Raw genomic sequence first — 56,296 nt, 5'->3', positions numbered from 1 at the left:
CACCTCGAAACCATCGGGAATCCGGCGCTCGACACGCCGGACATCGCCCGTATCGCCGACATCGCCCACGACAACGGCGTCCCGCTGTTCGTCGACAACACCTTCGCGACGCCCCACCTCTGCCGGCCCATCGAGCACGGCGCCGACCTGGTGTGGAACTCGACGACCAAGTGGCTCCACGGCTCCGGCACGACCGTCGGCGGCGTCGTCGTCGACGGTGGAAGCTTCCCGTGGGCCGACCACGCCGAGAAGTACTCGGAACTCGCCGCGGACAACCCCGCCTACCACGGCGTCAACTTCGCGGAGACGTTCGGCGACGCGGCGTTCACCTACGCCGCCATCGCCCGCGGCCTGCGCGACCTGGGCAACCAGCAGGCGCCCTTCGACGCCTGGCAGACCATCCAGGGACTCGAGACGCTCCCGCTCCGAATGGAGCGCCACTGCGAGAACGCGATGGTCGTCGCCGAGTTCCTCGAGGACCACGACGACGTCGCGTGGGTGAACTACCCGGGCCTCGAGTCGCACCCGACCCACGACAACGCCAGCGAGTACCTGGATGGCGGCTACGGCGGGATGATAACCTTCGGACTCGAGGGTGGCTACGACGCCGCCCGCACGACCGTCGAGTCGACCAGCCTCGCGAGCATGCTGGCGAACGTCGGCGACGCCAAGACGCTCATCATCCACCCCGCGAGCACCACCCACCAGCAACTCACCGACGAAGAGAAGGAATCGTCCGGCGTGACCGACGACCTCGTGCGCCTGTCGGTCGGCATCGAGGACCCCGGCGACATCATCGCCGACCTGGAAGCCGCCATCGACGCGGCGACGTAGGACTCCCCGACCACGTCCCTCTTTTGCGAGCGCCGCCGCTCACCCGCCGAGGTAGAGCCGACCGACCTCCTCGTCTTCGAGCAGTTCGGCGCCCGACCCGGCGTGCTTGATTTCTCCGCTCGCCAGCACGTAGCCCCGGTCGGCCACCGAGAGGCCTTTCTCGGCGTTCTGTTCGACCAGCAGGATGGTCGTCCCGAAGTCGTTCAACTGCCGAATCCTGTCGAACACCTGCTCGATGTACGCCGGTTCCAGGCCGATGGACGGTTCGTCGAGCAGCATCAGTTCGGGTTCGACCATCAGGCCCCGCGCGAGTTCGAGCAGTCGGCGCTCGCCGCCCGAGAGCATCCCCGCCTCCTGGTCTCGCAGGTCGGTGAGCCGCGGAAACTCCTCGTACAGTTGCTCGGCCCGGGCGGCGGCCCGCTCGTCGTCGTCGAAGACGTACCCGCCCATCAACATGTTCTCGTGGACCGACATCTCCGGGAAGACGCTCGGGGACTGGAGAACGTAGCTCATCCCCGACCGCAGACTGTCCTTGGGGTCGCGGCCGGTCACGTCCTCGCCGTCGAACGAGACGGTGCCCGCGAACACGTCGGCGAAACCGTAGATGGCCTTCATCACGGTGCTCTTGCCCGACCCGTTGGGGCCGACGAGGCAGGCGATTTGGCCCTTCGGAACCGCGAGGTCGACGTCGTGGACGACCGTCGTGTTCCCGTAGCCGGCGGTCACGCCGACGAGCGAGAGCAGCGCGTCGCCGTCGGTGCGGTCCGAGTCGACGGCGGCGTCGGAACCGACGTCGGCGTCGGCGTCCGAGTCGCGGTCGGCCGACATCACTCCCTCCCCAGGTAGGCGTCGAGGACGCGGTCGTCCGATTGAATCTCGGCCGGCGTCCCCTCGGCTATCTTCTCGCCGTGGGCGAGGACGTACACGCGCTCGGAGACGTCCATCACCACGTCCATGTTGTGTTCGATGAGGAAGATCGTCAACCCGCCCTCGTTGGCCTCGCGGATGTAGTCGAGCATCCGGCGTATCATCGAGGGGTTGATGCCGCCCGCGGGTTCGTCCATCAACAGGACGTCCGGGTCGGTCATCAGCACCATCGCGAACTCCAGGAGCTTCTGCTGGCCGAAGCTCATCCGCCCGGCCCGCATCCGGCGGAGTTCCCAGAGGTTCACCTGCCCGAGAAGCTCCTCGGCGCGCTCGCGGGCCGCGTCGCTCGGCGGCCGGAACAGCCGCGTTGGCCGCCGGTCCTCGCTCGCCGCCACGAGGAGGTTCCGGAGGACCGACATCCCGCCGTACACCCGGGTGTGCTGGAACATCCGGCCGAGGCCGGCCGCCGCGATGCGGTGTTCGGGCCGACCGGTTATCTCCCGACCGCGGAGCGAAATCGACCCCTCCTCCGGGTCGAGTCGGCCGGTGATGCAGTCGAACAGCGTCGTCTTCCCCGATCCGTTCGGGCCGATGAGCCCGACGATCTCCCCGTCGTGGATCTCGGCGTCGACGTCGTCGACCGCGGTCAGGCCGCCGAACCGCTTGGTCACGCCCTCGACGCGCAGGACGGGGTCGTCCGCATCGCGCGCCGACGCGCCGGTCGGCGCGTCGGCGCGCGAAGCGGATTCGGGGGCGTCGGCGTCGCCGCTCACGGGTCGGTCACCTCCGAATCGCGCTCGGGGTCCCCACCCTCTCGGTCTCGGCTCCCGCCTCCGTCTCCCCCGTCTCCGGCCCGGTCGCGCTCGGTGTCGTCCGGGGCGGCACCACCGCTCACCTGATAGTACTCCATCGCCGCCGCGCGTTCCTGAACGGTGCCCACGATGCCGTCGGGTAGCAACAGGACGGTGGCGACGATGACGAGGCCAAGCGCGACCAACTGCCATCCCGGAAAGACGGTGTTGACCGCGAAGATGACGAGCGTGAGCACGAACGCGCCGAGGATGGGACCGGCGACGGTGCCCGCCCCGCCGATGAGCGCCATCGTGATGAGTTCGACGTTCCAGCCGAGGTTGTAGGCGGTCTGGGGGTCGATGAAGGTGTTGAACGTCCCCCACGCGCCGCCGACCCAACCGGTGAACAGCGCCGAGAGCATCCACGCCGCCGTCTTGTAGTAGGTGGTATCGACGCCCATCGCGACCGCCCGGGGTTCGTCGTCCCGGATGGCGTTCAGCACGTAGCCGAACTGGGTCCGGGTCAGGTAGAGGACCGCCGCGGTCTCGACCGCCAGAATAGCGAGGAAGACGTAGTAGAAGGTCAGTTCCGGCGGCACGTCGAACAGTATCTTTCCGCTGGCCCCGCCCGTGAACTCGAAGTTGCGGCTGAGCTGGACCGAGACCAGCAACACGCCGAGCGTGGCGATGGCGAAGTAACCCCCGCGCAGGCGGAGGACCGCGAGGCCGATGACGAGCGCGAACGCCATCGCGACCGGGCCGGCGACCAGCACCGCCGCCGGGAAGGCGACACCGACGTCCTTCAGCAGGATGGCGGTCGTGTACGCGCCGAACCCGAAGAACGCCATGTTGCCGAAGCTCGGGTAGCCCGTCTGGCCGCCGACGAAGTCCCACGACAGCGCCAGCACGGCGAAGACGAACATCTCGGCCACGACCGTCATGTAGAAGCCCGAGAGTCCGAGCGCCGGCAGGGCCGCTGCGACCACCACCAGTGCGCCGAGGAGGACCCACGCGTGGCGACTCGACGCGGCCAGCAGCCGCGAGAGTCCGCCGGCGTCCTCGGCGGTGGCGTTTCGCTCGGCCATCTACTCGCCCTCCTCTATCGGGCGGCCGAACAGTCCGCTCGGCCTGACGAGCAACAGCACGATGAGCAGCGAGAAGCTGACCGCCAGCGTCCACTGGCTCCCGACCAACCCCGCCGTCAGCTCTTCGACCGACCCCAACAGCAGGCCGCCGACGAGCGCCCCGGGGATGCTCCCGAGGCCGCCGAAGACGACGATGACGAAGCTCTTGAGCGTGTACACCAGCCCCATCTGGGGCTGGATGTTCAGAATCATCGCGACGAAACTCCCGGTTCCGCCCGCGATGGCCGCCGACAGGCCGAACGTCACCGCGCGGGTGTGGGCCACGTCGATGCCGACCAACCGGGCGGCTTCGGGGTTCTGGGCGACCGCTCGAATCGCCCGTCCGCGGCGGGTTCGCCGGAGGTAGGCCCACAACGCGAGCGTCAGCGCGATGGCGCCCGCGAACGCGATGAGTTTCAGTTTCGGGACGACGACGCTGGCCACGATTAGCGACGGTTCCGCGAACGCGACTCCGACCGTCCGCGGCGTGGCGCTCCAGGCCTGAATCGCGAGTTGCTGGAGGACGATGCTGACGCCGAACGTCACCAGCAGAGTCAGAAAGAGGTCGGCCTCGCTGATTCGGGTGACGAGCAGTCGCTGGAGCAAGTATCCCACCACGTACAGCACCGCGACGGCGACGGGAACCGTCGACAGCACAAGCCACGGCGACCGGACGCCTCCGGCGAACGCCACCAGCCAGTACGTGACGTACCCCCCGAGCATCACCAGTTCCCCGTGGGCGAGGTTGATGATGCCGACGACGCCCCAGATGAGCGCGAATCCGACCGCGACGGCGGCGAACAGCGCTCCGACCAGCAGGCCGTTGACGACGAACTGTGTGACGGCCATCCGTCGGCTACCGCCTCGACCAGTCCGGCATCGGGTAGATCGGCGGGCGCTGCTGGACCTGCTCGGGCCAGACGATGGTCTTCCGAGACGACCCGCCGGCGCCGCCGCCCCGCGTCGCGGTGCCGTTTCCGGTCTGGGTCGCAGTCCCGTTCCCGGCGGCGGTCGCGTTACCGTCGCCCGTCTGGGTCGCGCCGCCGGCCTGGGGTGGCTGCCACTGGTAGACGAGCATGTTCTTGCTGATGACGCCGTTCTGGCCGAACGAGATGTCGCCGTACGCGCTCGGGAATTGGATGTCCCGAATGGCGTTCCTGACGTTCGTCGGGGTCAGGTTCTGGACCTGTTGGAACGCCCGCTGGAACGTCTCGATGACGGCCGCGCCGGCCGCGTTGTGGTAATCGGGTTGGTAGCCGTACTCGCTCTGTATCGCGTCGACGAACCCGCTCGTAGACCCGAAGACGCTGTCCTGGAAGTCCGCGTTGATGGCCCACGAACTCGGCCCGTACATGTAGTCGCCGTTCTCGCCGGTCTGCTGCTTGAACGAGGCGGTGAGGCTCCCGACGGTCGCCATCGCCATGTCGACGTCGACATTCTGGGCCTCCATCTGCTTGGCCAGGATGACCGCGTGCTTCTGGTGGGCTGCGAGGATGAGGATATCCGCGGGGCTGCTCCGGACCTGCCCGAGAATCGTCGAGAGGTCGGAGGTTTCGCTGGGGAACGTCTGGTCGACCGCGACGTTCACGCCGGCCTGCTTCAGCTTCTGGCGCGCCCCCTTCGCGGAGCTCTGGCTGAAGGTGTCGCTCTCCGCGAGCAGGGCCGCCGCTTTCGGCGGTTGGTCCTGGGCCATCGCCATATCGATGCTCGACAGCGGATACTTGTCTGCGGTCGGCAGCAGGCCGAATATCCACTCGTTGCCCTGACTGAAAATTTCAGGGCTCGCCCCGCCGCCCTCGACCATCGGTTTCTGGTTCTGGGCAGCGACCGCCGACGCCGGGAGCGTGACGGTGCTGGAGTACGGCCCGAGCAGGTAGTTCACCCCCTGGCGGTCGATGAGTTCCTGGTAGATGGCCCTGCTGGTCGAGGCGTCGCTCTCGTCGTCCCGGAGAATCATCTCCAACCGGTAGGTGTTGCCGTCGCCCGCCTTGACCCCGCCCGCCTCGTTGATTCGCCGGATGGTCAGCCGGTACGAATCCCGGTAGAGTTGCCCGAGGTCGGCGTTGTCCCCCGAGAGACTCATCGACCCGCCGAGCGTGATAGTCTGGTTCTGTGCCGCCGCTCCCCCGATTCCCGTCAGCACCGTGACGCCCGCGGCGCCGGTCGCCCTGAGGTACTGTCGTCGTGACGTGTCGGTTCGCATCCCTTTCCCGTGGTCGGGAGGTGAGGCCATAACTTTAATTATTATTCAATATGTACCCGTCCGAGAAAGCGTAGATGGACGTAAGCTCGACGGGAGCAACGAGGATTGTCGCGGTCGAAATCGACCGTTTCTCTCGGCGAGCGTCGGGCGGTTCCGGGCGAGCGGAGCGCCAATTTCGGTCCCGAAACGACGCGGGGAGGACGTCCCGCGGTGCTCGTCGGAGGACGGAAAGCGGTCGCCGTTCGCGGCCCGACGTACCACCTGCAGTCGTGCGACGTTCGGGTCCATCGCCCGCCACTGCGTCAACCGCCGAGTCGCGTCCTCGTTCCCGCAGAGTCGCGAGCAAAATTCGTCATCCGCGACGTCGGCGACAGCGCCCGCGCGGGCGCTGTCGCCGCGAAAGACGGACCACCGCCGATCCTTCCGCGAATGTGCTCGTCGGCGCGAGCGACACGGAAGAACGCGAAGAACCGGAGAAAAGTCGGGCGAACCTAGCTCCCACCCAGTACCCGCTTGAACAGCGTGAACGTGAGCAGGGTGAAGAACAACCCGTTCAACATCCCCTGGCTCATCGCCAGGAGCTTCGCGGCCCAGCCGACCGGCCCGATGTCGCCATAGCCGATGGTGCTGAAGCTGATGTAGCTGTAGTACAGCCCGTCGAACAGCACCGTCGGGTCGATGGTACCGTCGCTCCAGAGGACGCCCGCCTGGGTCTGGAACGGCCCGCCGAGGACGTAGAGGACGCCGAACAGCGCCGGGAGGAAGAAGGTGAGCGCCGCGATTCGCGGCAGGCGGTTGCCGTAGCCGCAGGTGAACTGCATGAAGTAGTTGAGCGCGACGCTGGAGGCCTTCTTCGCCCGACTCCACCCGTTGAGCGAGTACTCGTTGCGGACGATGTCGAGGTTCTTCCTGCGGTTGTAGTAGTAGCGCTTGAACTCGAACTCCCGGGAGGCGGGCGTGTCGCCGACCGCGTCGGCGCTGTCCTGGGCCTTCCGGTAGGTCTCCTCGATCACTTCGTCGGTCATCTCGACGGTCGGCGTGGGCGTGGCCGGCCGGTCGTCGCCGAGGAAGGCGTGGACGTTCCAGTCGTTGCGCTCCAGGTAGCCGTGGTGGTTGCTGAAGTCGAAGTGGTCGAAGTCGGTGAGACAGATGCGGAAGTGGTCGAGCAGTTCGTGTTCGCTCCCCTCGCTCTCCAACTGGAGTTCGCCGACCGTCGCCCTGGTGAAGTCGTACAGCACCGGGTCGCCGCCGGCCAGGACCACCGAACCGCCCTCGACCGTCGCCTCGGTGAGGTCGACGTACACGTCGTCGTCGCCGGCGTGCACCCGGAAGTTGACCCCGTCGAGGAACTCGGCGCGCCGGAACCGACACTCGTCGTGGAACGTCGCGTCCCGGAACGAGGCGTTGGTGAACCGTGCGGCCTCGAAGTCCGCGCTCGACAGGAACGCCACCTCCTCGAAGGAGGCGTTCTCCTCCAGGTGCTTGGCCTCGCCCTCGAACACCGCGCCGCGGAACACCGCCCGGTCGCGGAAGGTACCGGCCCGAAAGCTCGCGTCCTCGCGGAAGCGGGCCTCGGTGAACCGAGCGACAGCGTCGAAGGTCGCCTTCACGAAGTCGGCGTCGCCGCCGAACTCGGCCTCGACGGCGGTCACCTCGTCGGCGAACTCGCTCCCGTCGAAGTTGACGGTGTCGACGAACTCGACTCGCCGGAGGTCGGTCTGCCCCGCGACCGAGATGCGGTGGCAGTCGGCCCGGGCGTCGAACCGCGCGCGGTCGAAGTTCAGGTCGCCCTCGAACGTCGCGTCCTTGAAGTCGGCGAACCGGAACCGCGCGAGTTTGAAGTCGGCCTCGCCCTCGAAAATCGCGTTCTCGAAGGTCACGTCGTCGTCGGAGGTCCGACTGCCGCCGTTGAACTCCACGCCGCGGAACTCCGCCAGCGCCATGAACCGGGCCTCCTCGAAGCTCACGTCGTCGTCGAACCGGGCCTCGTCGAAGTCGGCGACCTGGTGGAAGGTGACGCGGTCGAACTGGGCGTCGCCGTCGAAGACGGCGTGTTCGAAGTCCGACTCGGCGTGGAACGTCGCGCCCTCGAAGGTGGCGTACTCGAAGTCGGCCTGGCGGAAACTGGTGTCGTCGCGGAACTCGACGTCGGCGAACGAGACGCGGTCTTCGAGGACGTGGCTCGTGCCGCTGGTTTCGACGTTCCGGAAGTGCGCCACGTCGTGGAACGTCGCGCCCGCGAAACTGGTGTCCTCGGTGAACGTCGCCTCGTCGCAGTCGACCGGCCCGCGGAAGTCGGCGTCCTCGAAGTGGACGTCCTGGTGGAACGTCGACTCGTCGGTCACGAACGCCTCCTCGACGGTGATGCCGGGGGCCTCGAACAGGCCGGTGACGATGGCGTCCTCGAGTTTGAGGGTGCCGACCGTGGCCTCCCGGAGGTTCAGCCCCTGGTCGAGGCGGCCGTGGGTGATGTCGATGCCGTCGATGTCGGCGTGCTGGAAGTTGATGACGTGGTTGGTGTCGCCGTTGATGTCCTGGTAGGTCAGCGAGAGGTGCGGGAGGTCGGCACCGACGTACTCGTTCGCGCGGGTGTCTTCGGCTTTCAGGTTCTCCTTGAGGCGAGCGACCACGTCTGCGGCGGTCACGCCGCAGGCCTTGCGCTCGTCGTAGTTCATGTGGAACACGCAGAACTCGCTGTCGGCGTGGGCGGCGTGCGGGCACTCCCACGTCGTCTGGAGGTGGGCGTCGGTCTTCTGGGTCGGGTCGAAGGCGTACCGGCAGGTCGACGGGTCGTCGCGGGACGACGGGGTCCGCGACCTGTCGGCCGACGGGGACGGCGACGACTCGTCCTGCGGGTCCTCGCCCTCTCCATCGGCGGACGCGCGGCCGTGGTCGAACCCGTTCTCGCGCGTCACGGGCGCCGACCCGTTCTCGGGGACGCGTCCGTTCGTCGATCCGCGCCGGGTCGGCGGCGCGCGCCCGGCCGCCGAGCGATTGGGCGACTCGCGGTCCGATTCGTCCGTCGGTTCGTCTTCAGTTCCTGCCATGGGTTCGAAGGTGCGGGGAGCGGAGGGCGGGGTCGTTCGTCAGACGGTTCGCGGGGGTAGCTCTCACGTCTCCTCGATTGTTCACCACAGCGATATATAGATTTGGGGTTTCGTGCCGGGTCGAACGGTCGAATTCGGGGGCGTCGGGTCGTCGCTCCCGAAATCGCGGTCCGGCGCTCGATTCTGCGCGGGCGGGGGTCACTTCAGCACGTCGCGGCGCTCCTCGGCGGTGAGCGTCGCGTCGAAGGCGTTGGGCGAGCAGTGTTCGCACTCGCGGGCCGGGTTGGTCGAGCGGTCGTAGGTCCGTATCGGGTGGCCGAAGAGGAACCACGCCTCCATCTGGTGGCGTTCGACGATGGCGTCGGCAGGTTCGCCGCAGTTGGGACACCAGTCGTCGCCGTCGGCGGGCACCTGGAAGGTGACCTTCTTCCGGCCGAACCCGGCGTTCGAGAACGCCTCGGCCTTCGGCACCTCTATCAGGTCCTCGACGGGGTACGGTTCGGCGGCGACCTCGTTGTCGAAACCGGTGTCGGCGACCACGTCGGCCGTGAGGTACGGCCCGCGTTCGACGGTGTTCTCGTAGCCGAGGAACCGCACCGAGACGGCGGCGTTCCGCCCCGAAATCTCGACGGTGTGGCCGTGGCCGACGACGTAGATGTCGAGGTCCCGGCGGGCCTTCTCGACCGTCACCTCGTGGTGAGCGCCCGTGACGTAGACGCCCGTGTCGGGGTCGCTGACCCGGCCGGACTGCTTCCACCCGGTGAGCGAGACGTCGTACTCGTCGGGGTCCCGAGACGGTCCCGCGTCGTCCGAGTAGACGTTCTCCGCGCCGACGACAGCGAGGCCGCCCGCCGCGGCGTCGGCCGGGACGAACACGTCGCCGGCGTCCTCGACCGCGACGTCGCCGTCGACGCCGCCGGTTTCGGTGTAGCCGTCTTCGAGGTCGCCGCGAACGACCGTCTCGGGGTCGCCGACCTCGGCGTCGCCGGTGGGTTGGTGGGTGAAGACGTACTCGGGGTTCCGGAGTTCCACGTCGCCCGAGACGCTCCCGGTGCGGAAGAACACATCTTCGGGGTCCTGAACCGCCACGGGGGCGTCCTCGTGGCCGCTGAGCGTCACGTCGCCGCTGTAGGTGTCGGTCTCGTCGGTCATGGGTGGTGTGAGTGGGGAGTGTCGGTCGGCGGGGTGTTTTCGCGGTCGGTCGACTCGCGTGGGTCGTCGGCCGGTCGCTCGTCGGCCGAGTCGGAGGTTGCACCCTCGGCGCAGAGCGTCAGTCGCGTCTCGGTGTAGACGGCGAGGCCGTACTCGGGGTACGTGTGGTACGTCTCGTAGCGGGCGGAGGGGCGAGCAGTCCGGCGCGACGCGCCGAGTTCGATGGTCGTCCACGCCCCGGGACCGAACCTGTAGGACGCGTCGGCGTCGGCCGCGCCGGGGAACGCGTCGATGTCGCGCACGTCGGCGCGGGTTTCCGCGCGCAGGCGGTCGGTTTCGAATCCAAATTTGCGCTCGACGCCCACCTCCAGCGGGGTCGCGAAGGCGTCGGCGCCCGCGAAACCGTCCGCGTCCGTGCCGGCCGCCGTCGGCGGCCGGCACGAACAGAGTTCGTGGTAGCCGAGGTCGGGGACGCCGACGTAGTGGGACGCGCCGATGACCGTGAGCGCGGCCGGTCGACCGAGGAGTTCCGCGGGGACGACGGCCTTCACGTCGAAGGCGTCGAGACTCGGCGCGTCGGTCGCGTAGGCGAAGTGGAGTTCGGTGACGTCGTCCGGCGCGGGGGGTTCGTCTGGAGTCATGGCCAGTCGTCGATGATGATGTCGTAGTTCGGGTGGAACAGCGAGTTCACGCCCACGCCGCGGTAGCGGGGCATCTCGCGCCACCGGAGGTCCCGGTAGCGGTCGCGGTACTTCCGGACGTAGTCGGTTCCCTCGGCGACCGGGAGTTGTTCGCGCGGGCCGGGCGCGAGGACGTAGAACCGCTCGACGCGCTCGACTTCGCCGTCGGCGTCCACGTCCTCCCACGACGAGTAGGGCAGGTAGCGGTCGAAGCCCGCGGCCCGGACGGTGTTGACGTAGGCCTTGTGGTGCTGGGGGTAGCCGTCGGGCGAGTACGCCCAGGTCACCACGGTCCCGTCGGGTTCGAGGTGGCGGCGCAGCGACGAGTAGAACTCCTTCGAGTAGAGTTTCAGCAGGTCGCTGTCGGTCGCGCCCGGCAGGTCGAGCAACACGAGGTCGTAGGTTTCGTTCGTCCGCTTCAGGAACGCGTAGCCGTCGCCGACGGTGGTGTTCAGCCGGTCGTACTCGTAGGCGTCGTCGTGCCAGCGGGCGTAGAACGAGTCGTTGCGCGCCGTCGCCATGAACTCGGCGTCGAGGTCGACGTGGTCGACGCTCACGTTGTACTTCCGGAGGTGGTCGACCGCGATCCAGTCGCCGCCGCCGACCACGAGGACGTTCGTCTCCGGCGAGTGGTCGTACATCGACATCGGCACGTCGACCAGTCCCTGGTGGTAGGAGTCGGCCCAGCTCTCGCAGAGCTGGACCGCCGTCCCGAGTCGCAGACACTCCTCGGTGTCGCCCTCGAAGTGGGGGTTGTCGCCCGCGCCGGTCCAGGTCCGCCGATACCGGACGACGTGCTGGTACTTCGTGGTCGTCTGGCTCGTGATCTCCGCTTTCATCGCGCCCTTCGCGTACTCGGACTCTATCTGGCGTTCGAGGTAGAGTTCGGTCACGCCGCGGTCGACCCGCTCGTGCTCGACGACCGCACCGCCGTAGGCCGCCGTCAACAGCAGGCAGACGGCGAACAGCGCCCGCGACTCGCGGCTGACCAGCGACCGGTCCTCGCCGGCGAACAGCCCCCAGGGCCGGTCGCTGAACCGCGCGACGAACGCGAGCGCGGCGACGGCGTTGAGCAGCGCCAGCACGAAGATGGTGGGGACGAGGCCGAGTTTCGGGTAGAGCACCCGGGCGTAGACGACCGCGCCGAACAGGCCGCCGACGTAGTCGAGCGCCAGCACGACCGACAGACCGCTGCGCTCGCCCTCGCGGCGCTCGACCGACCAGAACAGGCCGACGACCCCGAGCGCGAGGCGGTGAATTCGGGCGAACGCGCCGGTGACCCGACGGGGGAGGAGCCGCGACTCGGTTTCGAGGTCGTCGACCATCCGGGTCAACAGCGGGAGTTCGAACCCCGAGAGGAAGCCGACCGCGACCGCCGGGAGTCGCGCCAGCACCCATATCAGTTCGTTCGGGACGGCCTTCGGAATCGCGACGCTGTTCAAGCCGACGATGAGCATGAATCCGGCGGGCGCGACTGCCGCGAGGTAAACCTCGGTCCGGAAGAAGTTCGACGGCGCGTCGGCGTCGAGGTCGTCCGACAGCGCCGACCCGATTCCGAGGCTGAAGAAGTACAGTCCCACCGTGATGACGTACTGGGTCACGGTGCCGCCGTACATCACCGTCAGCAGTTCGGAGTAGACGAACTCGTAGGCGAAGCTACAGAACGAGACGACGTACGTCAGAGCGAGCAGGGTCAGCCGTTTCGTCTGGGTCGCTGCCTTCATCGTGGATGGGGGACCGGCGGCGGGTTCGAATGTGGACGGTCGCGCGACCGCGCGTCGACGCACCCGACCGGAGGGGTAATCGGCCGCCGTGCGGTGGCGGGCGTACGGGCGACGGCGAAATCGCGGGCGACGATTCGTCCGCGAGCGACGCCCGGTTCGGGTCGGGGAGGGTCGTCCGGGCGGGACTCACACCGTCGCATGGCGTCTGCGTTCTCGAATCTCACTTATAGACTTGTTGGAAACGCTACTGCTCGGGGCGGGCGCGTCGGGTCAGATTCGCGGGGAAACCTTCCACTCCTCGCCGATCTCGTAGCCGGACCCGGCGTCCTTGACCTCGAGGTCGATGGACTCCCAGCGGAAGTCGTGGCCCGACTTTTCGCCCTCGATGCGGGTGCCGACGCGGTACCATCCGTCCTGTGAGATGGGGTGTTTCACCGCGTCGTCGGGGTTCCGGTACACTTCGTCCCAGTTGACCGGGCCGGGACCGGGCTTGTCGTCCTGAAACGCGAAGGACGACCCGAGGTACGCGACGCCGAGCGCCGCGACGGCCACCGGGTACTTCGACACCTCGTCGGAGTGGTTCTCGTACCAGTCGTCGGCGTAGCCGCCGCCGTGGAACCACGCCCGGCCGTGGTGGGTCCGGGGCGCCTTGCTGTAGCCGCCGGTGCCGCGACCGGTCGCGCCTCGACCGCCGCCGCCGCCCTTCCCCTTCGCGCCGGCGACGCCGACGGGGCCGAACCCTCCGACGTCGTCGGGGTCGGCGAGCGACTGGCTACCGCCGCCGTCGTAGCGGGACATGACCCACGCCTGGTCGGCGAGGTCGATGCGGAGGGCGGTGTCGGTCGTCTCGACGTTCGAGACGACGTTGGACTTTCGCGGGGGCGGGGCGGCGTTTCCGGAGCAACCGGCGAGGGCCGTCGCGGCGGCGAGACCGCTCGCGAGGAGGAATTCGCGTCGTCGCATGCTCTGCGACCGATTCACAGTTATCACGTATATAACTATTGAAAGCTGTCGTTTTGAGGACGGCAGTTAGCGACGGGACTCGACCGTTCTCGGGAGTTCGGGCCGGTCGGCGAACTCGCCGACCGGCCCGAAGCACGGCGTTCGAACCGACGAGAACAAATGCGGCACTCGAATCGACGCGAAAGGGGACGCGGCGCTCAGTCGTGGCCCGAAACCCGCACGGGTTCGTAGGGTTCTTCGAGGTAGGCCATATCGCTCGCCGTGAGGTCGATTTCGAGCGCCTCGACGGCGTCCTCCAGGTGTTCGACGCTGGTGGTGCCGACGATGGGGGCGTCGACCCGGTCCTTGTGGAGGAGCCACGCCAGCGCTATCTGGGCCATCTTGACGCCCTTGTCGGCCGCGAGTTCCTGGACGCGCTCGTTTACCTCCTTCCCGCCGCCCTCGCGGTAGGGGTGTTCGTACATGTACTCCTCGGACCCGCCGCGGGTCGTCGCGTCGATGTCCTCGTGCGGTCGGGCGAGGTACCCCCTCGCCAGCGGACTCCACGGCAGGACGCCGACGTTCTCGCGGTCGCACAGCGGGAGCATCTCGCGCTCTTCCTCCCGATACACGAGGTTGTAGTGGTTCTGCATCGTCTGGAACCGCTCGAGGCCTTCGAGGTCGCTGGTCCGGAGCGCCTCGGCGAACTGGTAGGCCCACATCGAACTCGCGCCGACGTGCCGTACCTTCCCGCGCCGCACCGCGTCGTCCAACGCCCGGAGCGTCTGCTCGATGGGCGTGTCGTCGTCCCAGCGGTGAATTTGGTAGAGGTCGACGGCGTCCATCCCGAGGCGGTCGAGCGAGTTCTCGAGTTCCTGCTCGATGGCCTTCCGCGAGAGGCCGCCCGAGTTGGGGTCCTCGTCGTCCATCTGGAAGTAGCACTTCGTCGCGACCACGCTCTCGTCGCGCCGACCCTCAAGCGCGTCGCCCAGTACGCGCTCGCTCTCGCCGTTCGAGTACATGTTCGCGGTGTCGAAGAAGTTGATGCCGAGGTCGATGGCCCGGTCGATGATCTCCTCGGCCTCCTCGGCGTCGAGCACCCACGGCCGCCAGTCGCTCGACCCGAAACTCATGCAACCCAGACAGAGTCGGCTGACCTCGATGCCGGTGTCGCCGAGCGTCGTGTACTCCATGTCGAGTGGTCGCCCGGCGGGGCCAAAAAAGTGTACCGTCGGTCACCCGCCGGGCGATTCGAGCCGTCGATTCGCGGGCAGACGCGGACGGGCCAGCGAACTTTTCCCCTCGGGGGTCCTACCGCGAACAGCTATGGGTACCGATTCCGAAGGCCAGTCCATCGAGGTGAACGTCAGCGACGAACCGCCGGGGATGGAGCGCGTGCGCGCCGTCGCCGACCTGCTCGACGAGGCCGTCGAAGTGCCGGTCGTCAACTACAAGATCGGCCTCGACCCCATCCTCGGACTGCTGCCGGTGGGCGGCGACGCCGTCTCGGCGGCCATCTCGCTGTACATCGTCGCCGAGGGCGCGCGGATGGGCGCCTCCCAGGACACCGTGCTCCGGATGCTCGCCAACGTCGTCTTCGACGCGGTCGGCGGGTCGATTCCGATCCTCGGTTCCATCGTCGACGCCGTCTTCAAGGCCAACCAGCGCAACGTGAAGCTCCTCGAAGAGGAGTTCGGCGAGTAACCCCGGCTTCGCGCCGCGGACCACCTGCGATTCAGTTTCAGACTCTTTCTACGCGAGTCCGAGCGCGCCGACCTGCTCGGCGAGCAACACCGCGCCCACGACCGCACTGAGGATGCCCGACCCCGCTTTCAGGTACGTTTCGAGCGACGTGCCGAGCGTCCGGCCCCAGACGGCGGCCGCCGCGGCCATCGTCGCGACCGAGAGGAGGCTGAACGTCCCCAGAAACGAAACCGCCGACTCCGGCGTCGGCGCCGTCGAGACGAGCGCGACGACCAGCGCGCCGCTCCCGGCGAAGCCGTGGACGACGCCGACGACGAACGAGTCGCCGTCGAGGTGGGAGTGGGTGAGTCCGACCGAGAGGCTTCCGATGCCGAGGTGGGAGTGGAGACCGCCGCCGCCGTGGGCGTGTTCGCGGGTGCCGACGTTCGCGTCCGTCCGGCCGACCACCCGCCACAGCGTCCGCGCACCCAGCGCGACCAGGACGACGCCGACCACCGCCTCGAACAGCGTCGTGACGGGGTCCGGAAGTCGAACGCCGAGGAGGACGAACAGGAGGCCGAGCGCCGCGATGGGGACGGAGTGGCCGACGCCCCACGACGCCCCGACCGCGCTCGCCCGCCGGTCGTCGTCCACCAGCGTCGCGACCGCCGCCAGGTGGTCGGCTTCGAGCGCGTGGCGCACGCCGAGGACCACTCCGGCGACGAGTGCCGTGCTGACTGTCATACCTCCCGTTCGATTCGGGGGCGGAAAACCGCGCGGATTCGGTCGACTGGGAGCGTCGCCCGGAACCGTCGACGGGGAGGCGGCGGTCGAGTCGTTCGCGGTCGACCGCCCCCGTCTGGCGCGAATCGGCGAGAACCGACCCGGCCGGGTCAGTTCTCGCCCACGCGAACCCAGCAGTGGCCGTAGCGCCCGAGTTCGAAGCGGTGTCCGTCGGCCGTCTCCTCGACCGTCACCTCGCCGAGGAGGCGGACCGCCACGCCGCCCAGGTCGAGGGTCGCGGTCGTCGGTTCGGTCGAGAGGTTGTGGACCGCGACGACCTCGCCGCCGGGTCGGGACATCCGGTGGGCGAAGACGGTCGGGTCGTCGGTTTCGAGGAGTTCGAAGTCGCCGGTTCCGATTTCGGGACACTCCTTGCGGACCCGAATCAGTCGCGAGAACCACCCCAGCAACGAGTCCGACTCGCCGCGCTGGTCGGCGACGTTGACGCGCTCGTACCGGAACGGTCCCTCCGAGACGACGGGCCGAACCAGGTCCTCGGGGTCGGCCGTCGAGAAGCCGGCGTTTCGCTCGGCCGACCACTGCATCGGCGTCCTGACCGCGTTCCGGCCCGGGAGCGAGAGGTCGTCGCCCATTCCGATCTCGTCGCCGTAGACGAACAGCGGCGCACCCGGGAGCGAGAACAGCAGGCTGTAGGCGAGTTCGAGGCGGTCGCGGTCGGGGTCGCCGTCGTCGGTCGCGAGCATCGGCGCGAGGCGGCGGCGGATGCCCCGGCCGAAGATGCGCATGTCCTCGTCGGGCGCGAACGTCTCGAACACCTCGCGCTGGCGCTCGGTCGGGAGGCGGCCGACGTTGAGTTCGTCGTAGTTCCGGAGGAAGTTGGCCCACTGGCCCTCGTCGGGAATCTCGGGGAGGAGTTCCTCGACCTCACGGAGGGGTTGGGCGCGCTCCTCGGCGAGCGCCGAGACGAGGTACGCCGACACCAGGAAGTTCAACAGGACGTTCATCTCGTCGCCCTCGCCGAAGGCGTCGGCGTCGGGTTCCGCGAGCGGGTCGGCGTTCTCGCCGGGCGCGGTCGGCACGTAGTCGCCGGGAGAACGCCGACCGCTCCCGTTCGTGTTGCCGAAGTAGTGGGCGAGTTTCGACGGTTCGTCGTCGGCCTCCGCCAGCAGGATGGCGTCGTCGCCCCGCCGCTCGACGAACGACCGCATGTCCCGGAGGACGCCGTGGGGGTCGTCGAGTTTCGTGGATTCGAGGCCGCCCTTGTTGTCTATCATCAGCGTCGCGGCGTCGACCCGGAAGCCCGAGACGCCCAGTTCGAGCCAGAACCCCATTATCTTGCGAATCTCCTCGCGGACGTCGGGGTTGGCCGTGTTGAGGTCGGGTTGGAAGTGGTAGAACCGGTGGTAGTAGAACGCCTCGGCCTGCTCGTCGTAGCTCCAGACGCTGTCCTCGACGTCGGGGAACACCGGGCCGCGGTGGGGGTCGGGGTTCTCGGGCGGGTCGTCGCGCCAGACGTAGTAGTCGCGGTACTCCGAGTCGGGGTCCTGGCGAGCCTTCTGGAACCACGGGTGCTGGTCGGAGGTGTGGTTGACCACCAGGTCGACGATGACCTCGATGCCGTGGTGGTCGGCCGCCCGCATGAACTCCACGAAGTCGCCGAACGTGCCGTGGCGCGGGTCGATGCCGTAGTAGTCGGTCACGTCGTAGCCGTTGTCGCGGTTCGGGGAGGGGTAGAACGGCAGGAGCCACAGGCAGTCGACGCCCAGACTGGAGAGGTAGTCGAGGCGGTTCGTCAGTCCCTCGAAGTCGCCGACGCCGTCGCCGTCGGCGTCGGCGAACGCCTCGACGTCGACGGCGTAGAAGACGGCGTTTTCGTACCAGCGGTCTTTGGTCGTCATACGAGAGCACCCACTGCCGGAGTCGTCAACGGGAAGGAGGAAAAGTCTCGGGGCGGAATCGTCGCGCCGACGACAGTATTCGCCTCTACCGGGCTGACACGATGCGGAGTCGTCCGCGCTCCGGGTCGGCTCCCAATGTCGGTGCGACCGCGGCACTCGCTCCCGTCGGAAACCGCGGGATTGCGGGACCGGCGACCGGCGGAGTCGCCCGCTCCCCGGCCGCACTCGAATTTACCGCCGGTCGGCTCGGACCGTCTGAAACCATAAGTGTCGGGCCGCCGTTCCAGTAACCGTTCCGAGTGCGGGGAGATGGACGGGAGTTCCGACGCGGCGACCGGAGGGCCGAACCGACGCGGAAACGGGGCGGAGACGAACGCGAGGGCGGTGGCGCCGGAACTCGAACGGGCCCACCCCGACCCGCCGTTCGTCTTCGGCCTGAACGTCGTCGCCGAGCACGTGGTCGGCTTCGAAGGGCTTGTCCAACTCCAGGCCCGGGCGCTGCTGCTCGGGGCGGCCATCGTGCTGGTCATCGGCACCCTCTCGGCCGTCGTCGCGGGATGGCGGACCGCGAAGACGGTCGGTATCGAGAGTCTGCCGCGGTGACCCGTCACGCCCCGGATGCGCCGACGCGAATCGGTACCACGTCCACCGGTCGGGTAAACTACAAAATCTCGGCCGCCGACGATACCGCCATGCCGGACCGAACCGTCACCACCGCCGCGACCGGCCGGACGAGCGCACCGCCCGACGAGGTGACCGTCCAACTGTCGTCGAACGCGGTCGAACCGGACGTGATGGCCGCCCGCCGCGGGGTCGCGGAGCGGGCCGCCCGACTGCGGAGCGTCCTCGCCGACGCCGGGGTTCCCGGCGACCGGGTCCGGACGATTCGATTCACCGTCACCCAGCGACCGCCCCACCGCACGCCCCACTGCACGCGGGAGTCCGAGGACGACCCCGAATCCCGACCCTACGAGGCGACCGAGACGCTGATCGTCACGCTCGGGGACCTCGACTCGGTCGGCGAGGTGCTGACGGCCGCCGTCGACGACGCGGGCGCGGAGGTCGACACCGTGAACTTCGGCTTCCGGACCGAGACGGAGCGCGAACTCGACCGGGAGGCCGTCGCCGACGCCGCCGAAACCGCCCGGAAGCGGGCCGAGGCCGCCGCCGCGGCCGAGGGCCTGCGCGTCGGCGACGTGCGCTCCATCGCCACCGACCAGGAGGCGATGAACCGACGGACCGCGTCCGGACTCGGCGAGGCGCTACAGGAGTCGGGGTCGCAGGGTCCCGAGAGCGGTCCCATGGACGTGACGGCGCGCGTCGAGGCGACCTACGAACTCTGCGAGGAGTAGCCGACCGAATCAGGGGAGCACGTCCTCGCTGGTGAACGCCCGGTCGCACTCGGTGCAGTAGTAGCGGTCGAGGCCGCGCTTCTCGACCGTCCGCTTCCGACCGCAGTCCGGACAGCCGATGTCGACGAGGAGCGTCATCGGAGGACGGGACGGGCGCGAGCGACTTGAGTCGTGCGCCGGGCGAGCCCGGTCGCCTTCGGCCCAATCGTTAAATGCGGAACGGAACCCGCCTACTCGTTGCTCGTGACGTTTCCCGGTCGGATTCGCACCTCCCTGTTCGCGTGTGTCGGCGACTCTATCTCCGTGTTATCTTACGCCCCCGATTCGACTCTCCGTCCGTTCCAAGGCCGCTTGGGCAGCCTCTTGAACCGACAGGGCGGGGTCGTTCATCGCCGCGTCGCTGAGTCACCCCAGGTCGGAATTCTCGAACCACCAGTAGCCAACGAGGACAGGGACAAGTCCCCAGAGGAGCAGGACGACGACCGAGAACCAGTCCGTGAGGTAGATGGGTACATCGCCTCCGAGCCGGTCCGCGAGCGCCAGTCTCTCGGACGAAATCCCTGCGGGGATGTCTTCGATAGGAAGTTCGGGGACCTCGCTCACCGGGCGGTCGAGGGCAGCGCTCGCAATTACGCGGTACGCCTCCAGCGGATTGAGTCGCTGCAGGAAGACGTACCACCGTTCGACTTCCACCCCCGGAAGCGAGCCGGTAACCGCGTAATAGAGGCCGACGACCACCGGTTTCCAGAAGAACACCATGCCTACGAACGACCCTATCGTGAACGCCATCGCTCGCCCGCGGGTTGCCGCAGCGGCCGAGCCGCCGACTGCTAATCCCGTGAACGTCAGCCCGACCAGCACGCTCGCGGCGATGAACCCGGCAAACGATGTGAGGTTCGGGAACCCGTACAGCACCACGACGAAGACGGTGGCGATAGTGAGTCCCACGGTCAATGCCACGCCGGTAACCAACGTCCGTCCGACGAGTTTGCCTGCCACGATGTCGAACCTGGAGAACGGATAGCTCAATAGTACGCGCAGGCTGCCCGAGCGGCGCTCACTGACGACAGAAAGATAGCTGGCGACCAACGCGACGCCCGGGACGAACAGTTGGGCAAGCATCGCCACGCCTGCCAGCGCCATCGAGGCATCGACGGTTACGGTAGCCGGAAATAGCTGTTCGGCCGATAGCAGGGACATCACCAGAAAGGCCACGAACACGGAACTGATGCCCCACAGCATCCTAGAACGCACGGCGTCCTCGAAGTCTTTCCGGGCAACGTCCATCCAGTTCACCGTCATGGTTTCACCGTTTGGGTTTGACGGAAGTCGTTACGGTCCGCGTCGGAACGACCACCCGTCGTGTACGCTGTGAACACGTCTTCCAACGATGCCTGCTCGGAGTCTACGTCGAGGATTTCGATACCGTCGTTCGTGAGTTTCGTAATGACTCGTGCTTTCGCACGTGAGTCCCCACATCCGATTCGGAGGATGCCGTCCGCAAACTGCGTGGAATCGACACCATCGATGTCGGCCACACTACTATCGAAATCACCGGCTATGCGCAGGTGAAGTTCGGAGCCAGCCCCGACAGTTTTCCGTAGTCCCTCGACGGTATCGACGGCCACTAAGTCGCCCTCGGACAGAATGGCGACGCGATCACACACTGCTTCGACTTGGCCGAGGATGTGGCAGAAGAAGACGGTCGTCCCGTCGGCAGCCTCTTCGCGGACAAGGTCGCGCATCTCCCGGATGCCGTGGGGGTCGAAACCAGACGAGGGTTCGTCGAGGACGAGGAGATCGGGATCACCGACCAGCGCCATTCCTAGCGCCAACCGTTGTTGCATTCCTTTCGAGTAATCGCCGACGGGTCGGGCAGCGTCACCCTCGGCCAGACCGACGCGGTCGAGGACTGCGTCGGAAGTGGTAGTGGCGTCCGTCCAATTGGCGGCGAGTTCGAGGTGACGCCGCCCTGTCAGCCGTTCGTAGAGGCCGAGTCCCTCAGGGAGGACGCCGATGCGCTCTCGAAGCGCCTCCGACTCCTCGTGAACGTTCATCTCCAGTACTGTCGCGGTCCCCTCGGTGGGGCGAACGTAGTCCAGTAGCATGTCGATGGTGGTGGACTTGCCTGCACCGTTCGGCCCGAGGAAGCCGAATACCTCACCTTTCTCGACGGATAAGTCGAGGTCGTCAACGGCTACGACGTCGCCGAAGCGCTTGGTGAGGCCGTGTGTTTCGATGGCTGTCATCGTCGTAGCGTACCAGAAACAGGACAAAAGATTGTCCTCCGGAAATGCTAGGACGCTTTATCTCCGGGAGGTAGTGTCCATTTCGGTCGTGGTCACTGCCCAATATGTTGGGCGCTACGTTTTATTAAATGGCCAGTGGATACCGAGTCGTGCCATGCGCGAGGCCCGCATAACGATCAGCGATTCAGAATACGAAACGATGGGCATCGAGGGGCTCGTTTCGCTCTGCCAAGAGGCGGGACTACAGGACTTCGAGGAACTCGTCTGTCGTGGGTTCGGTGCAGTAGTGCAGGTAGAAGTTGAAACGCGCCTCGATGAGAAACGACTGTCGTCGCTTGAGTGCGTTGATCAGTGGGAACACGTTGCGGAGATAGACGATATACAACTGTATGTCATCGCATTCACTGCGCCGGGACTCCCGGAGAGCCTCGCCGGCGAGATGGAGGACCTTGTCGGCACCTGTAATCCGGTCGTAAACGAGCACGGGGCAACTCTGTCACTCGTCGGCCCACAAGAGGCCATTGCAGGGACCGTCGACAGGTATGAGACTGCCGGGGTATCGCCGGATCTCCGGAAACTTGACGTGTACGAGGGACGTGAGCGACCGATAGACGACCTCACGAATCGTCAGCGTGAGGTGATTCAGACGGCCTACGACAACGGGTACTACGAGGTGCCTCGCGAGGTGACGACTGATGACATTGCTGGAGAATTAGATATTGATTCATCGACGGTCGCCGAACATCTGCAGCGCGCCGAACGAAACCTGTTGCGTCACCACCTCGGACGATGAACTGGCCCGGGGGGTGCTTTCGAAGTACTCGACCAGCCTTTTCTAAAATTACTCGATGAGGCCGGCTGCGATGTCCGTAGCGCCCGGGAGTGGCAACGCAACGGTCGCTGCAGGAACCGTCTTTTCCCAGCGTTCGTATGCTTCTCTATTAGGAAATGCCCTGACGTAGGGACAGACTGCCGCGTAGATGTCTTCGTGCGATAGCGTGCCGTCTACGGGCGAGTCGACTAAATCCTCAATGCCGAACGAGAATACCGCCGTTTCGGGCGTGACCGTCAGGTCAGTCGTTCCGTTTGCGCGCGCTTTAATCACAGTACCGTCTGGACTCTCGGTCCGAATATCGACCGGCGTCTCTGTGAGGGCTGACAGGGCCACCGCATCGTAGAAACAACGGAAGTAGTACGTTTCTCCGTCTAACTCACCTCGGTGGTCCGTCTTCTCGTCTGCGTGGCAGAGGTCATCGATCTGTATGGCTCTACCGACGGTCCGGCGACGGACCTCGATAATCCAGTCGCCCAGCGTCTCTACCGTGTCCACCCCGATCAGTCGTGCCAGTGATGACCGAACGTCAGCGGGGAGTTCCGCAGTAAGAACGGAGTCGTCGGCGAACCATCGCTCAGTCGTCGCGTTGGCGTTCGATCCCTGTCGGTCGCTGCGACAGCCGCACGCACATTCGTGGTCGGACATACACCGGGATACAGCCAGATATCCTATCGGTGTGACTCCCAACTTAGGGGGAATGTTGAAAACACAGTGTTGATTCGTCTGTTTGACTTGCTCCACTTTCTGTTTTCGGCTAGTACCGACTCGACATACAACGGCTCAGTAGTTTGGTGTCTGATATTCCATGCGACCTTCTTCTTTGACCCGATTCGTAAGTCAGTCTGTGATACCGTCCGTGGGAGGACGGTAGCGAGCCACATCTGACATCGCAGGGATTTCGGTCCCGGCGCGCGAACTCGGCCCCATGGGGGAGTACGCACGCGTTCCGGAACTCGACGTGGCGGACGCAGAGACGCTACTCGAACCCGACGATTCGGGTGAGGGCAACTGGGTGGGCGCGCCGTGCGTCCACCGCTACGACGGCGACGCGTACCTCGCCGTGCGAGAGCGCACGTCCGAAGCGCGGGGGAGCGGGGTCAGAATCTTCGAATACGAAGCCGGAAACGGCGGCGACCTCCGAGAGGTCGCCGCCGTCTCCGCCGACGAGTTGGGGGTCGAGAGCGTCGAACGCCCCGCGATGGCGACCGACCCCGGAACGGGGGACCTGCGACTCTACCTGCCGGTGGACCGCGGGACGGGCGACTGGCGCATCGTCTCGCTCGCGCCCGCGGCCGACCCCACGGAGTTCGACTCAACCACGGCCCGGACGGTGCTCGCGCCCCGCGAGGGGACCACCGACCGCGCGACGGTGAAGGACCCGCACGTGGTGGCGCTCGGCGGGCGACTCCACATGTTCTACTCGGGCCACGACGGGGCGTCCGAGCAGGCCCACCTCGCCACCAGCACCGACGGCGAAACCTGGACTCGCTCGCCCGCGAATCCGGTGTTCGAGCGCGGCGGGTGGCACGACCACCACACCAGAGTTTCCTGTGTCTTGCCGGCGCCCGACGCCCCCGTTTGGCAGGTGTTCTACGAGGGGAGCGGCCGGGCCGACTACGGCCGGACCTGGAACCTCCGGACCGGGATGGCGGTCGCCCGCGACTTCGAGACGATTCGGGAGGCGAGCGCGCGGGGGCCTACCTACTGGGCCGACACGACCGACCGACGGGTCGGCGTCGACACCCTCACCGCGTGCCGGTATCTGGACGCGCTCGACCGGGGCGACGAGTGGGAACTGTTCTTCGAGGTCGCCCGCGACGACGGCGCGTTCGAGTTGCGGCGGGCGAGGGTGGACGTCGGGACGAAGAGGTAGCCGAGCGAAAGGAGGATAGGGACGGAGGAGGGCCAAGACGGACGAGAGCAGGGACGGGAGGACAAGGACAGAGGAAGTCGACGGGTGGAGCGACCGTGCCAGCCCGCCGACCTGTCTAACTTGAATTACGGTCCTTTTTTGAACCTCGCCCGAACGCCGACTACCATGAGACGATGGGCCGCGCTCGCGGGACGGTCCCGCGGGGGAGAAACCGACGAGGAGGGAACGGGCGGGCGAGGCGACCGCCCGCCGACGCTGGAGGAGTTCATCGAGGACAACTACCGGCTGTTCACCGTCATCAGCGTCTTCGGGACGCTGGCGGTGTACCTCACCCAGTTCCAGCGGTCGTCGACCGCCGCCACGAAGGGCGGCGTCGGCGCGGTGCTGGTGCTGTTCATGCTCACGGCGGTCGTGGCGCTGCGGAACTCCTACCGGGCCACCGAGCGCGCGCGGGCACACGGGGCGTACGCGTTGCTGTTCGGCTACGCCGTCTTCATGTACGCCTTCGTCACGCTGGTCGTCTCCGTGGTGCTGGTCATCGTCGGCCGGTACGCCCAGGGGGCCGAGAGCGTCCTCGGGTCCAGCGTCGTCTACGCGCTCGTGTTCGTCTACGTTCCGTTCATCGCGCGGGCCGACGCCTTCGCCGAGTTCGACGGCGGACCGCTCACGGCCCGAGCGGTCAGGCGGACCCCGCACCTCGCCGCGCTACTGCTCGCGTCGTGGTACGCGGTGCAGTGGTACCGCGACGCCCTGCCGACCGTCGAGTTCGGGAGCGCGGCCTACTCCATCGGCATCGTGCTCAGCCTGGTGGGCCACCACTTCCTCATCACGGTCGCGGTGTTCGCCGCGCTCCGGGCGCTCGACAGAATCGGTCGGGTCGTCGCCGGCGCGCTCGGGGCCGGCGGCGCTCGGTAGGTCCGGCGCGTCGGGACTCTCTCAGTAGCTTCCGGCCATCCGGTCTATCTTCGGGTCGGTGAACACGTCCTTCTCGTCGAAACTCGGCGAGGAGAACTCCGAGATGACCGCGCCGTCCTCGCCGGCGACGAACCAGTGGCGGGTGTCGGGCGGGATGGTGTACTGCTCGCCGGGTTCGAGGTGGATTTCCTCGCTCGCGGTGTAGTGCTCTTCGCGCATCGGTGGGTCGACCGACCGCGGGGAGTCGGAGTCGGCCGACGATTCGACCGAATCGTCGGCCGACTCGTCCTCGACGTAGAGGTACACCTCGCCCCACCGGACCCGGAACGTTTCGCGCTTGCCGGGGTAGTCGTCGAACGGCGGGTGGCGGTGTTCGGGGCAGGTCTGGCCGCCGAACAGCACCAGTTCCTTCGCGCAGTAGCGGTCGTTGTTCTCGTAGACGACGATTTCGGTGCCGACCCGGTCGAGGTCGCCGAGGCCGTAGTCGACGACCTCCATCTCCTCGCGCTCGGCGTCGGTGAGCACCACGCCCGCCTCCGCGAGCAGGTCTGCGGCGCGCTCGCGGGCGCGTTCGCGTTCCGCCTTCGAGGTGGTCCCGGTTTCGCCGGTCGTCTCGGTCCCGGCCGCGTCGTCGGCGTCGTCGGTCATGCGTCGACGTTCGACGCGGGCGGAAAAACCCTTGGCGGTCCCGGAACCTCGGGCCGCGCGAACCCGTCGCGAGTGGCCGTCGCGCCGTCCACTACTTAAGCCGCGTACCCGTAAGGCCGCGCCCTTTTTCTCGCGGACAGAATACCGGACTTCGGAAAACGGGACGACGGCCGAACCGTCGCCCACGTTCCGGGAAGACACAATGGACGCGACGATACGCGACGGGGACGAGAGGGGTACCGAGACGGTGGGCCGGCGACCCGCGGCGGAGGACGGGCGCGCCGACGACGCGCGTTCGACCGACGCGGTGGCGCGGGCGCTCTCGAACGAGCGGCGGCGGTTCGTCTGCCGGCACCTCCTGGAGTCCGACGAACCGACGACGGTGATGGAACTGGCGACGCTCGTCGCCGCCTCGCAGCGCGGCGTCGCGCCCCGGGCGCTGACGACCGACGAAATCGCGCGCGAGCGGGCGGAGTTGACCCACACGCACCTCCCGACGCTCAAGGAAGCGGGCATCGTCGCGGGCGACGAAACCGGACTCGAACTGGCCGAGGACGCGCCGAACGCGCGGACGCTTCGAACCGAGTCGTCGACCGACGACCCTCGGAAAAGAGTGCCCGACGGCGCTCGGGCGGGCGGTAATCGTGAGACGCTCGCCGCTGCCGTGGATTCGGCGGGACGCCGCGCGCCGGACCGAGCGGGCCGAGCGCGGGACCGCCGCGGACGAACCCCGACGGCGAATCCTGGAGGCGGTGGCCGCCTCCAGTCGACCGGTCCACCTCTCGGAACTGGTCGACGACCTCCTGGTCGGCGTCGAGCGACCGATTTCGCGCGACGAGACGGCCGAGGAGCGCCGGCGCGCGTACGCGGCGCTCCGCACCGAGTACCTCCCGCCGCTCGTCGAAGCGGGCGTGCTCTCGTTCGACCGGGTCGACGACACGGTCGAACTGACGCCGTACGGCGCCCGCGTCGCGAGGAAGCGGGCACAACGACGGTGACGGCCGGCCACTGGCCGGCCGTCACCGTCTACCGCTTTTCGGGTACGCACGCGAACCGGTAGCGGCGTCGTCGCGTGCCTGACTCGTCACGTGGTCAGACTCGCCGCGTGCCCGACGTCGGCGTCGCGGGTCCGTCACTGGTACATCGACGACTCGGCGGTCGAGTGGTCCGGGTCGGACTGTAACTGCTCGAAGTAGCGGGCGACCTGTTCCATCTCGTTCCGGATGGCCTCGGCCTCCTCCTCCAGTTCGCGGGTGTCGATGTCGAACTCGACGAGCGGTTCCAGCGCCTTCTCGATGAGCGCCCGCGCGGCGTTCGGGTCGGGGAGGAACGGGTGGGCCTTCACCACGAGCGCTATCGTGGGGACGTTCGCGTGATAGCAGTCGTTCACCACGGCGCCGCTCGTGCCGCCGATGAAGCCGACGCCGGATTCCAGGGGGACGCCGATCGCTTCGACCTCGCTCGCCATCTCCTCGGAGGTCACGACGGCGGTGACCTCGCCGACCGCCTCCTCGTTCTGGGCCGGGACGCCGGCCAGGACGATGGCCCGCTCGAAGTCGGCCGCCAGGTCGTTGACGATGCAGGCCGCCAGGTCGGCGCTCGCCTCCGGGGGCATGGCGACGTCGCACTGCGGAACCACGACCGACGGGTCGGTGCCGGCGTACACGCGCACCAGGTCGCGAACCCGGCCCTCGCCGAACGTCGTCACCGGCGGGAACGACTCGGAGACGATGTGGCCCTGTCGTTCGAGGTCGAGTTGTTCGGTTACCTGGTTGACCGCGATACTTCCGACCACCCCGTTCTCGGGCATCCCGACCAGGAGCGTCGGCGCCTCGGGCGAGAGTTCGGCGCGTCGTTCGAATCGGGCGGTTGCGTCCGTTCTGGGCATCCCGTACCTGTGCGACTCGTCGGACCGTAACTCTGATTGCCGGGGCCTCGGCCGTCCGGTCGGTCGTCGGCGGGCCGCGCCGACCCCGAACCACCGACAATCATTTCCCGTTCGCCGTCGCCCTATTTCCGTGATGTACAAAGCCCAACTCACCGACGGCGAGCAGATAGAGTGCGAGGAGTACGAGCGCCAGGACGCCGGCATCGAACTGTACGACGGGAGCGGCGAGTTCCTCGCGTTCGTCCCCTACCCCAACCTCCTCTGGGTCGGCAACGTGGACGACGACGGGAAGACCCGCTGGTAGCCGACCGGTTCGGGAGCGCGAAATCGCCACATCCTTGCTCGCGGCCGCCGTGGCCCCGCGCATGGAGTTCACCGTCGTCCGGGGATATCGCCGACCAACGCGCGGACGTGGTCGTCAACGCCGCGGGGACAAGCCTGGAGATGGGTAGCGGCGTCGCCGGCGCGCTCCGCCGGAAGGCCGGCCCCGAGTTGAACGAGGCGGCCACCGCGAAGGGACCGGTCGACCTCGGCGAGGTGGCGGTCACCGACGCCTACGACCTCGACGCCGAGCACGTCGTCCACGCCGCCGCGATGCCCCACTACGGGGACGGGAAGGCCACCGAGCGAAGCGTCCGGGACGCGACCCGCAACGCGCTCGCCGCGGCCGACGACCTCGGCGCGACATCGGTGGTGCTCCCGGCGCTCGGATGCGGCGTCGCGGGGTTCGACCTCCGGGAGGGCGCGCGAATCATCTGCGAGGAAATCGCGGCGTTCGAACCGACGTCGCTCGAAGACGTTCGGTTCGTCGGTTACGGCGATGAGTACGAGACGATACGCGACGTCGCCGAGGGCGTTCGGTGAGAGACGGGAGCACGGAGCACTACGCTTAAGTCGGGCGAATCGTATCTGCGTTCAAGGAAAGCGACACGAACGCGTCCGACCGGAGCGCCGGGGCGGCCGCGCCGATTCCAGTCGACGCGGCCGCCGTCGACGTGGCGACCGACCGTTCGTCGGCGAATCGCCCGAGTCGCGCCCGAACGACAGCCCATGAGCGACCAGTTACGAGAGGAAAAGCGAAAGATCGAGGAACTCCACGAGGTCGCCGCCGAGATGGAGGCGTGCACCGCCGAGGACGAGGTGTACCGCCGCGGCGTCGACGCCGCCGAGAGCATTCTGGAGTTCGACATCTGCGGCATCGACGCGGCCGAGGACGGCTACCTAGTCCCGAAGGCGACGTCGACCGAGATGCCCGCCGACGGCTACGACGCCGTCGCGGTCGACGAGGGCATCGCGGGTCGGACCTACCGTGAGGGCGAGTCGTTCGTAATTCCGGACGTCCGGGCGACCGACGCGGCCGAACCGGTCGACACGGAGTACCGGTCCGTCCTCAGCGTCCCGCTCGGCGACCACGGCGTCTTCCAGGCGGGGTCGCGCGAGACGGGCGCGTTCGACGAGGAGGACCTCGAACTCGCGGAACTGCTGCTGTCACACGTCACGCAGGTGCTCGCCCGCATCGACTCCCAGTCGGCGCTCCGGGAGAGCGAGCAGAAGTACCGGACGCTGGTCGAGGGGAGCCACGACGCCATCTTCATCCACAGCGACAGGCGGTTCCGGTTCGTCAACGACCGCGTCGCCGACCTCACCGGCTACGACCGCGAGGAACTGCTCGGGATGGACGTTCGAGAACTCATCCACGAAGGCGACCGCGAGTTCGTCAGGGAACTGGTCGAGCGCCGCGAGCGCGACGAGGGCGCGCCCCACTACGAACTCCGCATCCGCACGAAGGACGGCGAGGTCCGGTACCTGGAGATGAGCGTGCAGGTCATCTCCTACGAGGGCGAAATCGCCCACCTCGGCTCGGCCCGCGACGTGACCGAGCGCCGCGAGCGCAAGCGGACGGTCGAGCGCCAGAACGAGCGTCTGAAGGAGTTCGCCAGCGTGGTCTCCCACGACCTGCGCAACCCGCTGAACGTCGCGCGCGGCCACCTCGAACTCGCCCGCGACACCGGCGGCGACCACCACTTCGAGAAGACCGAGCGCGCGCTCGACCGGATGGAGACGCTCATCGGCGACCTGCTGAGCCTCGCCAGACAGGGCCAGGACGTCCGCGAAACCGAGCGCCTGGACCTCGAAACCGTGGTCGCCCGGGCGTGGTCGACGGTGTCGACCGGCGACGCGACGCTCGTCGTCGACGGCGACCTCGGCGAAATCGAGGCCGACGGCGGCCGACTGCGCGAACTGTTCGAGAACCTGTTTCGGAACAGCGTCGAACACGCCGGCGCCGACGCGACCGTCACCGTCGCCGGGACGCCCGATGGCTTCGCCGTCGCAGACGACGGGCCGGGCGTCCCCGCGGACGAGCGCGAGCGCGTCTTCGACCACGGCTACTCCACCGCCGCCGACGGGTCGGGGCTCGGCCTCACCATCGTCGAGAACATCGTCGACGCCCACGACTGGGAGATACGCGTCGGCGAGAGCGACGCGGGCGGCGCGCGCTTCGAGGTGGACCGGGGGTTCTGAGGGCTTCGTTCCTGGCCGGGGGAATTCCGTTCTCGAACGGAGACGAGGACGACCGGGAATTGTGATGCCGATGGAGGGGGATTTACGCTACAGATGAATCGGGCCAGAGAAACCGTTGCCGACCACCCCAGTAGTTGAGCAAAGGATTCTTCCGAATCAAGACGAGAACCGCCGCCGAGAGCTGCCTTCCATCCCGCCGAACGAGAGGCCGCCCTCGATGTAGCGCTGGGCGAACAGGTAGACCAGCATGATGGGCGAGGCGAACGTCAGCGCGAACGCCGAGAACCGCGCCCACGGCACCGAGTACTCCGAGACGAGCGAGAACAGCCCGACCGGGAGCGTGTAGTTCTCGGTGCCCAGCAGCGTCTGGGCGACCACGAACTCGGTCCACCCCGTGAGGAAGGTGAAGATGAGCACGGTCGCCAGCCCCGCCTTCGACAGCGGCAGGATGACCTCGACGACCACCCGCCAGGCCGGCGCGCCGTCGACCACCGCGGCCTCCTCGTAGGAGACGGGGATGCCGTCCATGTAGGTTTTCAGCAGCCAGGTGTTGAACGGAACCGCCGTCGCCGCGTAGTAGACCGACAGCGCGAGCTTCGAGTCGTTCAACCCGATCTGGACGAAGACCGTGTAGAGGCCGATGAGCAGCGCGATGCCGAGGCCGCCGCCGACCTGCGTCAACAGCACGTAGCCGAACAGAATCTGGCGGCGGCCGATGAACTTCCGGCGCGAGAGCGCGTACGCGCCCGGGACGACAAGGCACATCGACAGGATGACCGTCGGAATCGCGACGGTGAGGCTGTTCCAGAAGAACCGCTTGAAGCCCGACGGACTGGTGACGCCGTAGTCGGAGGCGTCGAGGAACTCCAGTCGAGGCGTGCCGAACACCAGCGCCGAGTCGGTGAACGGGATGGCAAGCCCGACGCGGTAGCTCGGGACGATGAGGTCGCCGAGCACCCAGACGAACGGCTGGACCGACGGGTTCTCGGGCAGGAGTCGCAGTCCGTTGACGGAGTAGATGGAGCCGCCGGAGCCCGACAGCGCCGAGATGAGGATCCAGTAGATGGGGAACAGCAGCGCGAGCACGACGACGAGCGCGCCCAGCGTGATGCCGAGGGTCTTGAGCGGCCGCACCGGCGATATCTCGCCCTTCCGGACGCCCTCGGCGGTGTAGCGCATCTCCCGGTAGGTGTCGACCGGCGTCGTCGCCAGGCCGACCGCGTCGTCCTTGAGTTCCCGGGCGACGGAGCGAAGCAGGCTCACGCCTCGTTCACCCCGTCTGCGAGCCGTCCCTTCTTGACGTTCAGCCACATGAACGCGCCGATGAACGCGACGGCGATCAGGCTGATGGCGGCGCCCTGACCGTACTCGAAGTAGGTGAACGCCTCGCGGTAGCCGTAGACGACGATGAGTTCGTTCGCCCGCGCGGGTCCGCCCTGATTGAACACGTAGGGGATGAGGAACTGCTGGAACGAGGCGGCCGCGGTCAGTATCGAGGCGAACAGCACCGGTCGCTTGATCGACGGCAGCGTGACGTGGAGGAACCGCGCGACGTAGCCCGCGCCGTCGACCTTCGCGGCCTCGTGGAGCTCTTCGGACACGTCCTGAAGCGCGCTCACGGTGATGATGACCATGAACGGGTAGGCCAACCACGCCTCGGTGACGTTGTACGCGAGGAACGCCATCCAGCGGTCGTTCAGCCACGACACCGACGCGAAGCCCAGCATTCCGAGGACCTGGTTGGCCAGTCCGAACTCGGCCGAACTGAAGATGCCCCGCCACACCGTGATGGTGAAGATGGCGGGCAGGCCCATCGGGATGATGATGAGCGAGCGCATGACGCGCTTGCCTCGGACCCTATCGCCGGTGACGATGAGCGCGACGCCGATGCTCAATGCGATCTTCAGCGTCACGCTGGTGGCGACGAACAGCCACGTGATGCCGAAGGAGTTCCAGAACTGCGGGTCGGTCAGGACCGCGACGTAGTTCCGCAACCCGACGAACGTCGCCTCGCCGAAGGTCAACACCGACAGCGCGCCGTCGCCCGCGAACAGGTTCGAGGGCTCGGCGTTCGTGAAGGAGATGCCGAGCAGGTACAGTATCGGGAACAGCATGAACGCCGAGAAGACGAACAGGCCCGGCAGCACCAGCAACAGCGAGGCGTCGCCCCGTTCGAGGAAGGGGACGTCTTCGATCCGGCGGGTGACGCGAGAGACGGTGCTCATTGGTTCGGTCTACTCCCAGTTCTTCCGGACGGTCTTTTCGGCCTGCTTCATGGCCTTCTCGACGCCGACGTTGCCGTTGAACATCTTCGTCACGGCGTCGGTGAGCGGCTGCCACACCTTCCCCATCTTGGGGTCGGTCGGCATCGGCACGCCCTGCTGGACCGTCTCGGAGAACGCCCTGACGTTCTCGGGCAGCGCGTCGCTCCCGGCCAGACTCTCCAGCACCGGGATGGACCCCTGCTCCTGGGCGGCCGACTTCAGCATCTTCTCGTCGGTGACGTACCACTCGGCGAACGACTGGGCGGCCGCGGCGCTCGCGTCGTCGTTCTGCATCGCCTTCGCGAAGTACCACATCTGGATGCCGGTGTACGGCCGGGGCTGGCCGCCGTCGGGCGTCGGCAGTTTCGTCACGCCGAAGTCGACGCCCTTCTCGTTGAGCGTGGCGAGGTACCACGGTCCGTTGATGGCGAACGCGGCGTTGCCCGACGCGAACGGCGCGGCCTGGGTCTCGTAGCTGGGGTCCTTCGGCATGTAGGGCTTGAACGTGTCGAGCGCGAACTGGAAGCCCTCCAGCGTCTTCGACTGGGTCAGCCCGAGCATCGGGTCCTTCTCGGGGTCGAAGTAGTAGCCGCCGAACGCCTGGCCCCACGCGCTGACGAAGTAGGGGTCGAAGGGGTAGCTGAGCCCGTAGGTGTTGTTGTTCGGGTCGTGGTGCTCTTTCATCGCCGACTTCATGTCGGCGACGGTCTTCGGCGGTTCGTCGACCATCGACTTGTTGTAGATGAGCGACACCGTCTCGGCCGCGTACGGGAGGCCGACGACCTTCCCGTCGAACTGGACCGCCTCCGCGGCGGTGTCGGTGAAGGTGTCGAGCGAGACGTTCAACTGGTCGCTCCGGTCGGCGACGAACCCGCGCTGGTAGTAGTCGCCGACCCAGTCGTGGGCCCAGTCGAACAGTTGCGGTCCCTGGCCGGCCGGAATCGCGCTCGTGGTCTTCTTCTTCAGGTCGGAGATGTCGGCGCCCTCGACGGTGTGCTTCGAGTTACCGTTGAACCGCTTCAGCGCCTGCTTGCGGGCCTGTAGCTCCGTGTCCTGGAGACTGTACCACGCCTTCGCGGTGCCGGCCGGGCCGGACTCGGTGGTCCCGGCCTGCCCGGAGTCCTCGCCGGACGTGGTCCCCCCGCCGCCGTCTCCGCCGTCGCCGCCCTCGGTCGTCCCGCCCTGTTTCTGGACGCTCGCGCAGCCCGCCAGTCCGACGATGCCAGCCACGCCGATGCTCTCGAGAGCTTTTCTGCGATTCACTGTCATGGGGTGAATATGTGTTGAATTAGTTGTTCACAACTTAAATCCTCGGGTTCCAACACGGTCTTTCACGCGGAATAGAAGTCTTCGTTCGGACCGAAAACCGGACGAAACGGCGTTTCGTAGCTCCAGTTCGTCGAATTGGCATAAACGTGTCGGCCTTTGGGCCGACGCCGACCGACGGAACTCGGCGAACGGAGAAAAAAGAGCGACGAAATAATGCATCACATATTCGACGAAGAGGGCAAGAACTAAAGCGTGGGAGACGTACTCACGGGAAAGATGGCGACAGTAACGCTGGACGCGCTCAGGAAGGAGTATACCAACGGTCGGATCGTGGCCGTCGACGACATCCACCTGGACGTCGAAGACGGGGAGTTCATCACCGTCGTCGGACCGTCGGGCTGTGGAAAGTCCACCACGCTCCGGATGATCGCAGGTCTCGAGCGACCGACCGCCGGGCGAATCTTCGTCGACGGCGAGGACGTGACCGCCGTCCACGCCCGCGAGCGCGACGTGGCGATGGTGTTCCAAAACTACGCGCTCTACCCCCACAAGACAGTCGCGCAGAACATGGCGTTCGGCCTGCGGATGTCCACCGACCTCTCGAAGGACGAGCGCCGCGAGAAGGTCCGCGAAACCGCCGAAATGATGGGCATCGAGGACCTGCTCGACCAGAAGCCCGACGAACTCTCTGGCGGCCAGAAACAGCGGGTGGCGCTCGGCCGCGCCATCGTCCGGGACCCCGACGTCTTCCTGTTCGACGAACCGCTCTCGAACCTCGACGCGAAGCTCCGGACCACGATGCGAACCGAGATTCAGCGGCTTCAGGACGAACTCGGCACCACCTCCATCTACGTGACCCACGACCAGGAGGAGGCGATGACGATGGGCGACCGCATCGTCATCCTGGACGGCGGCGAACTCCAGCAGACCGGCGTGCCCACGGAAGTGTACGACGACCCGGCCAACGAGTTCGTCGCCGGGTTCGTCGGCTCGCCGAGCATGAACTTCCTGACGGTGGCCGTCGAGCAGGAGGGCGGGACGACACGGCTCGTCGGCGCGGACGGCTTCGACTACGAACTCGCCGACGAGCGACTCCGGAGCGCCGTCCGGGGCCGCGACCGGGTCCGACTCGGCGTCCGGCCCGAGGACGTCTCGGTCGCCGGACCGGGGCGCGAGGCCGTCGAAACCACCGTCGAGGTCGTCGAACCGGTCGGCTCTGACAACTACCTCCACCTCGGCCTGGGCGAGGACTTCATCGCGCGGGTCGACTCGGGCGTCCAGCCGACGCGGGGCGAGACGGTCCACGTCGCGTTCGACGCGAACGACGTCCACCTCTTCGACGCCGAAGACGGCGAATCGCTGCTGTACGAACCCGAGCGGTCGGCGGCCCCGACCGTCTGAGCGCGGGCGTTTCGAGAAAGGAATTCGGTCGAACGACTCGCTGTTTTCGCTTCGTGAGAGGACGAGCGGCCGAATAGCACCGAGCAGGACCGCGACGACGATTACCCATAGCGTCCGTGTGACGGCGACCGAGGGTGCGGTCCCGAACGCAGAGCGTTCAGCCAGGACTTTGTCGAACGCGGCCGGGTCGGCACTAATCTTCGGCGACCGCCGCCGGCTCCTCGTGTAACATCCCCTCGCGGTCCAGCAGCGCCAGCGTCGCCGTCCGAAGCGCGTGTGGCCACCCCAGCGGCGTGGCGCTGTCGGGCGTCCCGTCGTCGAACACCTGCTCGGGGAGCAGCGCGCCGTTCGGACAGAGCGGCCCGTCGGGCATGACGAGACTCAGCAGGTCCCGCGATTTCTCCGCGAACTCCCCGGCGCGCCGGTCGCCGCGGTCCGAGAGCAGCGCCGCGAGGTTCGCGCACGCGAACGCGCCCCACGCGGTCGAAACCGTCCAGATTTTCTCGCCGTCCTGCGAGCGGGTCCGCCAGTCGTCGCCCTCGTAGCGCGCGAGGCCCCGGACCGGACTCCCCGCGGGGTCGCGGTGGAGTGCGTCCACGACGGTCCGGACGTGCGAAACCAGTCTGTCGAGGCGGCGGTCGTCGACCTCGCTCACCCGGTCGTACGCGAGGTGGGCGCTCGCCAGCGCCAGCGAGGCCGAGTCGCACCGGGGGTCGACGTCGCCGACTTCCCCCTCCTCGCCCTCCACGGTTTCCGCGACGATTCGGTAGCCGTAGACGCCCCTATCGGGGACCCAGAGGTCGTCGAGTGCGTCGTAGACGCGGTCGGCCCCCTCGGCGGCGCGGTCGGCGAACGCCGCGTCGGTCGCGGCCGCCGTCGCGTAGGCTTCGAGGAACGTCGCGGCGGTGTGGCAGAACCGGCCGACGGCGTCCTCCCAGGCGTTCTGGCAGGCCACCGGGAGGCCGTCTCCCTCGACGGTGCGGTCGAGTCCGTCGAGCGCGGCCGCGAGCGTCTCGCGCGCCCGGTCGGCGCGGTCGGCGTCGAGGTCGGCGAGCGCGTCGGCGAGGAACGCGGCGACGCTCGCGGTCTGGTCGGCCTGGTACTCGCTGTAGTCGGTCCCCTCGCCGGCCGCGAGGTGGCTGTTCGCCCACCCGGGCGCGAGCGTCCGGTTGCGCGGCCACACGCGGTGGGGCCACGCCCCGTCGGCGAGTTGGGTCGCGCAGTAGCTGTCGGCGCTCCGGGCGTGCCAGTCGCCGAGGCCGAGGTCGAACCGGCGGTCGGCGCGCAGGAGGAACCGGGCGATCTCGGCGTCGTCGCGGAACCAGGTGTAGCCGTAGCCGCCCGAGTGGGCGTAGTAGGCGTCGAACTCCGGGCCGGCGATGCGGAGGCCGGTGGAAGCCGACAGCGCGCCGACGGCCCGGAGGTCGGCCGTCACCGCGTCGGACTCGGGGAGGCCGTCGGGAACCGCGGGCGCGCGCTCAGCGGCGGCCCGCTTCAGAGAGTCGACGTCGACGTAGTCGTCCAGCACCGCCGCGAGGCGGTCGAGTGCGGCCTCGCGGTCGGTTTCGGTGGCGTCGGTCAACAAGGTCGCGAACGTTGCCGCGCCGTCGGCGAAGCGGAGTTCGCAGAGAACGTCGCCGCTCAGACTGGCCTCCTCCCGGCGGCCGCCCTCGTCGGTCCGGGGGCGCTCGACCGGGTCGGCGTCGAGCAATCGCGCGAAGTCGGCCGGAACGCATCCGCGAGCGTCGAACCCGGCCGCGCCGGCGACGAAGTCGTGTTCGTCGTCGTGGTACACCTCGACGGCGTCGGCGTGGTGGAGTTGTCCGATTCCCGTGTCGCGGCCGTCCGGACCGAAGCCGAGGAAGGCGACGAGTTCGAACTCGTCGCCTTCCTCGACGTCTCGTCCGACCTCTCCACGCTCGACGCGGGTCACGTGCGCGGGTCCGAGCGTGAGGTCGTACTGGACGAGCGTCTCGCCGTCGGGGAGTCGGTGCTCGGTGACGACGAGCGTCGTCGCGCCGTCGTAACGCTGGTCGACTGTCTCGCAGTCGTCGAACCAGGTCACCTCGCCGCCGCGTCGCACGCCCAGTCGGGAGACGTCGAGGCCGTTGCGACCGGTGAGCGGCGACCCGAAGTCTCGGAGTCGGCCGCCGCGGCCGACGTGGACGAGTCTGGCGTCGTCGGCGGCGGGCGTGTATCCGGAGAACAGTCCTGCGGTGGTCCGGCGCTCGCCGGGAAAGCGCGTCTCGTGGCCCTCGTGTCGTTTGAAGTCGTCGAGGGCGTCGCGGAGTTGCATTGGCGGAACGGACGCGGCGCCCCGGTTAATAACCTTTGGTGTAATAGTTGTTCACACGTACACGAATTGCGGAACAGTGAAGTGTGTCGCCACGCCCCGTGGGAGTATGCACGAACCCGGTCCGCCCAGATTCGTCGCCGTCGGCGAATCGGTCGAACTCGCGCCCCGACGTCCGAATCCCGACGCGACGTTCGCCTGGACGCTCGTCGATAGCCCGGAGGACAGCGCGCTGGACGACCGCGCAGTCAGCGACGGCGCGGTCGTCCACCTCGAACCCGACGCGCCCGGCGCGTACGCGCTCGAACTCGACGCTCCCGACGGGACCCACCGCCAGACCGTCCGGGCGTTCCCCGACCCTCGCCGGGAGACTCAGTTCAGTCTCCCCGTCTCGGACCTGCCCCTGCCGGAGGACGAGGTCGGCGACGTCTCTCTTATCGGTCCGTTCAACGAGTACACGCTCGGCCGCGACGCGATGGTCCGTGAGGGCGACGCGTACGTCGCCGACCTCGACCTGCCGCCGGGCGACCACGAGGGCATCTGCGTCTTCGACGACGACTTCGAGCACACCCGGACGGTCGAGGTCTCGGTTCCCGGGACGGGGCGGCCCCGCGTCCACCTGGAGGGTCACGTCGAAGGCGAGACGCTGGTCGTGACCGCACAGGCCGAGGCCGCGCCCGACGGGAGCGACCCGGACGTGGAGTTCTGGCTGGACGACCGCGACGACCTCGCGGAGTCGGCCGTCACCGAGGACGGCGACGAACTCCGCGTCCCGGTCGCCGACCTCCCCGAACTGGCGCGCGTCCACGCCGTCCCGGTCGCCGAGCGCCACGGCGTCGCCGACACCCTGGTCGTCTCCGCCGACGGCGACGTGGCCGTCTCCCGGCCCAACGACCCGCCCGAGTGGGCGCGCCACGCCACCGTCTACCAGATATTCGTCCGGCGGTTCGCGGGCGAGACCGTCGAGACGACCTTCGAGGAGATAGAGCGTCGAGTGCCGTACCTCGAATCGCTCGGCGTCGACTGCCTGTGGCTCACGCCGGTCGTCGAGAGCCCCACCGACCACGGCTACCACGTCACCGACTACTTCGACACCGCGAGCGACCTCGGTACCCGCGAGAAATTCGAATCGCTGGTCGGGCGACTCCGCGAGGCCGGTATCCGGGTCGTCTTCGACCTCGTCGTCAACCACACCTCCCGGGACCACCCCGCGTTCCAGATGCACTCGGCGGGCGTCCCCGAGTACGCCGACCACTACGAGCGGGTGCCTGCCGACCCCGCGGAAGCCGACCGCGACTTCGTCGACACCGACGACGTCGACTGGGCGGGCACGGGCGCGCCGGGCTACTACTTCAACTGGACCCGCATCCCCAACCTAAACTACGACTCGCTAGCGGTGCGGTCGTGGATGCTCGACGTGGTCGACGAGTGGGCGCCGCTCGTCGACGGGTTCCGGGCCGACGTGGCGTGGGGCGTCCCCCACGGCTTCTGGAAGGAGGTCCGCGAGCGAGTGAAGGCCGAGGATTCGGAGTTCTTCCTGCTCGACGAGACCATCCCGCGGGACCCCCAGTTCCACGAGAACGAGTTCGACGCCCACTACGACACCGCGCTCTACGGTGCGCTCCGCGATATCGGCAACGGTGAGGCCCCCGCCGCCGCGCTGTTCGACGCGCTGGACGCCAACCACCGAGAGGGCTTCCCCGAGTCGTCGCTGCTGCTCCGGTACGTCGAGAACCACGACGAGACGCGCTACCTCGAAGAGTGCGGCCGGGCTGCGCTCCCGGCGGCCGCCGCCGCGACGTTCACCCTGCCGGGCGCGCCGATGATCTACTACGGCCAGGAGCGGGGCGTCTCCGAACAGCGCGGCGAGATGAAGTGGCACGACGGCGACGACGCGCTCACCGCGTTTCACCGGCGGCTCTCGCGCCTGCGGCGTCGCCGGTCGGTCCTGCGGACGGGCGACGTCGAGCGCGTCGAGTGGGCGTGTCCGGATAGCTCTGGCGACGACCGAACGGTCGCCTACGCCCGCGACGACGGCGACTCCCGACTCGTGGTCGTCCTCAACTTCGGCGCGGAACCCCGAGACGTGGCGGTCGGCGAACCCGTCGGGACGACCGACCTGCTGACCGGCGAGTCGGTCGCCGCCGGGGCGGGCGCGGGCGGGTCCGACGAAACCGTCGTCGAGGTCGCCGACGCGGTCGTCCTCGAAGGCGAGTGTGAGCGCGATGCGCGACCGGTCGACCCCGCCGCGCGAATCCTATCGGACTCGCGAGTTGCGCGATACACGGTCCTTAAGTGCCGTCCCGGGCCATCTGTGAACGATGGACGACCCGATGCTCTCTCGACTGCTGCGGGAGTTCGGCTTCTCGGACAAGGAGATAGACATCTATCTGACGGTACTCGACCACGGCGAAGCGAAGGCAAGCGTCGTCGCCGACGACGCCGGCGTCTCCAAGCGGTACGTCTACAGCGTCAGCGAGGAACTGGAGGAACGGGGGTTCGTCTCGGTCAACGACCACGCGGTGCCCGCGACCATCAGGGCCGTCCCGCCCGAGCAGGTCGTCGCTTCGCTCACCGACCACGCCGAGCAGATGCGGCCCGCGCTCGAAGCCCGCTACTCCCGGGTCGCGCCCCAGTCCGACGAGTTCGAGGTCATCAAAGCCCGCGTGACGGTGCTCAAGCGCGTGACCGCGCTCATCCGCGAGGCCGAACAGGAGGTGGCGCTGTCGCTGCCGTACGACCGCCTCTCGGAGGTGGCCGACGAACTGCGCGACGCGGTCGACCGCGGCGTCCTCGTTCTGCTGGTCGTCACCGGCGCCGACCCCGCCGCCGACCTCGGTCTCGACGGGGTCGCCACCGTCGCCCGCGCCTGGCGGGAGTCGATGCCGACGATGATAACCGCCGACCGGACCCGGAGCATCGTCGCCCCGCCCGCGATGATCGCACGGTCGAACAGCGGCGAGCGCGCCATCGCGTTCACCCAGCGCCAGCTCGCCCCGGTCATGATCGGCTCCTTTTTCGGTAACTACTGGCCGATGGCCCAGGAAGTGTACGTCGCCGACCCCCACGACCTGCCCGAGACGTACGACGACTTCCGGCAGGCGGTCCTGCAGGCGACCCTCCACCTCCGGGCGGGCGCCGACGTCGTCGCTACCGTCCGGGGGCGTCCGGTCGACGAGGACGACGACGGCCCCGACGAAATCGAGGGTCGGGTCGTGGCAGTCCGGCAGGGACTGGTCGAACCCGCGAACAACTCGTTTCCGGTCGAAGCGGCGCTCGTCGTCGAGACGGGCGCCGGCCGGTACCTCGTCGGCGGCGAGGGCGCGTTCGTCGAGGACTTCGAAGCGGAGGCGGTCGACCTGGCGTTCGCGGAGTGACCGGGGTCGGCGCTCCCGCTACAGTCGGAGGTCCCCCTTTACGATGCTGTGGGCGAGCATCGACGCGTAGTCGACGTACGGCTCCCAGTCGGACGCCGCGCCCGCTTCCAGTCGGTGGCGGTGGAGGTCCTCCCAGACCGTCGCGAGGAGGAACGCCGCTTGCGCCCGGTAGAACCGCTCGTTCGAGAACGAGCGACCAGTTCGCCGCTCGTACCGAGCGACCAGTTCGCGTCTTCTGGGGCTACCGGCTCTCGCCGTGAACGGGGCGAGTCCCTCTTCGTTCCTCTCCTCCAGGTCCCGTATCGCGTCCTCGTTATCGTACCGCGCCCGGAGTTCGGCCAGCGACGGCGTCAGGTCGCCGTCGTCGCGCCACCGGAGCAGGAGGTAGCCGAGTTCGGTCAGCGGGTCTCCGAGCATCGCCGTCTCCCAGTCGAGTACGCCGGTTATCTCGGGGCGGTCGGCCCCTGCGAACAGCACGTTGCCCGGCCGGAAGTCCCCGTGAACCAGGGTGATTTCCGGGTCGGACGGGGCGTTTTCTAGGAGCCAGTCCCCCACCGAGCGGAGCGTCGGGAGTTCCCGGCCCGTCACGCCCGTCGTCTCGTCGAGTCGCTCCGTCGCGCGAACGACCTGTTCGCGCGGGGTGACGCGGTCGCAGACGCCCTCGAACGGGTCGACGTCCACGGAGTGAATCTCGGCCAGCGTATCGACCAGCAGATCGGCCACGCGACCGCGCGCTTCGGGGTTCTGAAATCGCTCGGGCAGGTCCGAGCCGAGCGGAACCGCCGCGCCGTCGAGGCGGGTGATGACGAAGAAGGGGCCGCCGAGAACCGACTCGTCGGTGCAGAACGCCACCGGCTCCGGGGTTGGAACCTCGGTTTCGGCGAGTCGTTCCAGCACTCGGTACTCCCGCTCTATTCCGTTCATGTAACTGGCGTCTCGCAGCTTCTTCGGCCGTCGAAGGACGTACGCGTCGCCGTCCGCGACGGTCGAGACGGCGACGACGAGGTTGAGTCCGTCGTGGAGCACCTCGGTTCCGTTCACGGCCGCGCCCAGTTCCGCGGAGAGGTACGATTCGAGCGCGGCGGCGTCCACGTCCGTCCCGGTCGCGGTCATAGTCCGACGGAACGCGGGGTGCTCAAAAAAGACTCCCGGAGGTGTGGGATGGTCACCCAAACGGTGCGCGCCGACGCGCGCTTCGCCGGGTTGGATTTATGACAACTCGCCGCGACCGTTCGGTAACATGCCCTCGGAACCGATAGACTACGCCCGACTCGAGGAGGGCCGCGACTGCAACTACTGGGAGATGGACCCGACGCTCCGGTTCGAAGCGCGGCGCGTCTACCCCGACGACGAGTTCGAGTGGGCCGAACCGGTCCTCTCGGCGTTCGGCGAGGCGCTGGGCCACCGGATGGCCGACGCCGCCGACCGCATCGACGAGGCGGGCCACGAACTCCGGTCGTTCGACAAGTACGGCGAGCGACTGAACGAGGTCGAGTACCACCCGCTCCTGCGCGAGCAGGAGGAGATAGCCTACGAGGAGTTCGGGCTGACCCACGACCCCTTCCACGCGCCGCCGGGTCGGGACGAACCCGTCGGCCTGACCCACGCGCTGACGATGCAGGCGCTGCTGTGCTACGTCGACATCGGGTTCTGCTGTCCGGTTTCGATGACGACCGGCGTCGCCATCATCCTGGAGAAGTTCGACGACGGCGCGCTCGCGGAGTACTTCGAGCGCCTGACGTCCCGCAGTCTCGACGACCACATCGAAGGGGCGATGTTCCTCACCGAGGAGCAGGGCGGGTCCGACGTGGGGACCAACGAGGTGCGCGCCGAACCCACCGACGAGGCGGGCGTCTACCGACTGTACGGCGAGAAGTGGTTCTGCTCGAATATCGACGCCGAGGGCGCGCTGGCGCTGGCGCGCACGCCGGACGCTCCCGACGGCGTCGCCGGCCTGTCGCTGTTCCTCGTGCCGCGCACCGGACCCGACGGCGAGGTCAACGAGGCCCACTTCCGGCGACTGAAGGACAAACTCGGGACCGTCTCGGTTCCGACGGGCGAAATCGAGTTCGAGGGCGCCGAGGCGTACCTCGTCGGCGAGCCGGAGTCGGGGTTCCGGTACATGGCCGAGATGATGAACTTCGAGCGGTTGACGAACGCGGCGGGCGCGGTGGGCGTGATGGGCCGGGCGCTCCTGGAGGCGAAGGTGCGGGCCGCCCGGCGGGAGGCGTTCGGCAAGCCCCTCGACGAACACCCGCTGATGCGCCGGGACCTCGTGGACATGACCGTCGACTACGAGGCCGCGGCCGCCTTCACGTTCGAAGCGGCGCGACTGCTCGACGTGCGCGAGCGGGTCGGCGACGACTCCGACGCCTATCGGCTGATGCGACTGTTCGTCCCCGTCGCGAAGTACAGGACCGCGCGGACGGCCGTCGACGCGACCTCCTACGCGATGGAGGTGCTGGGCGGCAACGGCTACGTCCGGGAACACACCGTCGAGCGCCTGCACCGCGACGCCCAGGTGCTGCCCATCTGGGAGGGGCCGTCGAACGTCCTCGCGCTCGACGTGCTCCGCGCGTTGAACCGCGAGGACGCCTACGAGGCGCTGATTCCGTACGTCCGGGAGAAACTCGACGCCGTCGACCTCGACCACTCGCTTCTCGAGGACCTCGCCGCCGACGCCGACGAGAAGTTCCGCGAACTCCAGGCCGGCCTGGGGACGCTGGCGACCGAGGACGCCGACTACGCCCAGTACCACGCGAAACGACTCGCCGACCTGATATTCGACGTCGTCTCGGCCGCGCTGTTGCTCGAGGAAGCGCAACGGCAACTGGACGAGCGAGAGGACGCCCGGAAGGCGCTCGTCGCCCGACGGTTCGTCGAGACGCGGTTCGGCGACGCGGAGGCCTACGGCGTCGCGTCGGGCGACCGCTTCGCGGCGGACGACGACGTCTTCGCGTCTGTCTCTCGGTACGCGTCGGTCGCCCCCGACGCGCTGGTCGAGGTCGGGGCGGCCGACGACTGACGAACCCCAGCGCGGGACGCCCTACCCGTCGCCGGCGTCGCCGAGGAACTCGCGGAGCAGTTCGTTCGTCCGGGACGGACGCTCCAGTTGGACCCAGTGGCCGGCGTCGGGGAAGCGTTCGAGTCGCAGGTCCTCGACCCACCGGTCGACGCCGTCGAACATCGCCGCCGCGTCGAAGTGGTCCCGTTCGCCGTAGAGTATCATCGTGGGAGCCGTAATCCGGCCGGCCTCGAACCCCGTCGACGAGACGCGTCGCCCGAACCGGGGCAACACGAGTTTGCGGAGGAAGCGCTTGCCGAGGTTCGCGCGGTAGTAGTTCACCATCGCGGTGAGCGCCCCGGGTTCGGCGAGCGCGTCTCGATAGCGCTCGAAGTCGGCGGCGTCGAAGGCGTCGTCGCGTCCGACTCCGTCCGAAACCATCCGCTCGTGGGCCGCGTAGTCGTTCGCGCGAAGCGCCCGCTCGGGAAGCCCCGGGAGTCGGAAGAAGTACGTGTACCACGCCCGCCGGAACTGGTCGAATCGGTCGAGTCCGCGGTCGAACGCGACGGGATGGGTGACGCCGACGGAGACGAGTCGGTCCACCACTTCGGGCCGCCGACTCGCCGTCTCCCAGGCGAGGAAACCGCCCCAGTCGTGTCCGACGAGGTGGGCCGTCTCGTGGTCGAGCGCCTCGACGAGTTCCGCCACGTCGGCGACGAGTTCGTCGACGGCGTACCGTTCGACGCCGGTCGGCTTCTCGGTCCCGTTGTAGCCCCGAAGGTCCGGCGCGACGGCCCGATAGCCGGCGTCGGCGAGCGGAGTGAGTTGTTCGCGCCACGAATACCAGAACTCCGGGAAACCGTGGAGTAACAGCACGAGCGGGCCGCGACCCGCTTCGACGTAGTGGAACGAGAGTCCGTTGGCCGCGACGGTGTCGTGGTTCCACGTCGTCCGGTCGTCCATGCGTCGAACGTCTCCTCCGAATCGAATGAGTTCGCTGCCCCGCCACCGGGGTTGCTTTATAACGTCACCGTCCTTCGTGCGGAGGTTTCGACGCCTGCGGCGGGTCGCGCCGGGCGACGTTCGACTCCGGACGCATACGAAGAGTAATTACTTCGTTCGGCAATAAATTTTATATTCCGTAGCTGTCAACCGGTTCGTGGAATGGCGAGCGACCCAGACGAAAACGGGCGAACCGGGCGAGGCGAATCGGGCGGCGCGGAATCGAACGACGACGAGTCGCGGCCGGCCGAGACGCTCGGTCGGCGGGGATTCCTCGGCGGCGCGGCCGGACTGCTTGCCGCCGCGGCCTACTCCGCGTCGGTGCCCGAGACGGTTTCGGGGCGAATCGCGAACGAGCGCGACGGCGACACTCAGCGCGTCACGTCGCCCGACGGCGCCGTCGAGGTGACCGTCGACGCCGCCGACGGCGTGCCGACGTACGCGGTTTCGTTCGACGGGACGACGTACCTCGAGCCGTCGGCGCTGGGCTTCGAGTTCCGTAACCAGTCGACGTTCGGCGCGGCGTCGGACGGCGCCGACGGCGCCGACGTCACGATAACCGGCACCGAGCGCGGCACCGAAACCGAGCGCTGGGAGCCGATATGGGACCAGTACGACCGCATCGAGGCGGAGTACAGCTACCTCCGGGTCGGACTGGCCGAGACGGCCGGCCCGGGCCGGTCGGCGAACCTCGAATTCCGCGTGTTCGACGACGGACTCGGCTTCCGGTTCGTCCTCGGCGAGGACTTCGCGAGCAACGCCGGACGGACCGTCGTCACCGCCGAGAACACGCGGTTCGCGTTCGACGACGACTACGACGCCTGGTGGATTCCGAACGAGTTCGTCAACCCGCGGTTCGAACAGGAGTACCAGCGGACGAAACTCAGCGAGGTCGAGTCGGGCACCCGGACGACCCGCCCGAACGGGAACGCCGTCCGGAACGGCGCCCACACCCCGTTCACGGTCAGGGCCGGCGAGGACGCGTACCTGAGCGTCCACGAGGCCGACCTCACCGACTACGCCACGATGTCGCTCGCACCCCGGTCGACGGAGGGCGGAACCGACTTCTCGGCGGAACTCGCGCCGCTCCCCGACGGGACGAAGGTGTCGGCCGAACCCCCGCTGGCGACGCCCTGGCGGACCGTCCAACTCGGGCGCAACCCCGGCGACCTGATGGAGTCGTCGCTGATTCCGCTACTCAACGACGACCTCGACGAGTCGGTGCTGCCGACCGTCGGCGGCGAACCCGACACGAGTTGGATGACGCCCCGGACGTACGTCGGCATCTGGTGGACGATGATCGCGGGCAACGCCAACTGGGAGTACAAGTCCGACGCCGACATCGAGGCGAACGGCGGCGACCCGGCGGCGTACATCCACGGCGCCCGCACCGAGCGCATGAAGCGGTACATGCGGTTCGCCAGCGAGAACGGCGTCGAGAGCGTGCTCGTCGAGGGCTGGAATCGGGGATGGGATAGCTACCCCGGGTCCGGAGTGTCGATGGACTTCGACGAGTCGTATCCCGACTTCGACCTGCCAGCGGTCACCGACTACGGCCAGTCGCTCGACCCGAGCGTCGAGATGACCGCTCACAACGAAACCGCGGGGAACCTCCCCAACTACGAGGACCAGATACTGAACGACGACATCTTCGCGTTCTACGAGGACAACCACATCCGGAGCATCAAGAACGGCTACGTCAACGACAACGGCCTGGGCCACGAGGGTGACGGCGGGACGGCGACGACCAACCACCACAGCCAGATCGCGGTGAACCACCACGAACTGGTCGCGCGGCGCGCCGCCGGCAACCGGCAGTTGCTCGAACGCCACGAGGCCGACAAGCCCACCGGCAAGCGCCGCACCTACCCCAACCTCGCGTCGACGGAGACGGTCAAGGCCCAGGAGTACGACGGCTTCACCGCGCTCGGGTCGGACGTCGGCACGGACCACCACGTCACGCTGCCGTTCACCCGGATGCTCGCCGGCCCGGCGAGCTATCAGCCCGGCATCTTCGACATCACGTTCCACGACGACACCGGCGGGCAGATACAGACGACGCGGGCGAAACAGCTCGCGATGTACCCCAACTACAACGCCGGATTGCAGATGGCCGCCGACCGCATCGAGGCCTACGTGAACCCCGAGCTTTCGGTCGGCGAACTCCTCCAGGCGGCCAGCGGCGACCTCGGCGCGTTCGTCACCGCCGACAACTGGCGGAACGCCTTCGGGACCAACTACGTCGCGGTCGACCCCAACCGGGTGCCGTCAGGGTCGTCGGCGTCGTGGGCGGTGACCGACGTGCCGGCCGACGGGACCTACGACCTCCACCTCCGGTACGCCAGCGCGCCCAATGAGAACTCCCAGCGCGTCATCGACGCCGGCGGGCCGCGGGCCACGCTCCGGGTCAACGGCGAGACCCGGACCCTCGAACCGCCGTTCACCGAGTACTGGGACGACTGGCGGGTGTTCACGACCTCGGTCGAACTCACAGCGGGCGACAACACCGTCGCCGTCGAACTCCACTACGACGATTCGGGCGAGATGTTCACCGGCGACGTCGGCGGGTTCAACCTCAACACGGTCGCGGTCACCGAGCACGGCGCGGAGTCGCCGATTCCCGAGGCGTACGAGGGCTACGCCCCCGAGGCCGAGAACTTCGAAACCGAGCGCGAGTTCGACTTCCTCGCCGTGGTCCCGGCCGGCGGGTGGGACGACACGACCGTCGTCGACGCCGAAATCGGCGAGTACGTCGTCACCGCCCGCCGGAAGGGCGAGGAGTGGTACGTCGGCGCGATGACGAACGGGGCGGGCCGCGCCGTCGACGTCCCGCTCTCGTTCCTCAGCCCCCGTGACGAGAACGCCGACGGCCGCGGCGCGCCGCGAGGCCCGAAGTACGTCGCGGAGATTTACTCGGACGCGGCCGGCACCCGCTACGACGAGAACCCCACCGACGTCCGGGTCGACGAACTGCTGGTCGACCCCGGGACGACCGCCGTCGCCTCGATGGCCGCCAGCGGCGGTCAGGCGATTCGACTCCGGCCCGCCGACGGGGGCGACCGGCGGGACGTCCCCGCCTACGAGGCGCCGGACCAGACCTACACCGGCTTCGAGGCGCCCGACGTCGCCGTCTCCGGCGGGTCGATACGCCTCACGATTTCGGGGCGGAACGCCGGGTCGGTCGTCGGCGGCGAGCGCCTGGGGGTGTTCGTCGACGGCGAGGAGGTGGCCAGCGCGTTCGTCCGGTTGGCCCCCGGCGAGGGCGAGGCCACCGCGCAGGTCGAGTTACCCTACCTCTCGGCGGGCGACCACGAGATACGGGTCGGCCGGTCGGCGGCGGAGGCGCTTCCCGCCCAGACGGTCGAGGTGCTGCCGGCGATGGAACTCTCGCCGACGTGGCTGTTCGAACCCGGCGACGACCCGGCCCGGGCGGCCCCGAACTACGACGATAGCGGCTGGGAGCGGGTCGAACTGCCCGCCAACTGGGAGGACCACTCGGGGTACACCGAGAGCAACGTCTTCGGGTGGTACCGCAAGACCATCACCGTCCCCGAGTCCTGGGCGCAGTACGACGCCGACCTGCTGGTCCCGCTGGGGAAGATAGACGACGTCGACCGGACCTTCTTCAACGGGGAGACGGTCGGCCAGAGCGGAAGCCCCGACGACGGCTTCGCCACCGCGTGGCAGGTCGAGCGGAAGTACCGGGTGCCCTCGGAGAGCGTCAACTACGGCGGCGAGAACGTCATCGCGATTCGGGTCTACGACGCCGGCGGCGGCGGCGGCCTCTACGCGGGACCCATCGGCCCCGTCCGGCCCGATTACGACGTCTGAGCCGAATCGGGCGGCCCGGCCGGTCGCCCGACCGGCCGGGCCGCCGAGAGATAGAGGGACGATTAGAGAACGACGGAAAGCGGGGACGGTCCGCGCCGCGCGGCGCGGACCGTTCCCGTCGGTCGGCGGACTCACGAGTCGGAACAGTGAAGCGACTACGGCGTCGGTCCGATAAACGAGAAAGTTCGTTCGTGCGCCGACCTCAGAGGTCGCGGGGCTGAACGGTCTTGCGGTCGTTCGCACCCGCTCGGGTTCCGGCTTCCTCGAGGAGTTCCGCGACGCGCTCGTCGAGCGCGTCGTAGAAGTCCGAGGAGACGTTCTTGCCTTCGAGTGCGTCCTTGACGGCCGCTTTGACGATTAGGTCTGCCATGCAGAAGATACTCTCAGCTTCGACTAGATAAAACCATCCGTTTCGCGGCCGCGTCCTGCGCTTTGACGGTTCGTACGCGACCGCGCTCCGTTACCGTCGACGAACGCGACCTCGCTGCTTACACCGAACTTCCGACTGAACGCCGTCACGAGGCCGAAAGCGTCCGATTCCGGCCGAGCGCACATCGTCCCGGTCATGGTCGGGAGTGGTTATTACGGCGTCCGATACGAGGTCGAAGATACGATGTCGTTCCACCGAAACCTCGAGTTAGACCGACGGTGTCCGCGCTGCGACGCGGAGACGCGCTGGGTGAACGGTGTCGAGCGCTGTAACGACTGTGCGTGGTGCTACCCGCGGGGGACCGACTGATCGAACCGATGGAACGACGCCTGCTCGAACTGCTGTACCGTCGCGGTCCGGTGCACATCGACGACGTCGTCGCCGAACTCGACGGACATCCCTTCGAGGTGGAGCGGTGCTGTACGCGGTTGTTCCGGGAGGGTCACCTCACGACGACGAGTTGCGGCGTGTACCGCCTCTCTTCGAGGGGGCTACGACGGTGCCGGAGCGACGACGCCGATGCCGATGCCGATGCCGACGCCGACGTCGCTTCAGGCGACTGATTTCGTTCTAATGCGTCGACGGTGCTCGCCCGAGGGCGGACTCGTTCAGACGCCCGCGATGGCGCGCAGCGCGAACAGCGCGTTCTCCTTGCGCTCTCGAATTCGACGGTAGAAGTACAGCATCCACTTGTCGCCGTACGGGACGTACTGGTTGACCTCGCACCCCTCGTCGGCGAGCGTGAACTGAGCGTCGTCGCGCACGCCCATCAGCATCTGCACCTCGAACGGCGTCCCGTACTCGTCGTGAAGCCGCTTCGCGTGGCCGATCATCGCGGGGTCGTGGCTTCCCACGGCGACGCCGTCGTCGAACTCCTCGAACATGAACTCGAGGTGGTCCCTGTACGCCTCGTCGACGCGTTCCTTCTGCTGGTACGCGACCGACTCCGGTTCGTCGTACGCGCCCTTCACGAGGCGGACGCTCCCCGGGAGTTCCGCGAGGCGTTCGAGGTCGTCGCGCGTCCGCTTGAGGTTCGCCTGGATGGCGAGGCCGACGCCGCCGCGGTGCTCGGTCGCGGCCCGTTCGAACGCGTCGAGGGTCGCGTCGGTCGTCGTGTGGTCCTCCATGTCGACCCAGACGAAGACGTCGCGGTCGGCCGCGGCGTCGACGATACGGGCTAGATTTTGGCTGAACGTCTCCGCCCCGACGTCGATTCCGATCTGAGACGGTTTCACGGAGATGCTCGCGTCGACGCCGCTGTCGTCCACCGCTCGAATCAGCTCCCGATAGACCCGCGCGTCTTCGACTGCCGATTCGGCGTCGTGGTAGTGCTCGCCCAGTAGGTTCAGAATTCCACCGACGCCCCGGTCGTTGAGCATCGAGACGTGGTCGATCGCTCCGGCCATCGTCGTTCCAGCCACGAATCGATTCGCGATCGGCGGGATCATCGTTCGACAGTTCGACTGTACCCCCCTATAGCAACACCCTACCAAACGAATCACTGTAGATAGCTATGAAACAAACGGGCGGGACGGACGGTCCCCGTCCCGCCCGTCGCATTCTTACCGCCGCCTCCGCCCGCCGCATCCGACCACCGCCTCCGACCGCCGCGTCGCACCGTCCCCCGACCATATGAGGGAGTGTCTATTACCGCGGTCCGCCGGGACGATAACGCATGAGTCAGCAGACTGGGACTCGACTCGGTCGTCACTACATCGACGGCGAGTGGACCGAAGGAACCGGCGAGAACGAGTTCACGAGCGAGAACCCCGCGACGGGCGATTCGCTGAAGACGTTCTGTCGCAGCACCGAAGACGACGTCGCACGCGCCGTGTCGGCGGCCGAAGACGCGCAAGCGGAGTGGCGTGAACTCTCGTACATCGACCGCGCGGAGTACCTCTGGGACATCTATCACGAACTCAAAGAGCGCACGGACGAACTCGGAGAAATCGTCACCAAGGAGTGCGGCAAGGAGATCTCGGAAGGGAAGGCCGACGTGGTCGAGGCCGCCCACATGGTCGAGTGGGCCGCGGGCAACGCCCGCCACCCCCACGGCGACATCGTCCCCTCCGAAATCGGGAGCAAGGACGCCTACATGCGCCGGCAACCCCGGGGCGTCATCGGCTGTATCACGCCGTGGAACTTCCCGGTCGCCATCCCGTTCTGGCACATGGCCGTCGCGCTGGTCGAGGGCAACACCGTCGTCTGGAAACCCGCCGAACAGACCCCCTGGTGCGGCCAGATTATCGCCGAGATGTTCGACGACGCCGGCATCCCAGAGGGTGTGTTCAACATGGTCCAGGGCTTCGGCGACGTCGGTAACGCAATCGTCGAGGACGACCGCGTCGACACCGTCCTCTTCACGGGGTCGGCGGAGGTCGGCCACCAGGTCGCCCAGAAGGTCGCGGCCCAACCGGGCAAGCTGGCGGCGTGCGAGATGGGCGGCAAGAACGCCGTCGTCGTCACCGAGGAGGCCGACCTCGACGTCGCGGTCCACTCGGCCATCATGTCATCGTTCAAGACGACGGGTCAGCGCTGCGTCTCCTCCGAGCGTCTCATCGTCCACGAGGACGTCTACGACGAGTTCAAGCGACGGTTCGTCGAAACCGCGGAGAACGTCTCGGTCGGCGACCCGCTCGACGAGGAGACGTTCATGGGCCCGCTCATCGAAGCCGAGCACGAAGAGAAGTTCCGCCGGTACAACGAACTGGCGCGCGAGGAGGGCGTCGACGTGCTGGTCGACCGCGAGGAACTCGACGACGACGAGATTCCCGAGGGTCACGAGGGCGGCCACTGGGTCGGTCCGTTCGTCTACGAGACGGAGTACGACGAGGACCTCCGCTGCATCCACGAGGAGGTGTTCGCCCCGCACGTCGCCCTCATCGAGTACTCCGGTAGCATCGAAGACGCCGTCACCCTCCAGAACGACACCGACTACGGACTCGCCGGCGCGATCGTCAGCGAGGACTACCGCCAGATCAACTACTACCGCGACCACGCCGAAATCGGACTCGCGTACGCCAACCTGCCGTGCATCGGCGCAGAGGTCCACCTCCCGTTCGGCGGGGTCAAGAAGTCCGGCAACGGCTATCCGAGCGGGCGCGAGGTCATCGAAGCCGTCACCGAGCGTACGGCGTGGACGCTGAACAACTCCAGGGACATCGAGATGGCTCAGGGGCTGTCGGCCGATATCAAAACGCAGGACGACTGACGGTTTCTTCCCCCGCTCGGTCGTCCGGCGGAACTACTCGGGGTTCAGCAACTTCGCTTCGGCTTTGCGCAGGTGTTCAAGGAGCGTCGTCTTCGAGATGTCGAGTTCGTCGGCGAGTTCCCTGGTGGAGATCTCCCTGGGCCACGTGTAGTAGTCGAGTTCGCACGCCAACTCGAAGACCTCCCGTTGCCGGTCGGACAGCTTGTACAGCCGAGATTCGACGTTCCGTTCCTCGGTTTCGAGCGACGTGATCTTCGTCACTTCGACGTCGGCGTCCTTCTCCTCGCGCAGCGCGTCGATTCGCGGTTGTAGCCCGTCCCGACCCTCGTCGGTGAACACGGGCCAGTACTCCCGGCCGTCGTCGATTCGAACCGGCGCGTAGTGGACGAACCCCTGCGTGACCAGCGCGTCGCTCATGCTGTTCTGCAGGTCGTACTCGACGAACAGTTCGCGCGTCGTGTTCCCCAGCGACGGCACGTTCTGGCGGAAATCGTGGCGCCGTTCCATCACCGCCACGCTGTCCGTTAGCTCGGAGGCCCGCGCCGCCTCGATCAGCGCCTCTACGTCGTCGGTCGTGTCGCCGTACACCGTGAAGTTCGCCTTGACCGTGTCGCCGGTCGTGTTGTACACCGTGTGGGCGAGCAGTCCCGCGTCGGTTTCCTCGGTGACCCTGAGCGTCCAGCAGTGCGGATGCCAGACCTTCAGCGTGATCTTCGAGCCGACTCCCGGCTCCGCCGATAGTTCACTCATAGTATCACGAACACCCCACGTTTGCCACAAGTTAGCAAACAATTCATAAACATCTTCCTATCTCGGTTCGGTTCTCTCGGGAAAGTTGTCCGAATTCCGATGATCGTGAGGCGACGGCCGGTCCTCTGTGAGGTGGCGTCGACCGGTCCCCTCGTCTATCCGTCGGCCTGCCGGAACCGGTTCCGGACGACGCGCCGGAACACGGTTTCCGCGCGGTCGGAAGTCAGTCGGCCGACACGCTGAACCCGTCGAGGGAATCGTGGGGCTGTTTGATGAACGTGTGCTTCCCGATGATTCTCGCCGACCCGGACACCTCCGGCGTCACGACCGTCGTCCCGCGACGGTCCCGAGCGTCCACGAGTCGCCCTTCGAATCGCGTTCCGATGATGCTCTCGTGCAGGTAGGGTTCGCCGACGTCGAGTCGGTCCTTCTCGTGCAGCAGCGTCATCTTCGCGCAGGTGCCGGTGCCGCACGGGGAGCGGTCGACCGACCCTTCGCCGAAGACGACGACGTTCCGGTCGGCCTCCGCGGTGGACTGGTAGAACTCCGCGATGGACACGGAGTCGGCCTCACCGGTGAACGGATCGACGACGTCGAGTTCGTCGTTGACCCGCTCTCGAATCCGGAGACCGTACTCGACGAACCGGTCGGTGTTCGCCGTGTCGACGGCGATTCCGAGTTCGTCGCCGTCGACGAGCGCGAAGAAGTTCCCCGCGTAGACGACGTCGACCGGAATCGCCGTCGGGCCCGCCGGCCCGTCGACGGTGACCGTCGTCCGGTCGTACACGAACGACTCGACGTTCCGTAGCGCGACCGACGTCACGATTCCGTCTTCGACTTCGGGGTGCGTTTCGACCAGCCCTGCCGGCGTCTCGAGGTAGATCGGCGACCGGGGTTCGACCTCCCCGAGTTCGACGAGCGCCGTGACCAGCCCGATGGTCCCGTGTCCGCACATGTCGAGGTAGCCGCCGCTGTCCATGAAGAACGCCCCGACGTCGGCCTTCTCGTGTCGCGGTTCGGCGAGGACCGCGCCGAACATGTCGTCGTGACCGCGAGGCTCCTTCATCAGGAACTCCCGCACCCAGTCGAGCGAGTCGGCGAAGGCGTCGCGCTGGTCGGCGACGGTTCCGCCGGCGAAGGCCGACCGGTCGAGGCCGTCGGTCACGATTCGTGTCGGTTCGCCCTGCGTGTGAGTGTCGACCGTTTCGATGCGAACGTCGGCGTTCATGTTTCGTTGAAGGTTTCGAGGGATTCGATTTCGTCGTCGCTCCAGTCGTAGAACGGTTCGTCGAGTTGGCGGAGCGTCTCGACGCACTCGTCGTGACGTTCCTTCGCCTCGTCGGCGTACGGGTCCGCGGGGTGCTCCTCGACCCACGTTCGGAGGTCGGCGAGCGCTTTCGGTGAGTAGGTGTCGATTTCACCCTGTCGCTGCACGAGCCGGAGTTTTCGCTCCTCGTCGGCGAGCGAGCGCCGAATCGCCACCGAAGCGCTCCCCACACGACGGTGACGACGACGAGCATCACGACCCAGGTAGCCGTCGTGAGCGCCATCGTCAGTCACCCCGCTGGACGGTCGACGAAGTCGATTCGGTCGGCGTCGGTTCCGAGACGAACTTCATCACGAGGACGCTCCCGAGAGAGAGAACGACCATCAGGGCGATGCCGCCCATCATGAGCGTCTGGTTCTCCGTTCCGATGCTGTTTATCGCGCCGTACCCGAGGATGAAGGCGATCACGACCGGGATGACGTACTTGACGATGCCGTTCCACCACCGGCCCACGTAGAGGTCGGTGCTCCGGTTCACGTCGATGACTCGCGCGCGTTCGGGACCGAACTTCCAGCCCACGAGCAGGATGATCGTCAGCGTCGCGAACGGGAATCCGAAGTTCCCGAACACGTAGTCCATCGCGCCGAGGAACTCCGACGAGTACGCGCTCGGGAGTCCGATCAGCCAGATGGTGGCCACGACGGCCGCCACGGACTGCGTTCGGCTCAGCCGCGTCTCCTCGGCGACCGTCGTCACGCCGACCTCGGTGATCGCGATACCGGACGTGAACGTCGCGGCGAAGAACCCGAGGAAGAACACGATAGCCCACGCCTGTCCGCCCAGGAGCTTCGGGAACACCTTCACCAGCGAGACGAACGTGAGCTGCGCACCCGACGCGGGTTCGAGTCCGAACGCGAACACGACCGGGAACACCGCGAAGATAGCGAGCAGTCCGATGCTCGTGTTCCCGACGGCGGTGAACACGCCGCCGCCGAGCGGAACGTCGTCGTACTTGCGGAGGTAGCTTCCGTACGTCAGCGCGATTCCCCAGCCCAAGCCGGTCGAGAACAGCGCCTGTCCGAGGGCCGCGACCCACGTGTCGCCGCGGAGGAGGTGACTCCAGTCGGGCGTGAACACGAACGCGAGTCCCTTCATCCCGCCGGGAAGCGTGAGTCCGCGGATGGAGACGGCGACGAGCGCGACGATGAGGAACGGAATCAGGTACTTCACGACCCGTTCGATCCCCCGGCGGATGCCGAACGCCAGGACGACCGCGATAGCCGCCATCGTGACCGGGTGCGTCCCGACCGTCAGCACCGGCGAACCCGTGAACGAGTTCCAGAACGCCGCCGCCTCGAACCCGGACTGGAAGAACGTGAGCAGCAGCGAGTTGGCCGCGTAGTACATCGTCCAGCCGATGACGGGTGCGTAGTAGGACATGACCCCGACGTTGACCAGAACGACGACGAGCGAGAGTCCGCTATAGAGGTCGTCTCCGACTATCTCCCTGAACGACCCGACGACACCCTTCTGGGTGTACCGCCCGAGCATCGTCTCGGCCATGAGCCCCGGGATGGCGATCAGGAACAGGAGGAGCACGTACGCGAGCAGAAACACGCCACCTCCGTTCTGCCCGGTGGTGTACGGGAGTCGCCAAATGTTTCCGGCCCCGACCATCGCACCGAGCATGGCCATGAGGAACCCGAACCGGGTGCCCCACTCTTCTCGGGCCGTTCTCGCCTCTGAGTCTGGCATGCTATTACATACACACCATGTTCTGACGGCCGCCTAAAGCCACGGGCTACCATGGTCGGCCCGCGTCGCTCGACGCGGAGTCGCCCGAACCTCCGCACCGAGCCTGCCGGTTGCTGAACCCTTTTCAGCGGGACCTCCGAACACCCATCCGTCAATGAGCGATCTCGAAGCACTCGACCTCGATTTCGTCCAGTTTGGTTCGACCGGCATCCGGACCAGCGAACTCCAGTTCGGCACCTGGCGGTTCGGCAAGGAAACCGAAGAGGGGAACGTCGAAATCGACGAGGAGCGCGCCCACAAACTGCTCGACGCCTACGAGGCGGCCGGCGGCCGGTACATCGACACTGCCGACGTGTACGGCGGCGGCAAGAGCGAGGAGTGGATCGGCGATTGGCTGGCCGAGCGCGACCGCGAACGGTTCACCGTCGCCTCGAAGATATACTGGCAGATTCGCGACGGCGACCCGAACA

The 56,296-nt window shown here is 67.6% G+C and carries 47 protein-coding genes and 4 pseudogenes (1 of these 51 cut by a window edge); 20 read left to right on the top strand and 31 right to left on the bottom strand.

Annotated elements, in window-relative coordinates; all coding sequences use genetic code 11:
- Positions 1-834: the 3' portion of an O-acetylhomoserine aminocarboxypropyltransferase/cysteine synthase family protein gene (locus NGM07_RS20410; protein ID WP_253520747.1), read on the top strand. Its footprint begins 462 nt before the window's first position; 834 of the gene's 1,296 nt are visible here — the last part of the coding sequence; its start codon lies off the left edge, out of view; the stop codon is at positions 832-834.
- A 39-nt stretch (positions 835-873) separates the two neighbouring features.
- On the opposite strand, the gene NGM07_RS20405 is transcribed toward NGM07_RS20410, so the two are convergent.
- From NGM07_RS20405 to NGM07_RS20355, 11 genes are all read right to left on the bottom strand, one after another.
- Complete coding sequence (locus NGM07_RS20405; protein ID WP_253520745.1) at positions 874-1,662, bottom strand: ABC transporter ATP-binding protein; 789 nt, start codon at positions 1,660-1,662, stop codon at positions 874-876.
- Positions 1,662-2,474, bottom strand: coding sequence for an ABC transporter ATP-binding protein (locus NGM07_RS20400; RefSeq protein ID WP_253520744.1), 813 nt, complete (start codon positions 2,472-2,474; stop codon positions 1,662-1,664). The genes NGM07_RS20405 and NGM07_RS20400 overlap by 1 nt, the downstream gene beginning before the upstream one ends.
- Positions 2,471-3,577, bottom strand: coding sequence for a branched-chain amino acid ABC transporter permease (locus tag NGM07_RS20395; protein WP_253520742.1), 1,107 nt, complete (start codon positions 3,575-3,577; stop codon positions 2,471-2,473). The genes NGM07_RS20400 and NGM07_RS20395 overlap by 4 nt, the downstream gene beginning before the upstream one ends.
- Complete coding sequence (locus tag NGM07_RS20390; RefSeq protein WP_253520740.1) at positions 3,578-4,465, bottom strand: branched-chain amino acid ABC transporter permease; 888 nt, start codon at positions 4,463-4,465, stop codon at positions 3,578-3,580.
- Between the two features lie 7 nt (positions 4,466-4,472).
- Positions 4,473-5,819, bottom strand: a complete 1,347-nt coding sequence (locus tag NGM07_RS20385) for an amino acid ABC transporter substrate-binding protein (RefSeq protein ID WP_253520739.1) — start codon at positions 5,817-5,819, stop codon at positions 4,473-4,475.
- Positions 5,820-6,310: 491 nt separating this feature from the next.
- A complete protein-coding gene (locus tag NGM07_RS20380; RefSeq protein WP_253520737.1) occupies positions 6,311-8,866 on the bottom strand; it encodes a pentapeptide repeat-containing protein in 2,556 nt (851 codons plus the stop codon).
- A gap of 198 nt (positions 8,867-9,064) precedes the next feature.
- Positions 9,065-10,018: a DUF8108 domain-containing protein gene (locus NGM07_RS20375; RefSeq protein ID WP_253520736.1), complete on the bottom strand. Its 954-nt coding sequence runs from the start codon at positions 10,016-10,018 to the stop codon at positions 9,065-9,067.
- Complete coding sequence (locus NGM07_RS20370; protein WP_253520734.1) at positions 10,015-10,659, bottom strand: DUF2617 family protein; 645 nt, start codon at positions 10,657-10,659, stop codon at positions 10,015-10,017. The genes NGM07_RS20375 and NGM07_RS20370 overlap by 4 nt, the downstream gene beginning before the upstream one ends.
- Positions 10,656-12,422, bottom strand: a complete 1,767-nt coding sequence (locus NGM07_RS20365) for a spermidine synthase (RefSeq protein ID WP_253520732.1) — start codon at positions 12,420-12,422, stop codon at positions 10,656-10,658. Before NGM07_RS20365 ends, NGM07_RS20370 begins: the two co-directional genes overlap by 4 nt.
- Positions 12,423-12,692: 270 nt before the next feature.
- Positions 12,693-13,385, bottom strand: coding sequence for a hypothetical protein (locus tag NGM07_RS20360; RefSeq protein ID WP_253520730.1), 693 nt, complete (start codon positions 13,383-13,385; stop codon positions 12,693-12,695).
- 197 nt (positions 13,386-13,582) lie between these two features.
- Complete coding sequence (locus NGM07_RS20355; protein ID WP_253520729.1) at positions 13,583-14,557, bottom strand: aldo/keto reductase; 975 nt, start codon at positions 14,555-14,557, stop codon at positions 13,583-13,585.
- 133 nt (positions 14,558-14,690) lie between these two features.
- Here NGM07_RS20355 and NGM07_RS20350 point away from each other — a divergent pair, with 133 nt between their 5' ends.
- Positions 14,691-15,068, top strand: a complete 378-nt coding sequence (locus NGM07_RS20350) for a DUF4112 domain-containing protein (protein ID WP_253520717.1) — start codon at positions 14,691-14,693, stop codon at positions 15,066-15,068.
- Between the two features lie 48 nt (positions 15,069-15,116).
- Here NGM07_RS20350 and NGM07_RS20345 read toward each other — a convergent pair whose 3' ends face one another.
- Positions 15,117-15,791: a HoxN/HupN/NixA family nickel/cobalt transporter gene (locus NGM07_RS20345; RefSeq protein WP_253520715.1), complete on the bottom strand. Its 675-nt coding sequence runs from the start codon at positions 15,789-15,791 to the stop codon at positions 15,117-15,119.
- 149 nt (positions 15,792-15,940) lie between these two features.
- A complete protein-coding gene (locus NGM07_RS20340; protein WP_253520727.1) occupies positions 15,941-17,689 on the bottom strand; it encodes an alpha-amylase family protein in 1,749 nt (582 codons plus the stop codon).
- 309 nt (positions 17,690-17,998) lie between these two features.
- Between NGM07_RS20340 and NGM07_RS20335 the strand changes: the two genes are divergently transcribed.
- Both NGM07_RS20335 and NGM07_RS20330 read left to right on the top strand, forming a co-directional pair.
- A complete protein-coding gene (locus tag NGM07_RS20335; RefSeq protein ID WP_253520711.1) occupies positions 17,999-18,292 on the top strand; it encodes a hypothetical protein in 294 nt (97 codons plus the stop codon).
- Positions 18,293-18,381: 89 nt separating this feature from the next.
- Positions 18,382-19,041 (top strand): SIMPL domain-containing protein, encoded by a 660-nt coding sequence (locus NGM07_RS20330; protein WP_253520710.1) that lies wholly within the window; start codon positions 18,382-18,384, stop codon positions 19,039-19,041.
- A 9-nt stretch (positions 19,042-19,050) separates the two neighbouring features.
- On the opposite strand, the gene NGM07_RS25380 is transcribed toward NGM07_RS20330, so the two are convergent.
- From NGM07_RS25380 to NGM07_RS20320, 3 genes are all read right to left on the bottom strand, one after another.
- The gene (locus NGM07_RS25380) at positions 19,051-19,179 is read right to left on the bottom strand and encodes a hypothetical protein (protein ID WP_256525454.1); all 129 of its coding nucleotides are present in this window, start codon (positions 19,177-19,179) and stop codon (positions 19,051-19,053) included.
- A 267-nt stretch (positions 19,180-19,446) separates the two neighbouring features.
- Positions 19,447-20,343 carry an ABC transporter permease subunit gene (locus NGM07_RS20325; RefSeq protein ID WP_253520708.1) on the bottom strand — a complete coding sequence of 299 codons (897 nt, stop codon included), beginning with the start codon at positions 20,341-20,343 and terminating at the stop codon, positions 19,447-19,449.
- On the bottom strand, positions 20,340-21,290 hold the full coding sequence (locus NGM07_RS20320; RefSeq protein ID WP_253520725.1) for an ABC transporter ATP-binding protein: 951 nt from the start codon (positions 21,288-21,290) through the stop codon (positions 20,340-20,342). The genes NGM07_RS20325 and NGM07_RS20320 overlap by 4 nt, the downstream gene beginning before the upstream one ends.
- A gap of 154 nt (positions 21,291-21,444) precedes the next feature.
- Here NGM07_RS20320 and NGM07_RS20315 point away from each other — a divergent pair, with 154 nt between their 5' ends.
- Positions 21,445-22,083 carry a helix-turn-helix domain-containing protein gene (locus NGM07_RS20315; protein ID WP_253520704.1) on the top strand — a complete coding sequence of 213 codons (639 nt, stop codon included), beginning with the start codon at positions 21,445-21,447 and terminating at the stop codon, positions 22,081-22,083.
- Between the two features lie 48 nt (positions 22,084-22,131).
- Here the strand turns inward: NGM07_RS20315 and merB are convergent, their stop codons facing one another.
- On the bottom strand, positions 22,132-22,770 hold the full coding sequence (merB, locus tag NGM07_RS20310; RefSeq protein WP_253520702.1) for an organomercurial lyase: 639 nt from the start codon (positions 22,768-22,770) through the stop codon (positions 22,132-22,134).
- Positions 22,771-23,050: 280 nt separating this feature from the next.
- On the opposite strand from merB, the gene NGM07_RS20305 reads away from it, so the two are divergent.
- Together NGM07_RS20305 and NGM07_RS20300 are read left to right on the top strand one after the other, a co-directional pair.
- Positions 23,051-23,998, top strand: coding sequence for a hypothetical protein (locus tag NGM07_RS20305; RefSeq protein WP_253520701.1), 948 nt, complete (start codon positions 23,051-23,053; stop codon positions 23,996-23,998).
- Positions 23,999-24,163: 165 nt separating this feature from the next.
- Positions 24,164-24,913 (top strand): hypothetical protein, encoded by a 750-nt coding sequence (locus NGM07_RS20300; RefSeq protein WP_253520699.1) that lies wholly within the window; start codon positions 24,164-24,166, stop codon positions 24,911-24,913.
- 21 nt (positions 24,914-24,934) lie between these two features.
- Here NGM07_RS20300 and NGM07_RS20295 read toward each other — a convergent pair whose 3' ends face one another.
- On the bottom strand, positions 24,935-25,411 hold the full coding sequence (locus NGM07_RS20295) for a D-lyxose/D-mannose family sugar isomerase (RefSeq protein WP_253521182.1): 477 nt from the start codon (positions 25,409-25,411) through the stop codon (positions 24,935-24,937).
- 148 nt (positions 25,412-25,559) lie between these two features.
- Between NGM07_RS20295 and NGM07_RS25555 the strand changes: the two are divergent.
- Positions 25,560-26,081: pseudogene (locus NGM07_RS25555) on the top strand (DUF7344 domain-containing protein); the annotation flags it as partial.
- A 124-nt stretch (positions 26,082-26,205) separates the two neighbouring features.
- Complete coding sequence (locus NGM07_RS20290; RefSeq protein ID WP_253520695.1) at positions 26,206-26,559, top strand: DUF7344 domain-containing protein; 354 nt, start codon at positions 26,206-26,208, stop codon at positions 26,557-26,559.
- A gap of 134 nt (positions 26,560-26,693) precedes the next feature.
- Here NGM07_RS20290 and NGM07_RS20285 read toward each other — a convergent pair whose 3' ends face one another.
- Positions 26,694-27,449, bottom strand: a complete 756-nt coding sequence (locus NGM07_RS20285; protein WP_253520693.1) for a proteasome assembly chaperone family protein — start codon at positions 27,447-27,449, stop codon at positions 26,694-26,696.
- 133 nt (positions 27,450-27,582) lie between these two features.
- On the opposite strand from NGM07_RS20285, the gene NGM07_RS20280 reads away from it, so the two are divergent.
- The 3 genes and pseudogenes from NGM07_RS20280 (at position 27,583) to NGM07_RS20270 (ending at position 29,972) form a co-directional block, all read left to right on the top strand.
- Positions 27,583-27,753 (top strand): hypothetical protein, encoded by a 171-nt coding sequence (locus NGM07_RS20280; RefSeq protein ID WP_253520691.1) that lies wholly within the window; start codon positions 27,583-27,585, stop codon positions 27,751-27,753.
- A 61-nt stretch (positions 27,754-27,814) separates the two neighbouring features.
- A pseudogene (locus NGM07_RS20275) lies at positions 27,815-28,313 on the top strand (macro domain-containing protein).
- A gap of 186 nt (positions 28,314-28,499) precedes the next feature.
- Positions 28,500-29,972 (top strand): PAS domain S-box protein, encoded by a 1,473-nt coding sequence (locus NGM07_RS20270; protein WP_253520688.1) that lies wholly within the window; start codon positions 28,500-28,502, stop codon positions 29,970-29,972.
- A gap of 156 nt (positions 29,973-30,128) precedes the next feature.
- On the opposite strand, the gene NGM07_RS20265 is transcribed toward NGM07_RS20270, so the two are convergent.
- The 3 genes from NGM07_RS20265 to NGM07_RS20255 are packed head-to-tail and all read right to left on the bottom strand — an operon-like array spanning position 30,129 to position 33,505.
- A complete protein-coding gene (locus tag NGM07_RS20265; RefSeq protein ID WP_253520723.1) occupies positions 30,129-31,235 on the bottom strand; it encodes a sugar ABC transporter permease in 1,107 nt (368 codons plus the stop codon).
- Positions 31,232-32,197, bottom strand: a complete 966-nt coding sequence (locus NGM07_RS20260) for a carbohydrate ABC transporter permease (protein WP_253520684.1) — start codon at positions 32,195-32,197, stop codon at positions 31,232-31,234. Before NGM07_RS20260 ends, NGM07_RS20265 begins: the two co-directional genes overlap by 4 nt.
- Positions 32,198-32,206: 9 nt before the next feature.
- Positions 32,207-33,505: an extracellular solute-binding protein gene (locus tag NGM07_RS20255; protein ID WP_253520682.1), complete on the bottom strand. Its 1,299-nt coding sequence runs from the start codon at positions 33,503-33,505 to the stop codon at positions 32,207-32,209.
- 276 nt (positions 33,506-33,781) lie between these two features.
- On the opposite strand from NGM07_RS20255, the gene NGM07_RS20250 reads away from it, so the two are divergent.
- Positions 33,782-34,906, top strand: a complete 1,125-nt coding sequence (locus NGM07_RS20250) for an ABC transporter ATP-binding protein (protein ID WP_253520680.1) — start codon at positions 33,782-33,784, stop codon at positions 34,904-34,906.
- A gap of 193 nt (positions 34,907-35,099) precedes the next feature.
- Here NGM07_RS20250 and NGM07_RS20245 read toward each other — a convergent pair whose 3' ends face one another.
- Entirely contained in the window at positions 35,100-37,202 is a 2,103-nt protein-coding gene (locus NGM07_RS20245; protein WP_253520679.1) for a DUF7997 domain-containing protein, read from the bottom strand.
- Between the two features lie 106 nt (positions 37,203-37,308).
- Between NGM07_RS20245 and NGM07_RS20240 the strand changes: the two are divergent.
- Positions 37,309-39,111 (top strand): annotated as a pseudogene (locus NGM07_RS20240) (alpha-amylase family glycosyl hydrolase); the annotation flags it as partial.
- Between the two features lie 409 nt (positions 39,112-39,520).
- Positions 39,521-40,576: a TrmB family transcriptional regulator gene (locus NGM07_RS20235; RefSeq protein ID WP_253520675.1), complete on the top strand. Its 1,056-nt coding sequence runs from the start codon at positions 39,521-39,523 to the stop codon at positions 40,574-40,576.
- A gap of 18 nt (positions 40,577-40,594) precedes the next feature.
- Here the strand turns inward: NGM07_RS20235 and NGM07_RS20230 are convergent, their stop codons facing one another.
- Positions 40,595-41,689: a phosphotransferase family protein gene (locus NGM07_RS20230; protein ID WP_253520673.1), complete on the bottom strand. Its 1,095-nt coding sequence runs from the start codon at positions 41,687-41,689 to the stop codon at positions 40,595-40,597.
- 127 nt (positions 41,690-41,816) lie between these two features.
- Here NGM07_RS20230 and NGM07_RS20225 point away from each other — a divergent pair, with 127 nt between their 5' ends.
- Positions 41,817-43,601 (top strand): acyl-CoA dehydrogenase family protein, encoded by a 1,785-nt coding sequence (locus tag NGM07_RS20225; protein ID WP_253520671.1) that lies wholly within the window; start codon positions 41,817-41,819, stop codon positions 43,599-43,601.
- A 21-nt stretch (positions 43,602-43,622) separates the two neighbouring features.
- On the opposite strand, the gene NGM07_RS20220 is transcribed toward NGM07_RS20225, so the two are convergent.
- Positions 43,623-44,543, bottom strand: a complete 921-nt coding sequence (locus NGM07_RS20220) for an alpha/beta fold hydrolase (RefSeq protein ID WP_253520670.1) — start codon at positions 44,541-44,543, stop codon at positions 43,623-43,625.
- A 201-nt stretch (positions 44,544-44,744) separates the two neighbouring features.
- Between NGM07_RS20220 and NGM07_RS20215 the strand changes: the two genes are divergently transcribed.
- Positions 44,745-48,413, top strand: coding sequence for a glycoside hydrolase family 97 N-terminal domain-containing protein (locus NGM07_RS20215; protein ID WP_253520721.1), 3,669 nt, complete (start codon positions 44,745-44,747; stop codon positions 48,411-48,413).
- A gap of 202 nt (positions 48,414-48,615) precedes the next feature.
- On the opposite strand, the gene NGM07_RS20210 is transcribed toward NGM07_RS20215, so the two are convergent.
- On the bottom strand, positions 48,616-48,783 hold the full coding sequence (locus NGM07_RS20210; protein WP_253520668.1) for a DUF1931 domain-containing protein: 168 nt from the start codon (positions 48,781-48,783) through the stop codon (positions 48,616-48,618).
- 377 nt (positions 48,784-49,160) lie between these two features.
- Here NGM07_RS20210 and NGM07_RS20205 point away from each other — a divergent pair, with 377 nt between their 5' ends.
- Positions 49,161-49,406 (top strand): hypothetical protein, encoded by a 246-nt coding sequence (locus NGM07_RS20205; protein WP_253520666.1) that lies wholly within the window; start codon positions 49,161-49,163, stop codon positions 49,404-49,406.
- 45 nt (positions 49,407-49,451) lie between these two features.
- Here the strand turns inward: NGM07_RS20205 and NGM07_RS20200 are convergent, their stop codons facing one another.
- On the bottom strand, positions 49,452-50,291 hold the full coding sequence (locus NGM07_RS20200; RefSeq protein WP_253520665.1) for a proline dehydrogenase family protein: 840 nt from the start codon (positions 50,289-50,291) through the stop codon (positions 49,452-49,454).
- A gap of 227 nt (positions 50,292-50,518) precedes the next feature.
- Between NGM07_RS20200 and NGM07_RS20195 the strand changes: the two genes are divergently transcribed.
- Complete coding sequence (locus NGM07_RS20195; RefSeq protein ID WP_253520663.1) at positions 50,519-52,054, top strand: aldehyde dehydrogenase family protein; 1,536 nt, start codon at positions 50,519-50,521, stop codon at positions 52,052-52,054.
- 33 nt (positions 52,055-52,087) lie between these two features.
- On the opposite strand, the gene NGM07_RS20190 is transcribed toward NGM07_RS20195, so the two are convergent.
- The 4 genes from NGM07_RS20190 to NGM07_RS20175 form a co-directional block, all read right to left on the bottom strand.
- Entirely contained in the window at positions 52,088-52,804 is a 717-nt protein-coding gene (locus tag NGM07_RS20190; protein ID WP_253520662.1) for a helix-turn-helix domain-containing protein, read from the bottom strand.
- 223 nt (positions 52,805-53,027) lie between these two features.
- Positions 53,028-54,032 (bottom strand): proline racemase family protein, encoded by a 1,005-nt coding sequence (locus tag NGM07_RS20185; RefSeq protein ID WP_253520660.1) that lies wholly within the window; start codon positions 54,030-54,032, stop codon positions 53,028-53,030.
- On the bottom strand, positions 54,029-54,301 hold the full coding sequence (locus NGM07_RS20180) for a DUF8026 family protein (RefSeq protein WP_253520719.1): 273 nt from the start codon (positions 54,299-54,301) through the stop codon (positions 54,029-54,031). Before NGM07_RS20180 ends, NGM07_RS20185 begins: the two co-directional genes overlap by 4 nt.
- Before the next feature lie 55 nt (positions 54,302-54,356).
- Entirely contained in the window at positions 54,357-55,826 is a 1,470-nt protein-coding gene (locus NGM07_RS20175; RefSeq protein WP_382194627.1) for a sodium-dependent transporter, read from the bottom strand.
- Positions 55,827-55,980: 154 nt separating this feature from the next.
- Here NGM07_RS20175 and NGM07_RS25550 point away from each other — a divergent pair.
- A pseudogene (locus NGM07_RS25550) lies at positions 55,981-56,295 on the top strand (aldo/keto reductase); the annotation flags it as partial.
- Position 56,296 lies beyond the last annotated feature (1 nt).

It is taken from the genome of Halorussus vallis (genome assembly GCF_024138165.1).
Lineage (GTDB): Archaea > Halobacteriota > Halobacteria > Halobacteriales > Haladaptataceae > Halorussus > Halorussus vallis.
This window is presented reverse-complemented; position numbering and strand designations above follow the sequence as displayed.

Excerpts from the sequence above, each read along its gene's own strand:
- NGM07_RS20405 (WP_253520745.1), bottom strand. The coding sequence starts at position 1,662 with ATGTCGGCCGACCGCGACTCGGACGCCGACGCCGACGTCGGTTCCGAC.
- NGM07_RS20395 (WP_253520742.1), bottom strand. The coding sequence starts at position 3,577 with ATGGCCGAGCGAAACGCCACCGCCGAGGACGCCGGCGGACTCTCGCGG.
- NGM07_RS20390 (WP_253520740.1), bottom strand. The coding sequence starts at position 4,465 with ATGGCCGTCACACAGTTCGTCGTCAACGGCCTGCTGGTCGGAGCGCTG.
- NGM07_RS20385 (WP_253520739.1), bottom strand. The coding sequence starts at position 5,819 with ATGCGAACCGACACGTCACGACGACAGTACCTCAGGGCGACCGGCGCC.
- NGM07_RS20380 (WP_253520737.1), bottom strand. The coding sequence starts at position 8,866 with ATGGCAGGAACTGAAGACGAACCGACGGACGAATCGGACCGCGAGTCG.
- NGM07_RS20375 (WP_253520736.1), bottom strand. The coding sequence starts at position 10,018 with ATGACCGACGAGACCGACACCTACAGCGGCGACGTGACGCTCAGCGGC.
- NGM07_RS20370 (WP_253520734.1), bottom strand. The coding sequence starts at position 10,659 with ATGACTCCAGACGAACCCCCCGCGCCGGACGACGTCACCGAACTCCAC.
- NGM07_RS20365 (WP_253520732.1), bottom strand. The coding sequence starts at position 12,422 with ATGAAGGCAGCGACCCAGACGAAACGGCTGACCCTGCTCGCTCTGACG.
- NGM07_RS20360 (WP_253520730.1), bottom strand. The coding sequence starts at position 13,385 with ATGCGACGACGCGAATTCCTCCTCGCGAGCGGTCTCGCCGCCGCGACG.
- NGM07_RS20355 (WP_253520729.1), bottom strand. The coding sequence starts at position 14,557 with ATGGAGTACACGACGCTCGGCGACACCGGCATCGAGGTCAGCCGACTC.
- NGM07_RS20350 (WP_253520717.1), top strand. The coding sequence starts at position 14,691 with ATGGGTACCGATTCCGAAGGCCAGTCCATCGAGGTGAACGTCAGCGAC.
- NGM07_RS20345 (WP_253520715.1), bottom strand. The coding sequence starts at position 15,791 with ATGACAGTCAGCACGGCACTCGTCGCCGGAGTGGTCCTCGGCGTGCGC.
- NGM07_RS20340 (WP_253520727.1), bottom strand. The coding sequence starts at position 17,689 with ATGACGACCAAAGACCGCTGGTACGAAAACGCCGTCTTCTACGCCGTC.
- NGM07_RS20335 (WP_253520711.1), top strand. The coding sequence starts at position 17,999 with ATGGACGGGAGTTCCGACGCGGCGACCGGAGGGCCGAACCGACGCGGA.
- NGM07_RS20330 (WP_253520710.1), top strand. The coding sequence starts at position 18,382 with ATGCCGGACCGAACCGTCACCACCGCCGCGACCGGCCGGACGAGCGCA.
- NGM07_RS25380 (WP_256525454.1), bottom strand. The coding sequence starts at position 19,179 with ATGACGCTCCTCGTCGACATCGGCTGTCCGGACTGCGGTCGGAAGCGG.
- NGM07_RS20325 (WP_253520708.1), bottom strand. The coding sequence starts at position 20,343 with ATGACGGTGAACTGGATGGACGTTGCCCGGAAAGACTTCGAGGACGCC.
- NGM07_RS20320 (WP_253520725.1), bottom strand. The coding sequence starts at position 21,290 with ATGACAGCCATCGAAACACACGGCCTCACCAAGCGCTTCGGCGACGTC.
- NGM07_RS20315 (WP_253520704.1), top strand. The coding sequence starts at position 21,445 with ATGCGCGAGGCCCGCATAACGATCAGCGATTCAGAATACGAAACGATG.
- merB (WP_253520702.1), bottom strand. The coding sequence starts at position 22,770 with ATGTCCGACCACGAATGTGCGTGCGGCTGTCGCAGCGACCGACAGGGA.
- NGM07_RS20305 (WP_253520701.1), top strand. The coding sequence starts at position 23,051 with ATGGGGGAGTACGCACGCGTTCCGGAACTCGACGTGGCGGACGCAGAG.
- NGM07_RS20300 (WP_253520699.1), top strand. The coding sequence starts at position 24,164 with ATGAGACGATGGGCCGCGCTCGCGGGACGGTCCCGCGGGGGAGAAACC.
- NGM07_RS20295 (WP_253521182.1), bottom strand. The coding sequence starts at position 25,411 with ATGGAGGTCGTCGACTACGGCCTCGGCGACCTCGACCGGGTCGGCACC.
- NGM07_RS20285 (WP_253520693.1), bottom strand. The coding sequence starts at position 27,449 with ATGCCCAGAACGGACGCAACCGCCCGATTCGAACGACGCGCCGAACTC.
- NGM07_RS20280 (WP_253520691.1), top strand. The coding sequence starts at position 27,583 with ATGTACAAAGCCCAACTCACCGACGGCGAGCAGATAGAGTGCGAGGAG.
- NGM07_RS20270 (WP_253520688.1), top strand. The coding sequence starts at position 28,500 with ATGAGCGACCAGTTACGAGAGGAAAAGCGAAAGATCGAGGAACTCCAC.
- NGM07_RS20260 (WP_253520684.1), bottom strand. The coding sequence starts at position 32,197 with ATGAGCACCGTCTCTCGCGTCACCCGCCGGATCGAAGACGTCCCCTTC.
- NGM07_RS20255 (WP_253520682.1), bottom strand. The coding sequence starts at position 33,505 with ATGACAGTGAATCGCAGAAAAGCTCTCGAGAGCATCGGCGTGGCTGGC.
- NGM07_RS20250 (WP_253520680.1), top strand. The coding sequence starts at position 33,782 with ATGGCGACAGTAACGCTGGACGCGCTCAGGAAGGAGTATACCAACGGT.
- NGM07_RS20245 (WP_253520679.1), bottom strand. The coding sequence starts at position 37,202 with ATGCAACTCCGCGACGCCCTCGACGACTTCAAACGACACGAGGGCCAC.
- NGM07_RS20235 (WP_253520675.1), top strand. The coding sequence starts at position 39,521 with ATGGACGACCCGATGCTCTCTCGACTGCTGCGGGAGTTCGGCTTCTCG.
- NGM07_RS20230 (WP_253520673.1), bottom strand. The coding sequence starts at position 41,689 with ATGACCGCGACCGGGACGGACGTGGACGCCGCCGCGCTCGAATCGTAC.
- NGM07_RS20225 (WP_253520671.1), top strand. The coding sequence starts at position 41,817 with ATGCCCTCGGAACCGATAGACTACGCCCGACTCGAGGAGGGCCGCGAC.
- NGM07_RS20220 (WP_253520670.1), bottom strand. The coding sequence starts at position 44,543 with ATGGACGACCGGACGACGTGGAACCACGACACCGTCGCGGCCAACGGA.
- NGM07_RS20215 (WP_253520721.1), top strand. The coding sequence starts at position 44,745 with ATGGCGAGCGACCCAGACGAAAACGGGCGAACCGGGCGAGGCGAATCG.
- NGM07_RS20210 (WP_253520668.1), bottom strand. The coding sequence starts at position 48,783 with ATGGCAGACCTAATCGTCAAAGCGGCCGTCAAGGACGCACTCGAAGGC.
- NGM07_RS20205 (WP_253520666.1), top strand. The coding sequence starts at position 49,161 with ATGGAACGACGCCTGCTCGAACTGCTGTACCGTCGCGGTCCGGTGCAC.
- NGM07_RS20200 (WP_253520665.1), bottom strand. The coding sequence starts at position 50,291 with ATGATCCCGCCGATCGCGAATCGATTCGTGGCTGGAACGACGATGGCC.
- NGM07_RS20195 (WP_253520663.1), top strand. The coding sequence starts at position 50,519 with ATGAGTCAGCAGACTGGGACTCGACTCGGTCGTCACTACATCGACGGC.
- NGM07_RS20190 (WP_253520662.1), bottom strand. The coding sequence starts at position 52,804 with ATGAGTGAACTATCGGCGGAGCCGGGAGTCGGCTCGAAGATCACGCTG.
- NGM07_RS20185 (WP_253520660.1), bottom strand. The coding sequence starts at position 54,032 with ATGAACGCCGACGTTCGCATCGAAACGGTCGACACTCACACGCAGGGC.
- NGM07_RS20175 (WP_382194627.1), bottom strand. The coding sequence starts at position 55,826 with ATGCCAGACTCAGAGGCGAGAACGGCCCGAGAAGAGTGGGGCACCCGG.